50 protein-coding genes and 1 tRNA gene (1 of these 51 running past the window's edge) are annotated in these 56819 nt (G+C 71.2%); 24 read left to right on the top strand and 27 right to left on the bottom strand.

What is annotated here, in order from left to right; all coding sequences use genetic code 11:
* Window positions 1–149: 149 nt before the first annotated feature.
* From dapE to ASD93_RS15805, 3 genes are all read left to right on the top strand, one after another.
* Window positions 150–1226, top strand: coding sequence for a succinyl-diaminopimelate desuccinylase (gene dapE / locus ASD93_RS14740; RefSeq protein ID WP_056124648.1), 1077 nt, complete (start codon window positions 150–152; stop codon window positions 1224–1226).
* Window positions 1208–2428: a hypothetical protein gene (locus ASD93_RS14745; RefSeq protein WP_056124651.1), complete on the top strand. Its 1221-nt coding sequence runs from the start codon at window positions 1208–1210 to the stop codon at window positions 2426–2428. Before dapE ends, ASD93_RS14745 begins: the two co-directional genes overlap by 19 nt.
* Before the next feature lie 97 nt (window positions 2429–2525).
* The gene (locus ASD93_RS15805) at window positions 2526–2699 is read left to right on the top strand and encodes a DUF3117 domain-containing protein (RefSeq protein WP_082569411.1); all 174 of its coding nucleotides are present in this window, start codon (window positions 2526–2528) and stop codon (window positions 2697–2699) included.
* Window positions 2700–2768: 69 nt separating this feature from the next.
* Here the strand turns inward: ASD93_RS15805 and ASD93_RS14750 are convergent, their stop codons facing one another.
* Window positions 2769–3404: an O-methyltransferase gene (locus ASD93_RS14750; protein ID WP_056124653.1), complete on the bottom strand. Its 636-nt coding sequence runs from the start codon at window positions 3402–3404 to the stop codon at window positions 2769–2771.
* Window positions 3405–3476: 72 nt separating this feature from the next.
* Here ASD93_RS14750 and ASD93_RS14755 point away from each other — a divergent pair, with 72 nt between their 5' ends.
* Window positions 3477–3866, top strand: coding sequence for a hypothetical protein (locus ASD93_RS14755; protein WP_056124656.1), 390 nt, complete (start codon window positions 3477–3479; stop codon window positions 3864–3866).
* Between the two features lie 27 nt (window positions 3867–3893).
* Here ASD93_RS14755 and ASD93_RS14760 read toward each other — a convergent pair whose 3' ends face one another.
* Genes ASD93_RS14760 through ASD93_RS14770 form a run of 3 tightly spaced genes read right to left on the bottom strand, consistent with a single transcriptional unit; the run spans window position 3894 to window position 6873 of the window.
* Window positions 3894–5048 (bottom strand): Mrp/NBP35 family ATP-binding protein, encoded by a 1155-nt coding sequence (locus ASD93_RS14760; protein ID WP_056124659.1) that lies wholly within the window; start codon window positions 5046–5048, stop codon window positions 3894–3896.
* The gene (locus ASD93_RS14765) at window positions 5045–5569 is read right to left on the bottom strand and encodes a DUF1003 domain-containing protein (RefSeq protein WP_056124662.1); all 525 of its coding nucleotides are present in this window, start codon (window positions 5567–5569) and stop codon (window positions 5045–5047) included. Before ASD93_RS14765 ends, ASD93_RS14760 begins: the two co-directional genes overlap by 4 nt.
* Window positions 5569–6873 carry a magnesium transporter MgtE N-terminal domain-containing protein gene (locus tag ASD93_RS14770; RefSeq protein ID WP_056124665.1) on the bottom strand — a complete coding sequence of 435 codons (1305 nt, stop codon included), beginning with the start codon at window positions 6871–6873 and terminating at the stop codon, window positions 5569–5571. The genes ASD93_RS14765 and ASD93_RS14770 overlap by 1 nt, the downstream gene beginning before the upstream one ends.
* A 40-nt stretch (window positions 6874–6913) precedes the next feature.
* Between ASD93_RS14770 and ASD93_RS14775 the strand changes: the two genes are divergently transcribed.
* On the top strand, window positions 6914–7558 hold the full coding sequence (locus ASD93_RS14775) for a general stress protein (RefSeq protein ID WP_056124668.1): 645 nt from the start codon (window positions 6914–6916) through the stop codon (window positions 7556–7558).
* A gap of 3 nt (window positions 7559–7561) precedes the next feature.
* Window positions 7562–8251 (top strand): alpha/beta family hydrolase, encoded by a 690-nt coding sequence (locus tag ASD93_RS14780; RefSeq protein ID WP_235566978.1) that lies wholly within the window; start codon window positions 7562–7564, stop codon window positions 8249–8251.
* Here the strand turns inward: ASD93_RS14780 and ASD93_RS14785 are convergent.
* The 3 genes from ASD93_RS14785 to ASD93_RS14795 are packed head-to-tail and all read right to left on the bottom strand — an operon-like array spanning window position 8233 to window position 12513.
* Complete coding sequence (locus ASD93_RS14785) at window positions 8233–10032, bottom strand: gamma-glutamyltransferase family protein (protein WP_056124670.1); 1800 nt, start codon at window positions 10030–10032, stop codon at window positions 8233–8235. The two genes, ASD93_RS14780 and ASD93_RS14785, sit on opposite strands and share 19 nt — an antisense overlap.
* Window positions 10029–11453: an aminopeptidase P family protein gene (locus ASD93_RS14790; protein ID WP_056124675.1), complete on the bottom strand. Its 1425-nt coding sequence runs from the start codon at window positions 11451–11453 to the stop codon at window positions 10029–10031. Before ASD93_RS14790 ends, ASD93_RS14785 begins: the two co-directional genes overlap by 4 nt.
* Window positions 11454–11490: 37 nt before the next feature.
* Window positions 11491–12513, bottom strand: a complete 1023-nt coding sequence (locus tag ASD93_RS14795; protein ID WP_056124676.1) for an endonuclease/exonuclease/phosphatase family protein — start codon at window positions 12511–12513, stop codon at window positions 11491–11493.
* Window positions 12514–12587: 74 nt separating this feature from the next.
* Here ASD93_RS14795 and ASD93_RS14800 point away from each other — a divergent pair, with 74 nt between their 5' ends.
* Window positions 12588–13451, top strand: coding sequence for a PHP domain-containing protein (locus ASD93_RS14800; protein WP_056124679.1), 864 nt, complete (start codon window positions 12588–12590; stop codon window positions 13449–13451).
* A gap of 38 nt (window positions 13452–13489) precedes the next feature.
* Here ASD93_RS14800 and ASD93_RS14805 read toward each other — a convergent pair whose 3' ends face one another.
* Both ASD93_RS14805 and ASD93_RS14810 read right to left on the bottom strand, forming a co-directional pair.
* A complete protein-coding gene (locus ASD93_RS14805) occupies window positions 13490–13918 on the bottom strand; it encodes an SHOCT domain-containing protein (RefSeq protein WP_082569412.1) in 429 nt (142 codons plus the stop codon).
* A 123-nt stretch (window positions 13919–14041) separates the two neighbouring features.
* Entirely contained in the window at window positions 14042–15514 is a 1473-nt protein-coding gene (locus tag ASD93_RS14810) for a DEAD/DEAH box helicase (RefSeq protein ID WP_056124682.1), read from the bottom strand.
* 228 nt (window positions 15515–15742) lie between these two features.
* Between ASD93_RS14810 and ASD93_RS14815 the strand changes: the two genes are divergently transcribed.
* Window positions 15743–16456 (top strand): ferritin-like fold-containing protein, encoded by a 714-nt coding sequence (locus tag ASD93_RS14815; RefSeq protein ID WP_056124685.1) that lies wholly within the window; start codon window positions 15743–15745, stop codon window positions 16454–16456.
* A gap of 24 nt (window positions 16457–16480) precedes the next feature.
* Here the strand turns inward: ASD93_RS14815 and ASD93_RS14820 are convergent, their stop codons facing one another.
* On the bottom strand, window positions 16481–16771 hold the full coding sequence (locus ASD93_RS14820) for a hypothetical protein (RefSeq protein WP_056124688.1): 291 nt from the start codon (window positions 16769–16771) through the stop codon (window positions 16481–16483).
* Between the two features lie 5 nt (window positions 16772–16776).
* Window positions 16777–17001, bottom strand: a complete 225-nt coding sequence (locus ASD93_RS14825; RefSeq protein ID WP_056124690.1) for a DUF3107 domain-containing protein — start codon at window positions 16999–17001, stop codon at window positions 16777–16779.
* Window positions 17002–17138: 137 nt separating this feature from the next.
* Between ASD93_RS14825 and ASD93_RS14830 the strand changes: the two genes are divergently transcribed.
* Both ASD93_RS14830 and ASD93_RS14835 read left to right on the top strand, forming a co-directional pair.
* The gene (locus ASD93_RS14830) at window positions 17139–20255 is read left to right on the top strand and encodes an ATP-dependent helicase (RefSeq protein ID WP_056124692.1); all 3117 of its coding nucleotides are present in this window, start codon (window positions 17139–17141) and stop codon (window positions 20253–20255) included.
* A complete protein-coding gene (locus tag ASD93_RS14835) occupies window positions 20252–23575 on the top strand; it encodes an ATP-dependent DNA helicase (RefSeq protein ID WP_056124891.1) in 3324 nt (1107 codons plus the stop codon). Before ASD93_RS14830 ends, ASD93_RS14835 begins: the two co-directional genes overlap by 4 nt.
* Window positions 23576–23583: 8 nt before the next feature.
* Here the strand turns inward: ASD93_RS14835 and ASD93_RS14840 are convergent, their stop codons facing one another.
* The gene (locus tag ASD93_RS14840) at window positions 23584–24885 is read right to left on the bottom strand and encodes a phosphotransferase (RefSeq protein WP_056124695.1); all 1302 of its coding nucleotides are present in this window, start codon (window positions 24883–24885) and stop codon (window positions 23584–23586) included.
* A gap of 81 nt (window positions 24886–24966) precedes the next feature.
* Here ASD93_RS14840 and nudC point away from each other — a divergent pair, with 81 nt between their 5' ends.
* Both nudC and ASD93_RS14850 read left to right on the top strand, forming a co-directional pair.
* Window positions 24967–25881, top strand: coding sequence for an NAD(+) diphosphatase (gene nudC, locus ASD93_RS14845; protein ID WP_056124697.1), 915 nt, complete (start codon window positions 24967–24969; stop codon window positions 25879–25881).
* Window positions 25878–27641 (top strand): ATP-dependent helicase, encoded by a 1764-nt coding sequence (locus tag ASD93_RS14850; RefSeq protein WP_056124700.1) that lies wholly within the window; start codon window positions 25878–25880, stop codon window positions 27639–27641. Before nudC ends, ASD93_RS14850 begins: the two co-directional genes overlap by 4 nt.
* Before the next feature lie 757 nt (window positions 27642–28398).
* Here ASD93_RS14850 and ASD93_RS14860 read toward each other — a convergent pair.
* Complete coding sequence (locus ASD93_RS14860) at window positions 28399–29814, bottom strand: zinc-dependent metalloprotease (RefSeq protein WP_056124706.1); 1416 nt, start codon at window positions 29812–29814, stop codon at window positions 28399–28401.
* Window positions 29815–29941: 127 nt separating this feature from the next.
* Between ASD93_RS14860 and ASD93_RS14865 the strand changes: the two genes are divergently transcribed.
* Window positions 29942–31069 carry a PDZ domain-containing protein gene (locus tag ASD93_RS14865; protein WP_056124709.1) on the top strand — a complete coding sequence of 376 codons (1128 nt, stop codon included), beginning with the start codon at window positions 29942–29944 and terminating at the stop codon, window positions 31067–31069.
* Between the two features lie 78 nt (window positions 31070–31147).
* Window positions 31148–34045 (top strand): UPF0182 family protein, encoded by a 2898-nt coding sequence (locus ASD93_RS14870; protein WP_056124712.1) that lies wholly within the window; start codon window positions 31148–31150, stop codon window positions 34043–34045.
* A gap of 42 nt (window positions 34046–34087) precedes the next feature.
* Here the strand turns inward: ASD93_RS14870 and ASD93_RS14875 are convergent, their stop codons facing one another.
* From ASD93_RS14875 to idi, 7 genes are read right to left on the bottom strand one after another with little or no spacing between them, the layout of a single operon-like run.
* Window positions 34088–34978 carry a prenyltransferase gene (locus ASD93_RS14875; protein ID WP_056124715.1) on the bottom strand — a complete coding sequence of 297 codons (891 nt, stop codon included), beginning with the start codon at window positions 34976–34978 and terminating at the stop codon, window positions 34088–34090.
* The gene (locus ASD93_RS14880) at window positions 34975–35292 is read right to left on the bottom strand and encodes a lycopene cyclase domain-containing protein (protein WP_056124718.1); all 318 of its coding nucleotides are present in this window, start codon (window positions 35290–35292) and stop codon (window positions 34975–34977) included. Before ASD93_RS14880 ends, ASD93_RS14875 begins: the two co-directional genes overlap by 4 nt.
* The gene (locus ASD93_RS14885; RefSeq protein ID WP_056124720.1) at window positions 35289–35621 is read right to left on the bottom strand and encodes a lycopene cyclase domain-containing protein; all 333 of its coding nucleotides are present in this window, start codon (window positions 35619–35621) and stop codon (window positions 35289–35291) included. Before ASD93_RS14885 ends, ASD93_RS14880 begins: the two co-directional genes overlap by 4 nt.
* Window position 35622: 1 nt before the next feature.
* The gene (gene crtI / locus ASD93_RS14890) at window positions 35623–37194 is read right to left on the bottom strand and encodes a phytoene desaturase family protein (RefSeq protein ID WP_056124722.1); all 1572 of its coding nucleotides are present in this window, start codon (window positions 37192–37194) and stop codon (window positions 35623–35625) included.
* Complete coding sequence (locus ASD93_RS14895) at window positions 37191–38075, bottom strand: phytoene/squalene synthase family protein (protein ID WP_082569413.1); 885 nt, start codon at window positions 38073–38075, stop codon at window positions 37191–37193. The genes crtI and ASD93_RS14895 overlap by 4 nt, the downstream gene beginning before the upstream one ends.
* Window positions 38072–39127, bottom strand: a complete 1056-nt coding sequence (locus tag ASD93_RS14900; protein WP_056124726.1) for a polyprenyl synthetase family protein — start codon at window positions 39125–39127, stop codon at window positions 38072–38074. Before ASD93_RS14900 ends, ASD93_RS14895 begins: the two co-directional genes overlap by 4 nt.
* Entirely contained in the window at window positions 39124–39675 is a 552-nt protein-coding gene (gene idi / locus ASD93_RS14905; protein ID WP_056124729.1) for an isopentenyl-diphosphate Delta-isomerase, read from the bottom strand. The genes ASD93_RS14900 and idi overlap by 4 nt, the downstream gene beginning before the upstream one ends.
* Window positions 39676–39756: 81 nt before the next feature.
* Here idi and ASD93_RS14910 point away from each other — a divergent pair, with 81 nt between their 5' ends.
* Window positions 39757–40224: a MarR family winged helix-turn-helix transcriptional regulator gene (locus ASD93_RS14910; RefSeq protein ID WP_056124732.1), complete on the top strand. Its 468-nt coding sequence runs from the start codon at window positions 39757–39759 to the stop codon at window positions 40222–40224.
* Window positions 40225–40351: 127 nt separating this feature from the next.
* On the opposite strand, the gene ASD93_RS14915 is transcribed toward ASD93_RS14910, so the two are convergent.
* Window positions 40352–40425: transfer RNA gene (locus tag ASD93_RS14915), tRNA-Met, on the bottom strand.
* A gap of 94 nt (window positions 40426–40519) precedes the next feature.
* Between ASD93_RS14915 and ASD93_RS14920 the strand changes: the two genes are divergently transcribed.
* Entirely contained in the window at window positions 40520–41029 is a 510-nt protein-coding gene (locus tag ASD93_RS14920; RefSeq protein WP_056124736.1) for a DUF6328 family protein, read from the top strand.
* Entirely contained in the window at window positions 41029–41844 is an 816-nt protein-coding gene (locus tag ASD93_RS14925) for a carbon-nitrogen hydrolase family protein (RefSeq protein ID WP_056124740.1), read from the top strand. Before ASD93_RS14920 ends, ASD93_RS14925 begins: the two co-directional genes overlap by 1 nt.
* 1 nt (window position 41845) lies before the next feature.
* Here the strand turns inward: ASD93_RS14925 and ASD93_RS14930 are convergent, their stop codons facing one another.
* Window positions 41846–43051, bottom strand: coding sequence for an aminotransferase class I/II-fold pyridoxal phosphate-dependent enzyme (locus ASD93_RS14930; RefSeq protein WP_056124744.1), 1206 nt, complete (start codon window positions 43049–43051; stop codon window positions 41846–41848).
* Between the two features lie 115 nt (window positions 43052–43166).
* Between ASD93_RS14930 and ASD93_RS14935 the strand changes: the two genes are divergently transcribed.
* The 3 genes from ASD93_RS14935 to ASD93_RS14945 all read left to right on the top strand — a co-directional run bounded on the left by ASD93_RS14935 (window position 43167) and on the right by ASD93_RS14945 (window position 47557).
* On the top strand, window positions 43167–44747 hold the full coding sequence (locus tag ASD93_RS14935; protein WP_056124747.1) for a S1C family serine protease: 1581 nt from the start codon (window positions 43167–43169) through the stop codon (window positions 44745–44747).
* 84 nt (window positions 44748–44831) lie between these two features.
* Window positions 44832–46112 (top strand): CDP-glycerol glycerophosphotransferase family protein, encoded by a 1281-nt coding sequence (locus ASD93_RS14940; RefSeq protein WP_056124750.1) that lies wholly within the window; start codon window positions 44832–44834, stop codon window positions 46110–46112.
* The gene (locus ASD93_RS14945; protein WP_056124753.1) at window positions 46109–47557 is read left to right on the top strand and encodes a CDP-glycerol glycerophosphotransferase family protein; all 1449 of its coding nucleotides are present in this window, start codon (window positions 46109–46111) and stop codon (window positions 47555–47557) included. The genes ASD93_RS14940 and ASD93_RS14945 overlap by 4 nt, the downstream gene beginning before the upstream one ends.
* A 12-nt stretch (window positions 47558–47569) precedes the next feature.
* On the opposite strand, the gene ASD93_RS14950 is transcribed toward ASD93_RS14945, so the two are convergent.
* On the bottom strand, window positions 47570–48595 hold the full coding sequence (locus ASD93_RS14950) for a glycosyltransferase (protein ID WP_056124897.1): 1026 nt from the start codon (window positions 48593–48595) through the stop codon (window positions 47570–47572).
* Window positions 48596–48704: 109 nt separating this feature from the next.
* Here ASD93_RS14950 and ASD93_RS14955 point away from each other — a divergent pair, with 109 nt between their 5' ends.
* Window positions 48705–49982, top strand: coding sequence for a CDP-glycerol glycerophosphotransferase family protein (locus tag ASD93_RS14955; RefSeq protein WP_056124756.1), 1278 nt, complete (start codon window positions 48705–48707; stop codon window positions 49980–49982).
* A gap of 9 nt (window positions 49983–49991) precedes the next feature.
* Here ASD93_RS14955 and ASD93_RS14960 read toward each other — a convergent pair whose 3' ends face one another.
* From ASD93_RS14960 to ASD93_RS14975, 4 genes are all read right to left on the bottom strand, one after another.
* Entirely contained in the window at window positions 49992–51371 is a 1380-nt protein-coding gene (locus tag ASD93_RS14960) for a maltokinase N-terminal cap-like domain-containing protein (RefSeq protein WP_056124759.1), read from the bottom strand.
* A 37-nt stretch (window positions 51372–51408) separates the two neighbouring features.
* Window positions 51409–51648, bottom strand: coding sequence for a hypothetical protein (locus ASD93_RS14965; protein ID WP_056124762.1), 240 nt, complete (start codon window positions 51646–51648; stop codon window positions 51409–51411).
* A 61-nt stretch (window positions 51649–51709) separates the two neighbouring features.
* Window positions 51710–52651 carry a hypothetical protein gene (locus tag ASD93_RS14970; protein ID WP_056124766.1) on the bottom strand — a complete coding sequence of 314 codons (942 nt, stop codon included), beginning with the start codon at window positions 52649–52651 and terminating at the stop codon, window positions 51710–51712.
* A 64-nt stretch (window positions 52652–52715) separates the two neighbouring features.
* Window positions 52716–53408: an NTP transferase domain-containing protein gene (locus ASD93_RS14975; RefSeq protein ID WP_056124768.1), complete on the bottom strand. Its 693-nt coding sequence runs from the start codon at window positions 53406–53408 to the stop codon at window positions 52716–52718.
* Between the two features lie 238 nt (window positions 53409–53646).
* Here ASD93_RS14975 and ASD93_RS16300 point away from each other — a divergent pair, with 238 nt between their 5' ends.
* The 3 genes in view from ASD93_RS16300 to ASD93_RS14990 are tightly spaced (at most 42 nt apart) and all read left to right on the top strand, a layout consistent with a single transcriptional unit that may run on beyond the window.
* Window positions 53647–55029 carry an ABC transporter ATP-binding protein gene (locus tag ASD93_RS16300; RefSeq protein ID WP_321163632.1) on the top strand — a complete coding sequence of 461 codons (1383 nt, stop codon included), beginning with the start codon at window positions 53647–53649 and terminating at the stop codon, window positions 55027–55029.
* On the top strand, window positions 55005–56573 hold the full coding sequence (locus ASD93_RS14985; RefSeq protein ID WP_056124774.1) for a hypothetical protein: 1569 nt from the start codon (window positions 55005–55007) through the stop codon (window positions 56571–56573). Before ASD93_RS16300 ends, ASD93_RS14985 begins: the two co-directional genes overlap by 25 nt.
* A gap of 42 nt (window positions 56574–56615) precedes the next feature.
* On the top strand, window positions 56616–56819 hold the 5' portion of the coding sequence (locus ASD93_RS14990) for a DUF3039 domain-containing protein (protein ID WP_056124777.1). The gene runs 60 nt beyond the window's last position; the window shows 204 of its 264 coding nt (coding positions 1–204); its start codon is at window positions 56616–56618; the stop codon falls past the right edge of the window.

Consider the following 56819-nt stretch of genomic DNA (forward strand, 5'->3'; position numbering starts at 1 on the left):
GATGGTACTGCAGGGGGGACCCTGTGGGAGAGTAGGACACCGCCGGACTTCCATTACCGAAATGGCCACCCAACGCAGGGTGGCCATTTCGCGTTAACCTCCACACCGGGGCGACCAGCCGTTTGTGCATCCCTCGGTAGACTCGAGGGATGCCGACGCTCGACCTCACTGCGACATCCGCGGATCTGACTCGGACCATCTGCGACATCGCGAGCGTCTCCGATGACGAGACCCGCCTCGCGGACCTGATCCACGAAGCGGTGTCGGCATTGCCGCACCTCGAGGTGTTCCGCGACGGCGACACGATCGTCGCCCGCACGAACGCCGGCCGCGCGCAGCGCGTCGCGATCGCCGGGCACATCGACACCGTGCCGATCAACGGCAACGTGCCGACCCGCGACATCGAGGTCGACGGGGAGCCCTACATCTGGGGCCGTGGCACCGTCGACATGAAGGCGGGGGTGGCGGTGCAGCTCAAGCTCGCCGCCGAGCTCACCGCCCCACGCGTCGACATCACGTGGATGTGGTACGACCACGAGGAGGTCGATGCCGATCTCAACGGGCTCACGCGTCTCACCGCGATCCGCCCCGACCTCTTCGCCGCGGACTTCGCCATCCTGGGGGAGCCGTCCAACGGCGAGGTGGAGGGAGGGTGCAACGGCAACATGCGAGTGATCGTGCGCACCCACGGCGTGCGATCCCACTCCGCTCGCGCGTGGATCGGTGAGAACGCGATCCACAAGGCCGCGCCCATCCTCACACGTCTCGCCGAGTACCGTCCTCGCGACATCGCCGTCGAGGGCCTCGTCTATCGTGAAGGCCTCAACGCGGTGCGCATCGGCGGCGGCATCGCCGGCAATGTGATCCCTGATCTCTGCGAGGTCGAGGTCAACTACCGATTCGCCCCGAGCAGAGACGCGGCGGAGGCCGAGCGCCACGTACGCGACGTCTTCTCGGGTTTCGAGGTCGACATCGTCGATCTGGCCGTGGGCGCGCGCCCGGGTCTCGATGCTCCCCTCGCCCAGGAGTTCGTCGAGGCTGTGGGAGCCGAACCGCGTCCGAAGTACGGGTGGACGGATGTCGCGCGCTTCAGCGCTCTCGGTGTTCCGGCCGTGAACTACGGCCCCGGTGACCCGCACCTCGCGCACCACGACGAGGAGCGCGTCCCCATCGCGCAGATCGACGCGGTCGAGCGGGGCCTTCGCGCGTGGCTCAGCAGCCGCTGACCGAGCAGCCGACGCGGGAGCGCTTCGCCACCGTCGCACTCCGCGTCGCGCTGATCTACATCGCAGCCCGAGTCGTCACGACGATCTTCCTCCTGATCGCCGCCGAACTCTCCGGCGTCGGTTCCCGGTTCGGTCCCGATGCGGGTCTGGCCGACCTCGTGCTCGGCTGGGACTCGCGCTGGTACTGGATCGTGGCCGAGACGGGCTATCCGTCGGAGCTCCCTCGCACCGATTCGGGTGCCGTGGGGGAGAACCAATGGGCATTCATGCCGATCTACGCATACCTGGCGAAGATCGTCGCGCTGCCGTTCGGCCAGTGGGCGGTCGGCGCGTTCATCGTCTCGATCACGGCCGGGTACGCGGCATCCGTCGCTCTGTACTACCTGCTGCGTGAGAGGATCGACTCGACCGCGGCCGCGTGGGCGGTGGCCTTCTTCGCCGCCGGCCCGCTCGCTGCGCTCTTCCAGGTGGGATACGCCGAGTCGCTGTTCCTGCTCTGGCTGTTCCTCGCGTTGTGGTGCGTCGTGCGTCGGCGCTACGGCTGGCTCTACCTGCTGATTCCGCTCATGGCCTACACGCGTCCCGGGATCCTCGCCTTCGCGCTGTTCCTCGCCCTGTTCGGCGTGTGGCGATTCGTCTCCAGAACGCGTGAGCCGCTGTCCTCGCGCGAAGTCGTGCACATCGTCGCGCTGGGAATCCTGGCGGTCGCCGTGGGTTTCTCATGGCAGCTGCTCGCGGGCTGGGTGACGGGCGAAAGCGGTGCGTACCTCGCCACGGAGCTGGCGTGGCGCCGCAACTGGATTCCCGGCGATGCGGTGTTCCTCCCGCTCGACGGCTTCGTGAGCGCGACCGACTTCTGGTTCGGCTCGGTGTGGGGACTGAGTCCCGTGCTCGGCTATGTCGTGCTCGCGGCATCCGTCCTCTCTGTCGCGGCGATCCTGCTCTTCGTGCCGCAGGTGAAGCGGCTCGGCGTCGAGGTGCGGCTGTGGAGTGCCAGCTACCTGGTGTACCTGCTTCTGGTGTTCTTCCCGCAGTCGAGCATCTTCCGCCTGCTCGTGCCGCTGTCTCCGCTGTGGGGTGCCGTCGCCGCGCCGCGCTCCAACATCTGGCGCGCGGGCGTGCTGACGGCCTGCCTCGTGGGACAGTGGTGGTGGATCTACAACATGTACGCGCTCGGGAATGCGATCTGGCAGATCCCGTGAGCGAATCGCCGGAATGACGTAATCCCCAGGATGGGACGCGGCGTCCCAGCCTCACGATAAACTCGTAGATGCAGACCATCGATGAAAGGGAGCCGCAATGGCAGCCATGAAGCCGAGAACCGGAGACGGGCCGATGGAGGCCGTGAAGGAGGGTCGACTCATCATCGTGCGCGTGCCGCTCGAAGGTGGAGGTCGTCTCGTCGTCTCCGTCAACGACGCTGAGGCGAAGGAGCTGTACGACGTTCTGGGTGGAGTCGTCGCAGCCGCCTGAGGCACATTCGTTCCGCTGAACGGCCGGTCGGAAGACCGGCCGTTCGACGTTGCCTGGCGTCCGGCGGCGCTAGTCCTGGCTGACGGTCGTGAGCTGCAGCAGGCCTTCGCCGACGATGGACAGAGCCCCGATGACCGCAGGCGATGCCTGCGTCTCCTGGATCAGTGAGCGGTAGGCGGTCGTGACGCTGTCGCGTCGCACCGGATCGGCGACGGCGCCGCCCGCCATCACCCGGGGAACGAGCACCGTTCCGCCGGCGCGCACGAGCCGGAGTCCGTGCTCGACGTACTCGATGACACCCTCGGGGTCGGCGTCGACGAGGACGATGTCGTAGGAGGCCTCGTTCATGCGCGGGAGCACCTCTGCTGCGCGACCGGTGATGAAGCGCGCGCGCGCGGGCGGAATGCGTGCGTCGGCGAATGCCTGCCGCGCGGCTCCGAGATGCTCGGGTTCCTTGTCGATGGTGGTGAGGGTCGCCCGGGGCGACCCATGCAGCAGCCACAGGCCGGAGACTCCGGCGCCGGTGCCGATCTCGACGATGTTGAGAGCCTGCGATGCCGCAGCGATCACCGCGCACTGCGCACCGACGGGGGCGCTGATCGGCGTCGCGCCCAGCTCCATGGCGTGGGCCCGCGCGCGGGCGATGTGCTCCGGTTCGATCGTCACCTCAGCGGCGAACCGCTGATTCGCGTTCTGCTCACCCATGCCGTGCCTCCACGCGAAAGCCTACGCGGGCCGAGTGCGCGGACTGCTCAGGCGCGGCGGTAACCTGATCTCATGTTCTTCGGCCTCACGATCGAGAAGCTGCTGCTGATCGGGGTGATCGCCGCGTTGATCGTCGGCCCCGAGCGGCTGCCTCGATACGCGGAGGCACTCGCGACCTTCACGCGTCGTGCCCGCGACTGGGTGTCGTCGGCGCGCACCCGCGTGCGCGACGAGATGGGCGAGGACTTCGACGACGTCGATTGGCGCACCCTCGACCCGCGCCAGTACGACCCGCGGCGCATCATCCGCGAGGCGCTCCTCGACGACGCCCCGGTGCCCACCGTCCGCGCGGCGCAGGCGGGGGCGGCGGTGGCGTCCACCGGCACGAGCCCGCCGCCGGTGCGGTCGCCGTTCCGCGGGCCGGACGACCTGCCGACCCCGTTCGACTCCGAGGCGACCTGACCTCCGCCGCTGCGCGGCGAACGGGGCTCAGCGAGGACGCAGGGGCAGCGAACGTCCCGAGAGACCACGAGGCTCGGCGGCGATGGCAGCAGCGACGCCGGCGATGGCAACGGATGCCGGATCGTCCGGATGCGCGAGGACTGCCGGGATGCCGGCATCCGCGTCGGCGCGCAGCGTCGGGCTGAGGGGCACAGAGGCCAGGAGCGGCACCGGCGAATCGACACCGGTCAGAGCCGCCGCCACGGCCGCACCGCCGCCCGAGCCGAACAGCGCGAAGGAGGTGCCGTCGGGGAGCGTCATGGCGGACATGTTCTCGATGACGCCGATCACCCGCTGGCCGGTCTGACGCGCGACCAGTCCGCTGCGCACCGCGACGTCCGACGCCGCGGACTGAGGTGTCGTGACCACGAGCACATCCGCGTGGGGGAGCAGCTGACCCACCGAGATCGCGACATCGCCGGTGCCGGGAGGCATGTCCAGCAGCAGCACGTCCAGGTCGCCGAAGTAGACGTCCGTCAGGAACTGCTGCACTGTGCGGTGGAGCATGGGACCTCGCCACGCCACGGCGCCCAGCGGAGCCTCGTCCGCGCTCCGCCGCAGGAACATGCCGATCGAGATGACCTTCACGCCGTGCGCGACGGGCGGCAGCATCAGATCGTCGATGCGGGTCGGCTGGGGCACGCTGCCATCGGGCCCGACCAGTCCGAGCAGCGGCGGGATCGAGAACCCGTGGACGTCGGCGTCGACGAGCCCGACCGCGAGTCCGCGCGCCGCGAGCGCCACCGCGAGGTTGGCCGTGATGCTCGACTTCCCCACGCCTCCCTTGCCGCTGGTGACAGCGATCACGCGGGTGAGCGAGTCGGGACCGAAGGGCATCTCGCGGGCGGCGCGGCCGCCGCGCAGGCGTTCGGTGAGCGCCTGGCGCTCGAGCGGCGACATGACGCCGACGTCGAGCGCGACATCCGTGATGCCCGCCACGGATGCTGCAGCCGAACGGACATCAGCGGAGATGCGGTCGGCGGCCGGGCATCCGACGATCGTCAGGGCGATGCCGACGTGGGCGACGCCCCCGGAGACGGTGATGTCGCGCACCATGTCGAGTTCGCCGATCGGACGGCGAAGTTCGGGGTCGACGACCGCGGCGACGGCACGCCGAACCGCCTCGACGGCTGCGTCGCTCATCGGGACGCGCCCTCCTGCGGCCCGCGCGGCTCGAGTTTGTCGAGAAGGACGCGAAGCTCGGCGCGGAGCACCTCGCGCGTCACGACCTCCTCGGAGAAGTCGTTGACCGCCATCCGCAGCGCCACGACCTCCCGGGCGAGGTACTCGGTGTCCGCCAGGTTGCGCTCGGCGCGCTGGCGATCCTGCTCGATCTGCACCCGGTCGCGGTCGTCCTGCCGATTCTGCGCGAGCAGGATCAGGGGGGCGGCGTAGGAGGCCTGCAGCGACAGGATGAGCGTGAGCAGGGTGAAGTTCGTCGCGGCGGGATCGAACTGGAGCTGAGGCGGCGCCCAGATGTTCCAGCTGAGCCACACCAGCACGAAGATCGTCATGCCGAGGAGGAACCCTGAGGTGCCCATCGCGCGCGCGAAGGACTCCGAGAACCGGCCGAAGCGATCGCGCGAGGGCTGCGGGGTGCGCTGGAGCATCCCTCCGCGCCCGCGGGGCGCGTCGAGTGGCGTGGTGCGCGTCTGCCGTGCCATCAGCGCCTCCGCGGGATGCTCGCGGTGCCGGTGGGGACCGATGCTGCGTTCGCGGACGCCGATCCTTCATCGCTGTCGTGCGAACGCCAGTCGTCGGGGAGGAGGTAGTCGAGGACGTCGTCGATGCTGACCGCGCCGACCAGGCGGTGGGCCTGGTCCACGACGGGAACCGACACCAGGTTGTAGCTGGCGAGGAGCCGGGCGACCTCCGCTGCCGAGGCCGATGCGGGCATCGGGTCGAGGGTGTCGTCGATGATGGCGCCGAGCCGCTCGTGCGGCGGGTAGCGCAGCATCCTCTGGAAATGCACGGTGCCCAGGAGCCGGCCCGTTGGGGTCTCGTAGGGCGGGAGGGTGATGAACACCGCGGCGGCCAGCGCCGGGTGGAGCTCGTGGCGGCGGATGAGCGCGAGCGCTTCGGCGACGGTGGCGTCGGCCGACAGCACGATGGGCTCGCTCGTCATGAGTCCGCCGGCTGTGTCGGGACCGTACTTCAGAAGGGCACGGACGTCCTCCGCCTCCTCGGGCTCCATCAGCTCGAGAAGCTCCTCCGAGCGCTCCTCGGGCAACTGGCCCAGGAGGTCGGCCGCGTCGTCGGGCTCCATCGCGTCGAGGATGTCCGCCGCTCGCTCGTCGCCCAGCGCCTCGAGGATGTGCACCTGGTCGTCCTCGGGCATCTCTTCGAGTGCGTCGGCGAGCCGGTCGTCGGGGAGCTCCTCGGCGACCTCGATCAGTCGGTCCTCCGGCAGATCCAGGAGGGTGTTCGCCAGATCGGCGGGCTTCAGGTCGGAGTACGTGGCGACGAGCTGCTCGGCGGACTGGGCCTCACCGGGGTTCTGCTGCTCGCGGACATCCGACCAGCCCGCGAATGTCGTGGGCCCCTTCGCGAAGGGTGACGCGCTCGTGCGCGGCCGACGCAGGAAGAGCTGTCCGACATCCCACTCGCCCAGGCGGTTGCGCTCGATCGCGACGTCTTCGATCACCGCGGTGCCCGAGCCGTCGTTGAGATAGACCTTCCGGCCGAGCAGCTCGGCCATGACGCGCACCTCGCCGCCGCGCGGCTGGAACCGGCGGACGTTGATGAGGCCGGTCGTGATGACCTGGCCGGTGGCGATCGAGGTGACGCGACCGATCGATACGAACACGTGACGGCGCCCGGGGATCTCCACCACCAGGCCGATCACGCGCGGGGGATCGTCTTTGCGGTAGATGACGACGACGTCTCGCACCTTGCCGAGACGGTCGCCGGCGGGGTCGAAGACGAAGCACCCGGACAGGCGCGCGACGAATACCCTCTGCGTGCTCACGCGTCCCAGCGTAGCCCGGACACCGTGGGAGGATGGGGAGATGACCATGATGGGCGGACGCTTTCCGCAGGGTTCGGACGAGGTCGGTCAGACCGTCGCGAGCTTCCCCACCTACGAGGCCGCTCAGAAGGCGGTTTCGTCGCTGATCGCGGGCGATGTCCCGGCGCGCGACATCGCGATCGTGGGTCAGGGACTGCGCTCCGTCGAGCGGGTCACCGGTCGGCTGGGCTATGCGTCGGCGGCCCGGTCGGGTGCCATCAACGGAGTGCTGCTCGGGCTGCTGTTCTCGGCGATCCTCGTGATCGGATCGCCCACGGTCCCGATGCAGGCGTTCGTCGGAGTGCTGTTCGTCGGCATCGCGATCGGCATGCTTCTCAGCATCATCACGTACTCGTTCGTTCGTCGTCGCCGCGACTACGCCTCGGTCATGCAGGTCGTCGCCGATCACTACGAGGTGACCGTCAGCGCAGCCGGCATCCACCGTGCGCGTCAGATCCTCGGACCGCAGGCGGCGCCCGAGCCGCCCGGCGCGGCTCCCGCCCCCGAGGTGCGGGTCGACGCTGCCGAGCCCCCGCGATACGGCGAACGCGTGAGCCCGGGAAAGGCATCGCCCGCCGCTCCCGGCTCCGAGGCCGAGGTCGGATCCGACACCCAGCCGGCCGATCCGCCTCCCACGGAACGCTGAGCCGTGCACGAGAGCGACCTCCGCATCCCCGTGCAGCTTCCGGCCGGTGAGGTCGAGATCTCCGCGGCGTACGCGCTTCCCGAGGGTGCGTGGGCGCTCGTCGCGGTGGCGCACGGTGCCGGCGCGGGGATGCGGCATCCCTTCCTCTCCGGCTTCGTGGGCGCGCTCCACGCCGACGGGGTCGCCACGCTGCGGTTCAACTTCCCGTACCTCGAGGCAGGGCGACGGATGCCAGGCCCCGCCGCTCATGCGATCGCGACGTGGTCAGCGGTCGCTGCGACCGCTGACGCGCAGGCCCCCGGACTGCCCTTCTGGGCGGCGGGAAAATCGTACGGCGGTCGAATGGCCTCGATGGCGGCGGCGGAGTCGGCGATCTCGCCGGCGGGTCTCGTCTATCTCGGCTACCCGCTGCATCCGCCGGGAAGTCCCGACAAGGCGCGCACGGCGCACCTTCCCGACATCGCTCAGGCGCAGCTGTTCGTCGAGGGATCGAAGGACCCGTTCATCGACCCGCTCGATCAGTTCGAGCGGGCCGTGGCGTCGTGTCGGGATGCCGAGACCGTGTGGATCGACGGGGGCGGCCACTCGTTCGAGGTGAAGGGTCACAAGCGCTCCGCCGACGACATCGGCGCGGGCATCGCCCCGCTCGTCGTCGAATGGATGCGCCGCCGGAGTCAGCGCCCGGCCGCGTAGCCCTGCATTCCGCGCGGGTTCGCCGCGGCCCACAGCGTGCCGTCGGCCGTGCGCCGTCCGACGGCCGACACCCGGCCCAGCGACCAGTCGCCGGCGCGGGTGACACGGTGGCCCCGGCGCTCGAGGCCGCCGATGACATCGTCGCCCAGCCGATCCTCGACGACGGCGCCGGCCGGCGTCCAGGTACGCGGCCAGAAGGACTCGGGCATGGCGGTCGTATGGAGCGTCGGGGAGTCGATGGCCTCCTGCGCGGTGTAGCCGCCGACGATCATGCGCAGCAACACCGGAAGCTGCCACTGGTCCTGCTGGTCGCCGCCCGGCGTGCCGATCGCGAACTCCGGCTCGTGGCCGCGGAGCACGAGCGTCGGAGTGAGGGTGGTGCGCGGACGCCGCCCCGGCGTGAGAGACGACGGCGTGCCCGGTTCCAGCCAGGTCATCTGCAGTCGCGTCCCGAGGCAGAAGCCCAGTGCCGGGATCGTCGGCGAGGACTGCAGCCAGCCGCCCGAAGGCGTCGCCGAGACGATGTTGCCCCATCGGTCGACCACGTCCAGATGGCAGGTGTCGCCGCGGGTCTGGCCCGAGGGCGAGACGGTGGGCTCGCCCGTGGATGCCCCGTCCGCCGCGGAGTCGGTGCGCAGCGGCGGAACGAACGGCTCGCGGCCGTGAAGGCGTCCGGGCCGGAACGCGGTGGACGCGCGGTCGCCGATGAGCTCGCGGCGCTCGGCGAGATAGTCGTCGGCGAGGAGCGCCTCGAGGTCTACGTCGTCGTCGCCGAACCAGGCATCGCGATCGGCGAGGGCGAGCTTCTGCGCCTCGAGGAGTGTGTGCGCGCCCGCCTCGGTCGAAGGGTCGATGAGGTCGTCGTCGAACGGCTCGAGCAGCGCGAGCGCCTGCAGAAGCGCCGGGCCCTGCGTCCACGGTCCCGCCTTCGCGATCGTTCGCCCGCGGAACGTGCGCGTGACGGCCGGCTCGTAGCCGGCTTCGAAGCCGGCGAAGTCGTCGATCGTGATCACGCCCGCGTGTCGTCCTCCGGCGGAGTGCCGGTGAGGCTGGGCGGCGAAGGCCGCGGACTCCTGCGCCACCAGGCCGGTGCGCCACTCGCGCCGCGCCGCGTCGACGCGCGCTGCCCGCCCGACCGGGCCGTCGTCGCGGACCGTGCACGAGGCGTGGACCAGTCCGTCCAGCACATCGGCATACGCGGGATTGCGCACGACGTCGCCTGCGGCGGGCGGGCGGCCGCCCGGCATCCACAGATCACCCGACGTCGTCCACTCGTCGCGGAAGAGGCCGGCCACGCGGGAGATGGTGGCGGCTGCCTGCGGGATCAGCGGATGCCCGTCCCGCGCGTACCCGATCGCGTAGGCCAGAACGTCGGTCAGCTCCCAGGTGCCGTGATCGCGCAGCAGCAGCAGCCACGCGTCGACCGCACCGGGCACCGCGGCCGCGAGGGCTCCCGAGCCGGGTACCAGATCGAGGCCCTCGGCGCGGTAGTGCGCGATCGTGGCTCCGGCCGGCGCCGGTCCCTGGCCCATGAGCACCGTCGGGGAGTCGGCATCCGCCGTCTGGAAGATGCCGACGAGATCGCCGCCCGGGCCGTTCAGGTGGGGCTCGACGACGTGGAGCACGAAGGCCGCCGCCACCGAAGCATCGAAGGCGTTGCCACCGCGCTCCAGGACCGACTGAGCGGTCGCGGTGGCGAGCCAGTGGGTCGACGCCGACATGCCGAACGTGCCCGACAGTGTCGGCCGGGTGGTGAAACCGGGTGGGGGAGTGAAGGTCACGCGGAGAGCCGGGCGATCCAGGCCTCGACCTCGTCGGCCGTGCGCGGGATGCCGGCCGACAGGTTGACCGGACCGTCGGCCGTCATGAGGATGTCGTCCTCGATGCGCACGCCGATGCCGCGGTACTCCTCGGGGACGGTCACATCGTCGATCTGGAAGTACAGGCCGGGCTCGATCGTGAAGACCATGCCCGCCTCGAGCAGGCCGTCGTAGTACATGTCGCGGCGGGCCTGTGCGCAATCGTGCACGTCGATGCCGAGGTGGTGACTCGTGCCGTGCACCATGTACCGGCGGTGGTGTCCGCCCGCGTCGGCGTCGAGCGCCTCCTGAGCGGTGACGGGGAGAAGGCCCCACTCGGCGACGCGGGTGGCGATGACCTGCATCGCCGCCTCGTGGACCGACCGGAACCTCACGCCGGGCTTCGCGGCCGCGAACGCCGCGTCGGCGGCTTCGCGCACGGTCTCGTAGATGCGCCGCTGGATGTCGGTGAAGCGACCGCTCACGGGCAGGGTCCGGGTGATGTCGGCGGTGTAGAGGCTGTCCACCTCGGCGCCGGCGTCGATCAGCATGAGGTCGCCGGGCACGACGGCGCCGTCGTTGCGCGTCCAGTGGAGGTAGCACGCATGGGGACCGGATGCCGCGATCGTGTCGTAGCCGACGGCGTTGCCGTCGCTGCGCGCCCGCTGATGGAAGACGCCCTCCACGATGCGCTCGCCCCGGGGGTGTGCCACGACCTCGGGAAGGTGGGCGACGATGTCGTCGAACCCGGCCGCCGTGACGTCGATCGCGAGCTTCATCTGCGCGACCTCGTAGGCGTCCTTGACGAGGCGGAGCTCCGACACGAAGCGCGTGAGGTCGTCGTTCTCATCGAGCACCAGGTCGTCGTCGTGGAGCTCGAGGCCGTCGATGTGCGCGGTGGCCAGGCCCAGGTCGGCGGCGACGCCCGACAGCGCGGGGCGCGGGCCGATCCAGAACTCGCCGATCGAGGCATCCGAGTAGAACTCCGCCGTCGTGCGGTCGGCGCGCTCGCGGAAGTAGAGCGTGACGTCGTGGCCGCCGGCAGCACGAGGTTCGAACACGAGCACCGAGCCGGGCTCGGCATCCGAGGCCCACCCCGTCAGGTGCGAGAACGCCGAGTGGGCGCGGAACGGGTAGTCGGTGTCGTTGCTGCGCTGCTTCAGCTCGCCGGCGGGAAGGACCAGCCGCTTGCCGGGGAAGGCGGCCGACACGGCGTCGCGGCGCGCTGCCGTGTAGGCGGCCTGCGCGCGGGCCGGCGGTGCGGTGTCGGGGCGCTCGGCCCAGCCTTCGGAGATGGTGTCGAGGAAACCCTGGCCGTACGGCTGCCGGCGGTTGGTGCTGGTCGACACGGGGGTCTCTGCGTCGGGGGTCGCGATCGTGTCGCTCTCGCCTGTGGTGCTCATGCGTCCAGTCTGGCATGGGCCGCAGACGCGCGCCCGGTCAGTCGACGGGCTCGAGTTGAACGATGAAGGGACGGTGGTCCGACCCCGAGTCGTCCATCGATCGCAGCACGAGCGACCCCGTCGCCTCCCAGTGGGGCGACGTCATCACGTGGTCGATCGGCGTGCCCAGAAGGGCGGGCACGGCGGCCGACCACGTGCCGATGGCTCCGTTGCCCGTGGCGACCGCGGTGTCGCGGCACAGACCGAGGTCTCCGCCGTCGATGCCGAGCTCGGTCATGTGGTCGACGGTCGCGTTGAAGTCGCCGGCCATGATCACGTTCGCGGTGCCGCACTGGTCGGCCAGCCACTGGAGGTCGTCGCGCCACTCCTGCATATAGCTCGGGCGGGGCGCGACGGCGTGGGCGGCGACGACGATCGGCCCGTCGCCGCTCGTCGGCATCGCCACGGCGCTCGGCACCGTCGAGGTGTTGCTCGTCCCGTCACGGGAGGACTCGATGATCGCGTAGTCGCCGAGTTCGGGGGAGATGAGCAGCGTGGTCGATCCGGCATCCCATTCCGTCGACGGATCCTCGGCGTGGTGAGCCCACATGCGGTGCCCGAGCTCGCGCATCGCGATCGCGACCTGCTCGCCGGTCTCGATCGTCGTCTCGGGGAGCGCGACGATGTCGGCGTCCATCGCGACGGCGATCTTGGCGATCGTGGCGGGGGGCGTCGCGGGACCGGCGGTGTTCCACGTCATGACCCGGATCGCCGTCTCTGTCTTGGCGGGGAGCGCGTCCGTCCCGGTGCCGCCGCGGCCCATGAGGATCACGCCGCCCGCGATCGCCGCCACTCCCGTGACGCACGCGAGCGCGAGGGAGAATCCGCGGATCGGACGGACGAGGGACAGCAGGAGGAAGACGACCGCCGCCGCCGCGAAGGCGAGCGCGAGGAGCCCGCGGAACGACACGATCTGCGCCACCGGATAGATGCGCTCCACGTGGAAGAACGACGGCCAGGTCAGCACCGCCGCCGCGATCGCGCAGAGCACCGTGACGAGGATCCCCAGCAGGCGCAGCACGACGGCGACTCTATGCGAGCAGTCTGGGAGATCGGTCAGCGCGGCGCCGCATGTCGCCGCGGTAATCTCGTGGGATGCCGGCTTCGCAACGCTTCGAGGGGCCGAGCGATCTGCACCTGCATTCGGTCCATTCCGACGGCACGGAGTCGCCGGCGCAGGTGATGGCCGCCGCGCACCGTCACGGGCTGCGCACCGCCGCACTCACCGACCACGACACGACCTCGGGATGGGCCGAGGCGGCCGAGGCAGCGGCATCCCTCGGCATGACCTTCCTCCCGGGCATGGAGCTGTCGGCGCGTCACGAATGGCGCAGCGTGCACGTGCTGGCGTACCTCATCGACCCGGACGACCCCGACCTCCGGGCGATGACGGATCGCATCCGCTCATCGCGGCTGGATCGCGCCCGCCTGATGGCGGATCGCATCTCCCGCGACTACGACCTGGTGTGGGACGACATCCTCGCCCAGACCTCCGACGGAGCCACGATCGGCCGCCCCCACATCGCCGACGCCCTCGTCGCGCGGGGGCTCGTCCGCGACCGCTCCGAGGCCTTCTCGAGCATCCTCCGCCCCGGCGGCGACTACTACGTCGCGCTCTACGCGCCCGATCCGGTGACCGCGGTCGAGCTCGTGGCAGGAGCAGGCGGAGTTCCCGTCATCGCCCATCCCGCAGGGCGGGCCGGGCTGCTGCCGATGCCGTTGATGGAGCGGATGCTGCGCGCCGGCCTCGCAGGGTTCGAGCTGGGCCACCGCGAGAACGTGGGCTCCGGCATCCGCACGCTCCGCGCGCTGTGCGAACAGCACGACCTCATCGTGACCGGGTCGAGCGACTACCACGGTCTGGGAAAGCCGAATCAGCCCGGGGAGAACACGACCGACGACGCCATGGTCGCGCGGATCATCGAGCGTGCAACGGGAAGCGCCCCCGTCTACCCGTAGGCGGACGAGGGCGCTTCTTCACACGAGAAGCGAGTGCCTCAGCTGAGAGCCTTCGTCTTGATGGCGTCGTACTCGGCCTGGCTGATCGTTCCGGCGTCGAGCAGCGCCTTGGCCTTGGCGATCTCGTCGGACGGGCTGGCGGCGGTCGCGACCTGCTTGATATAGGCGTCCTGCGCGGCCTGGACCTGCCGCGCCTCTGCCGCGCCGCGCTTGGCCATGCCGTTGCCGCGGGCGATCAGGTAGACCAGCAGGGTCAGGAAGGGCACGAAGATCAGGAAGATGATCCACACGGCCTTCCACCAGCCGCTGAGCTCGTGGTCGCGGAAGAGGTCGCTGATCACCGCGAACAGCGCGAAGAGGTAGGCCACGAAGACGAAGGCCCACAGGAACCACCAGATGATGTCCCCGAGGGAGCCCCAGAAGCCCTGGTACTCGTAGCCGGTGGTGACGGCGTCGATGAATCGCACGATACGTGCCTTTCTGATGCGAGAGGGCGACGCGACGTGCACCGCCTGCGATCAAGATAGCGCCCGCGGGGGTCGCAGTCGCGCGAACCCGTCCGTATGTCGCCGGGCGTCCTCGTCTGCGGGTCAGGCCCCGATGGTCGGGGCGCCGCCTCCGGAGCCGGAGCCGCCGCGACGGCGACGCCGGCGCCGCGGCGCGGGCTTGCCGTCGTGGTGCTCTCTGCCGCCGCCGTCGTGCGTGCCGCCGCCGTCGGCGGTGCGCTCGGTCGATCCCGCCGGCTGGCGCTCCGGGGCGCCGCTCTCGCCCGGGGCGCCGCCTCCGGAGCGGCGCCGGCGCCGGCGCGTCGCGTCGTCGGAGGAGCCGCCCTCGCGCGGTGCGGCATCCGTCGTCTTCACCGTCTGGGTCCTCGGAGCGGTCGCGATGCGGCCCTTGGTGCCGGCGGGGATGTCGAGATCGGAGTAGAGGTGCGGGCTCGAGGAGTAGGTCTCGACGGGCTCGGGCTGGCCGAACTCGAGCGCCCGGTTGATCAGCGCCCACTTGTGCAGGTCATCCCAGTCGACGAAGGTCACGGCGATGCCGGTCTTGCCTGCGCGGCCGGTCCGGCCCGCCCGGTGAAGATAGGTCTTCTCGTCGTCGGGAATGGTGTGGTTGATGACATGCGTCACGTCGTCGACGTCGATGCCCCGGGCGGCGACGTCGGTCGCGATGAGCACGTCGCGCTTCCCGGCCTTGAACGCGGCCATCGAGCGCTCGCGGGCCTCCTGGCTCATGTCGCCGTGCACTGCGGCGGCGTTGAAGCCGCGGTCGCCGAGCTCGTCCACGAGCCTCTGCGCGGCGCGCTTGGTGCGTGTGAAGACGACGCTCTTTCCGCGACCGTCGGCCTGCAGGATGCGGGCGATGACCTCGTCCTTGTCGAGCGAGTGCGCGCGGTACACCAGGTGCTTGATGTTGGCCTGCGTGAGCCCCTCATCGGGATCGGTGGCGCGGATGTGGATCGGGTTGGTCATGAACCGGCGCGCGAGAGCCACGATCGGCCCGGGCATCGTGGCCGAGAACAGCTGGGTGTGGCGCACCGCCGGAACCTTCTGGAAGATCTTCTCGATGTCGGCGAGGAAGCCCAGGTCGAGCATCTTGTCGGCCTCGTCGAGCACGACCTCGGTCGCATTCGACAGGTCGAGCAGGCGCTGGTTGTTGAGGTCGATGAGGCGACCGGGGGTGCCCACCACGATCTGCGCGCCGGCCTTGAGCTGGTCGATCTGGCCCTCGTAGGCCTTGCCGCCGTAGATGGCCACGACGCTCGTGGAGCGGTTGGACGTCAGCATGTCCATGTCTTCGTAGACCTGCACGCACAGCTCGCGGGTCGGCACGACGATGAGCGCCTTGACGCCCGGTGCCGGGTCGAGCCCGAGGCGCTGGACCACGGGGATGCCGAAGCCGAACGTCTTGCCGGTGCCGGTCTTGGCCTGGCCGATGATGTCCTGCCCGGGGAGGCCGAGGGGGATGGTCTGCTCTTGGATCGGGAAGGCGTCGACGATCCCCTTGACGGAGAGTGCGTCGACGATGTCCTGGTCCACGCCGAGTTCGGCGAAGGTCGTCACGATGAGTGCCTGTCCGGCAGTGAGATGCTGCCTGGGTCCGTGCCCTGGCGCGGCGCCGTCGATGTCGTCGCGCGGGCGGAAGTGCGATCCACGCCCTCTCTCAGCCACAGGCGCGGGAGCCCCGATCCGACGCCGGGGACCTGTCCACGATACCGGAGGGAGCGTTGCGCGCGGCATTTCACGGGGCCGATGCCGCGCACGACGCCGCGCGACTCTAGGCTGTAGCGCGTGGTCAAGTGGTTCTGGCAGCGACGTGAGCCCCGGCGGAAGCTGCAGTTGCGCGCACGGGAGGACCTCGGCGATGCGACGCGCGTCGACTTCGAGGAGCTCGCGCCCGAGATCGACACCTTCCTCGGCCAGGCGGCGTACCTGCAGCTCGGCTACTTCGAGACGCTCAGCGAGCTCATCGCCCTCACGCCCGAGCTCTCCGACAAGGAGGCGCTCTCCCGCGCGGCGGGAGCCGCGCTCACCAAGCACGAGGAGCTGGTCGCGCTGATCCGCCTGCGCGGCGACGACCCCACCGACCTGATGCTGCCCTTCCGCGAGCCGCTCGACTCCTTCCGGGCGGCGACGCACGGCGTGCGCCCGCAGGAGACGCTCCTCTCGGTGCACATCACCGCGGGCATGCTCGACGACTTCTATCTCGCCCTGTCGGCGAGTTACGGAGAGACCGGCCGGCGCGTCGCGGTGATCCTGCAGGCGGACGACGATCGCGGGGCGATCGTCGACATCATCCTGCGCACGATCGACCGCGACCCGGAGTGGGCGGCGCTGCTCGCGCTGTGGGGTCGCCGTCTCGTCGGCGACACGCTGCTCATCGCACGGGCGGCGCTGCGCCCTGCCACGCTCGGAGCAGTGGACGAGGCGAAGGTCGAGCCGGTGTTCACCGAGCTCATGGCTGCTCACTCGAAGCGGATGGACGCGATGGACCTCGCGGCCTGACCGCTGCCGGACGTGAGGCGGTCGTCAGCCGATCTTGAGCCGTGCGCGCTCGGCGGCATCGTGGGCGACCCGCGCGCGGGTGAGCAGGATCACGACGGGGTAGGTGACGACCAGCGGCGCGACGAACATCGAGAGCCACAGCCAGATGCTGTCGATCCCGACCCCCGCCCACGTGAGGATCATCCACACCAGTCCCGCCGAGAACGCGCCGACGATCGGGGCGATCACGACGCCGCGCGTGCGGCGATCGCCGATCTGGAAATGCACCGCGACGCCGAGGGCGGCGCCGACGATGAGCGCGATGAGGATCTGCATCGCTGTCAGGCGACGAAGCCGACGCGGCGGGACTCCTCGGTCCCGAGCTCGATGTAGGCCAGCCCGGCAGCGGGAACGATGTAGTTGTTCCCCTTGACGTCGCTGAACGTGACGTGGGTCGCGCCCGCGTCGAGCGCGGTCGTGATCGACTTCTTGACGTCGGCCGCGGGCTCGTTGGTCTCGAAGCTGAGCTCGCGTCCGGTGTTCGCGATGCCGATGCGGATCTCCACGTGACTGCCTCTTTCCTGCTCTGCGCGCCGGTTCCCGGACGCATGGCAACTCTACGACACGGGCACCGGCGGCCAGGCCGCGCGGCGAACGCTCTCGGCGAACGGGATTGTCGGCCGCTCGCGCTACGGTCGAGGGCATGGTGTCGCGGGACGGATCCGGAGCGGCGACCGCGCTCGACGACAGCCAGCGCGCCGTCGTCGCGCTCGCGTCGACGGCATCGGGAGTCGTCGTCGGGGCGCCGGGAACGGGGAAGACGACTGCCCTCGTGGCTCGCGTCGCGGCTCTGGTCGACGGTGGCCTCGACCCCGACGCGGTGCTCGTGCTGACTCCCTCGCGGCAGACGGCGACCGCCCTGCGCGATCGGCTCGCCATCGCCGTCGATCGCGCGACCTCGGGCCCGCTGGCGCGCTCGGTCGCGTCGTTCGCGTTCCAGCTGGTGCGGGCGCGCGCGGTGGCGAGCGATGCCGAGCCGCCGCAGCTGCTCACCGGCGGCGATGAGGACCAGCTGATCCACGACCTGCTGGCCGGCGACGCCGAAGACGAGGCATCCGGCACCTCCCGATGGCCGGACTGGCTGGCTCCGGGGATCCGGGGCGCGACGGGATTCCGCACCGAAGTGCGCACGTTCTTCGCCGAGTGCACGACGCTCGGCATCGGCCCCGACCGGCTGCGCGCGCTCGGGGAGCGCGACGAGCATCCGGCCTGGGTCTCGCTCGCTTCCTTCTTCGACGAGTATCTGGACGTGCGGGCCCGCATGCGGGGCGCTCATCGCGATGCGGCCGGGCTCGTGCGCGAGGCCGTCGGTCTCGTCCGCACCCTGGGCGAGGGCATCGAGGCGCTCGATCGCGTGAGGGTGATCCTCGTCGACGACGCGCAGGAGCTCACCCTCGGGGGCGTGGAGCTGCTCGAAGCCGCGCGCGGGCGCCGCATCCCCGTGCTCGCGTTCGGCGATCCCGACGTCGGCTCCGGGGCGTTCCGCGGCGCGACGCCCGAGAACTTCGCACGCCTGGCCGCGGCCCTCGGCGAGGTGCATGTGCTCACGCAACGGCACCGGGGAACGCCCTGGCAGGCCGAACTGGTGCGGCGCGTCACTCAGCGGATCGGCGCGGTCGGGGTCGTGTCCCACCGCGGTGCGGGTTCGGGCGCGGAGCCCGACGACTCGGTGCGGGCTCTGCTGCTGCGCTCGGCCGCAGAGGAGTACGACGCGGTCGCGCGCATCCTGCGCGAGCGGCACGTGCACGACGCCGTGCCGTGGGGACGCTGCGCCGTCATCGCGCACGATACGCGACAGGTCGCGGTTCTCGAGACCGAGCTCGCGGCGAGAGAGGTGCCCGCGCGATCCAGCGGCCCGGGCCGGGCGCTCGGCGTGCTGCGCCCGGTGGGCGACCTGCTGCGCCTGGTCGACCTGGCGGCGCGGGAGGAGTGGGACTTCGACGATGTGTCATCGGCGCTCCTGGGCACCTATGGGCGGCTGGATCCCATCGAGCTGCGCCGGCTCCGCTCCACCCTGCGCCACACCGAGCTCGCGGCGGGCGGAGACCGGCCGGGCAAGGAGCTGCTGCTCTCCGCGATGCGCCAGCCGCTCGAGTTCGATCTCCTCGACACCCGCGAGGGGCGCCGGGCCGCGCAGCTGGCGCGCACTCTCGCGTTCCTGAGCGACGAACTCGCCCGCGGCGCGACCGCTCACGAGCTGCTGTGGGCGGCGTGGGACCGCAGCGGGCTCGAGCGCGCTTGGTCGGAGTCCGCGCGCGGCCACGGACCGCTCGCGGAGCAGGCGAACCGCGACCTCGACGCCCTCGTCGCGCTCTTCCAGGCGGCCAAGCGCTTCGTCGAGCGCTCGCTCGACGCGGATCCGCGGGTGTTCGTGCGCAGCATCCTGGATTCCGATGTCGCCGAGGACCGCCTGACCGCACCTGTGCGCGATGACACGGTGCAGATCCTCACACCTGCCGGTGCGCTCGGTCTCGAGTTCGACACGGTCGTGGTCGCCGGCGTGCAGGAGGGCGTGTGGCCGAACACCCGGCTGCGGGGGAGTCTCCTCGAGACGTGGCGGCTGGCGGATGCCGCCTCCCGCGTCGCCGGCGATGCGCCGGGGGTCTTCGACCGGCGCCGTTCCGCGATGCACGATGAGCTGCGGCTTCTCGCACGCGCCGTGTCGCGCGGCGCCGAGCTCGTGGTCGTGACCGCCGTCGACGACGACGACACCGGGCCGAGCGTCTTCTTCGAGTTCTTCCCCGACCCCGAGCGCTACACCGTCGACCACCCGCTCTCCCTGCGGGGGCTGGTCGCGCGTCACCGACGCACACTCACCGAGCGGGGCCGCGTCGGGACGCCGGTGACGGCGCACGCCGCCGCGCAGCTCGCCCTGCTGGCCGACGCCGGCATCGCGGGAGCGGCACCGTGGCAGTGGTACGGGGTGCCGGCCCCGACGTCCACGGGACCGCTGCGCGACCTCGCGAAGGAGGACGTGCGCGTGTCACCGTCGCGCCTCCACACGCTCGAGGAGTGCGAGCTCAACTGGGTCATCGGCGACCTGGGCGGCGATCCGGGCGGAACGACGGCCGGCCTCGGCACCATCATCCACGCCGCGCTCGAGCACGCGAGCGACGCCAGCGAGGAGTCGCTGTGGGCGCAGGTCGAGGGCCGCTGGGGCGAACTGACGTTCGAGGCGGACTGGCGGGAGCGTGCCGAGAAGACCCGCGCGCGCGACCTCGTCCGTCGCCTGCACCTCTATCTGCGACGGTTCGACGACGCGGGCGGGAAGCTCATCGGCGCCGAACCGCACTTCGAGGTCGCGATCCCGCTCGACGATGCCGAGGCCTTCGAGCACGGCGCGATCCTCTCGGGGTACATCGACCGCGTCGAGCTCACGCCCGAGGGCGCCGTCGTCATCATGGATCTGAAGACCGGCAAGCGCGAGCCGCAGACCGACGCGAAGGTCGTCGACAACCCCCAGCTCGGCGCCTACCAGCTCGCGTTCGAGGCCGGCGCGATCCCCGAGGCGAGCGACCATCCGGCCGGCGGCGCGAAGCTGCTCGTGCTGCGCCCGACGGCGACACGGGCCGACTACGTCACGCCCTGGCAGCCGCCGTTCGACGACGAGCGCCGAGAGGCCTTCCTCGCGCGACTCCGCTCCGCCGTCACCATCATGCGCGGCGTCTCGTTCACCGCGCCCTATGAGGAGCACTGCCGCGACGACCACTCCTACGGGCTGTGCCGGATCCACACGATCGGCGCGGTGAGCGCGTCGTGACGTCGTCCGCCGCTCCCGCGCCGCTGTCGGCCCGGGTCATCGCCGCCGCTCTCGGGCAGTTCCCGCCCACCGATGAGCAGGCCGCCGTGATCGAGTCTTCGCTCGGCCCCGCCCTCGTCGTGGCGGGTGCGGGCAGCGGCAAGACGGAGACCATGGCGTCGCGCGTGGTGTGGCTGGTCGCCAATGGACTGGTCCGTCGAGATCAGGTGCTCGGACTCACCTTCACCCGCAAGGCGGCGGGAGAGCTGGCCGAGCGGATCCAGCGGCGCCTCGCGCGTCTCGCCGAGTTCGAGCGTCGCGGGCTCGTCCCCGCGCTGCCGGACCTCTACGCGAGCGGCCGGCTCTCGGTGTTCGGCGAGCTCGAGCGCGCCGGCGGCGAAGGCGCGCACGCGACGCTGACGCGCGGCGAGGCCATGGACGCGCTGGCTCGATCGGTCGGCGCCGCTCCGCAGGACGCCGACGACGATGCGCTCCTCCACCGGCCGACCGTGTCGACCTACAACAGCTTCGCCGACCAGATCGTGCGCGAGCACGCGGTGCGCATCGGAAGGGATGCCGAGGCCGCCGTCCTCTCGGAATCCGCGGCGTGGCTGCTGATGCGCCGTGTCGTGTTCGCCTCCGACGATCCGCGCCTCGAGGGGCGCGTCGAGGCGGTGCGCACCATCATCGACGGGGCGCTGCGCATCGCGCGGGACGGGGTCGACAACCTCGTCGACCTCGACGAGCTCGCTGCCTTCCCCGACGCGTTCGCGCGCGTGCTCGAGCTCCCGTCGACCTCTGCGCGCACCGTCGTCTACGCGGACGTCGCGGAGGCGTCCGAGAAGGTGGGCGCCCTCTCGATGCTCGCCGACCTCGCGCGGGCCTACGCCGCCGAGAAGCGCCGCATCGGCGTGATCGACTTCTCCGATCAGGTCGCCGGCGCGCTCGAGGTGGTGCGCAGCCATGGCATCGTCGCCGAGGAACTGCGCGACAGGTATCGCGTGGTCCTCCTCGACGAGTACCAGGACACGTCCGTCGTGCAGACCGATCTGCTGGCGCTGCTGTTCGCCGGAACCGCAGTGATGGCCGTCGGCGACCCCCACCAGGCGATCTACGGCTGGCGCGGCGCGAGCGCCGGCAACCTCGGCGGATTTCCCCGTGCCTTCGCGCGAGAGGAAGAGTGCGCCGAGTACGCGCTCCTCACCAGCTGGCGCAACAGCGCCGATGTGCTGACGGCCGCGAACGCGGTGCTCGCGCCGCTCGCGACATCCGCCGCCGTTGCGGTGCAGGAGCTCCGCGCGCGTCCCGGGGCGCCGGTGGGAGCGGTCCAGTGCGCGTTCGACGCCGACCTGGACGGCGAGACGGAGCGCGTCGCGGCCTGGTTCGAGACGGTGCGCGCCGAGCGCCGGCGCGCCGGGCTGATGACCACCGGCGCGATCCTCTTCCGCAGCAAGAAGCACATGGTGCGCTTCGGTGACGCGCTCGGCCGACGCGGCATCCCCCACCGCATCCTGGGCCTGGGAGGACTGCTGTCCACGCCCGAGGTGGTGGATGTCGTGAGCGCACTCCGCGTCGTGAGCGACCCGAGCGCGGGCTCGGCCCTCATCCGGCTCCTCTCGGGGCCGCGCTGGGCCGTCGGGCTCCCCGACCTTCGTGAGCTGGCCGCACTCGCGCGCCGTATCGCACGGCACGACGCGGCGCTCCAGCCGCTGACGCCCGAGGTGGTCGAGCGGATCCGGTCGGGGGCGGGCGATGATGACGGGTCGCTCGTCGACGCGCTCGACTTCGTGCTGCGGCATCCGATCGATCACGGCTGGCTCGCCGGATTCACCGCGGGGGCGCGCGAGCGGCTGCGTGAGGCAGGGGCGGTGTTCGCGGGGCTCCGGCAGGCGGTCGGGATGCCGATCCCCGAGCTCGTCCGGTTGATCGAGGGGGAGCTCCGGCTCGACGTCGAACTCGCGGCCAATGAGGCGCGGGGCCCGTCGCGGATCGCCTCGGCGCAGCTGCGCGCGTTCGTCGACGAGCTCCACGCGTTCCTCGCCGCGGACGAGTCCGGCTCGCTGTCGAGCCTGCTGGCATGGCTCGACCACGCGGAGCAGCTCGACGAGTTCGCTCCCCGCACCGAGCCGCCCGAGGACGACGTGGTGCAGCTCCTCACGATCCACGGCTCCAAGGGCCTCGAGTGGGATGCCGTCGCCGTGGTGCGCCTCGTGAAGGACGAACTGCCCAGTGCACCCCGCGACACCAAGGCGTGGCTGGGATTCGGTGTGCTTCCCTACGCGTTCCGCGGCGACGCCGCGTGGCTCCCCGCCCTCGCGTGGCGATCGGCGCAGACCCAGCAGGAACTCAAGGCGGCTGTCGACGACTTCATCGCCGCGAATCGGTCACGCCAGCTCGAGGAGGACCGCCGGCTCGCCTACGTCGCGGTGACCCGCGCCCGCGACCACCTGCTGCTGACCGGATCGAGCTGGTCGGGGACCAAGCGGCCGCGCGAGCGCAGCGCGTTCTACGACGAGATCGCCGAGGCGCTCGGGGTGGTCCACCCCGAGGTCGACGCGGGAGAGAATCCCTATCTCGGTGAGCGTCGCGTGCTGCACTGGCCGATCGACCCGCTCGGTTCGCGGCGGGACGCCGTCGAGCGCGCGGCTGCGATCGCCGCCGAGGCACTCGAAGCCCCCCGTGCAGAGCCCGATCGAGACGTGGCGCTTCTGCTCGCCGAACGGCGGGCGCGGCGGGCGGCGTCGGAGCACCCGGCGCCGACGCGTATCGCGGCCTCGCGGTACAAGGACTTCGTGTCCGACTATGCCGCGACGGTGGCCGCGATCGCGCGGCCACTGCCGGAGCGGCCGTTCCGGCAGACACGACTGGGCACGCTCTTCCACGCCTGGGTCGAGCAGCGCGCCGGACGTCCGGGCCTCGGCGGCTCGATCGACGACGCCCTGTGGGAGAGCGACGAGGACGCGTCGGGCACCACGTCGTCCGCCGAGGATGCTGCGTCCCTCGACGCGCTGCGGACGCGCTTCCTCGCCTCGGAGTGGGCGCACCTGCAGCCGCTCGAGGTCGAGACCGAGATCGACTTCACCCTCACCGACCTCGACGGCCGCCCGCACGTCGTCATCTGCAAACTGGACGCCGTGTACCGACGCGAAGATCGAGGCGGACGCATCGAGATCGTGGACTGGAAGACGGGGGCGGCACCGCGCACGACGGCCGAGCGGGAGGAGCGGATGCTGCAGCTCGAGCTGTACCGTCGCGCGTATCACGCCAAGCACGGCGTGGCGCTGGACGACATCGACGTCGCCCTCTACTACGTCGCCGAGGACCTGATCCTCCGGGGCTGAGGCGCGGCCTACTCGGCGAGCCAGCGGCGCAGCGCAGCCTCGGACGCGCGCTCCGCGTCCGCGACCGCATCGCCGTCGTGCTCGTCCTGCGCCGAGGAATCGGCCTGCACCGGTGCTCCCTGCCTGCGCTCGGCCTCCGGGGCGGGGCGCGCCGAGGCGAGATCGATCGGCATCGACAGGTCCGCGAGATCTGCGAGGTCGAGCTCGGCCGTGTCCTGCGTCGAGGGGTCAGCGGCCACGTCTTCGTCCGCGGGGACCCAGAGCGACAGCTCCTCGGGGTCGTAGGCGTCGGTCTGCATCGACGTGTCGACGACGACGGCCGAGGCCTCGGGCATGCGCTCGAGCAGGGCGATCGCGTCCGAGACGTCGAGCGGGGCATCCATGAGGATGTCGTCGTCGGCGACACCGACGGCGAGCGTCTCGAGCAGGCCGACCGCGTCGTCGACGACATCGTCGCGACCGGTCTCGTGGCCGTGGACGAGCCACGACGCGAACTCCAGCTCGGCGTACAGGCGCGCACGCTCGCGAGCGCGCGCGTCGGGGGCGCGGCCGCTCCCGGCGACGTAGGCGGCGTACACGTCGTCGGCTGCCGTCGGCGCGGAGGCCAGCCACTGCAGGTCTGTCGCGGGGTCGCCCACCGACAGGCCGTGCCAATCGAGCAGGCCGGTCACCGCGGGCGCTCCGTCGATGTCTTCGAAGAGGAACGACGCCGCTCCGGCGCCACCGAGCACGACGGCCGACTCGAAGCGCCACAGCTCGTCGGTGTCGAGGGCGCGGCGCCACCGCGACAGGAGAGTCGCGGGAACGCGCTTCGTGGCGGTCGCGCGGTCGAGCAGACGGGCCGCGTCGGTGCGCACCTGCTGGGGTGTGCGGACGGGGAGTCCCTCGGTGCGCACGATCGAGAGGGGCAGGGCGTGCAGGGCGGCGAGCGCCGCACCCACCGAGGTCGCGGCGCCGCGACCCGGCGGCAGGTGGGCGGGGTCGACGCGGTAGCCGGGGAGGAAGTCGAGCACGACGGCGCGGGTGTCGCCGAGGCCCGCCTCCCCGAGCAGCTCCGGCGCACGGAAGGGAAGGAGTCCGCGAACCCCGGGCGTCAGGGCGCGCAGCGCCCGCACCTCAGCGGCGAGCTCCGGCAGCACGGCGGCGTCGGCGGGAACCCGGACGACGACACGACGGCCGTCGTCGAGTTCGGCGACGGCCGAGTCGTAGCGACCCGCGATGCCCTCGGTGAGTGCGCCGACTCCGACGACGCCGACCCGGGGGAGAGCCGACGTGACCGACGCGGCTAGAGTGAAGGGTGAGCGTGCCATGTGCCCAGGGTAGGTCGGCGTCGCTCGTCCACCCCCGCGCCACGCCCTGGCTCGCCCTCTCGGAGAAAGCGGAGATCCTCGATGACGGCGCCCGACAGCACGCGGCTTCCCCCGCTTGCCGGAACCGGTGTCGATCGTGCGGCGCAGGAGCGGGAACACCCGGGGACGGTGGATGCTGCGCGCTCCGACCCTTCGACGCGGGTGCTCGTCGTCGCCGGCGACCGCGCACCGCTCGCCGCCGCTTCCTCACTGCTGTGGGTGGCTCCGGGCGCCGTCCCTGCCAACGCCGAATGGGCCTTCCTCGGCCGCGACGGGTCCGGCCGGGCGCTCCTCACTGCCGCTTTCGAGGCCGCGGAGACGGATCCGTTCGAGTCGCCGGGAGGGTGGGGCGGTCTCCGTTCCGTCGGGGGCGGGCTCTCGGTGACGGATGCCTCCGCGTTCGTTGAGGCGCTGAGCCTCGCTCGGTGGCTGCTCGACGCGCCCTACTGTCCTGCCTGCGGTGCGCTCACGACGCTCGGGGACGCGGGCTGGTCGCGGCGCTGCCCGTCGTGCGGGCGTCAGCACTTCCCGCGCACCGACCCCGCGGTGATCGTCGCGATCACGAGCGCGGTGGACCCGGACAGGCTGCTGCTGGGCTCGAATGCCCTGTGGGATTCGCACCGCTTCTCGTGCTTCGCCGGCTTCGTGGAGGCGGGGGAGTCGCTTGAGGCGACCGTCATCCGAGAGGTCGCCGAGGAGGCCGGCATCGCCGTGGCCGACGTGCGCTACCGCGGCTCGCAGGCCTGGCCCTACCCACGATCGCTGATGCTGGGTTTCCTCGCGACGGCGGTCGACGACGATGCCGCGCGCCCCGACGGCGAGGAGATCGTGGACGTGCGATGGTTCACCCGCGCAGAGATCGGGGCGGGACTGGCCGGGGAGAGCGACCTGGGGCTTCCGGGCGCGGCGTCCATCGCCCACCGCCTCATCAGCGACTGGCATGAGGGGCGCGCGTGAGCGGGCGTGCACTCACGGGGCTCGACGAGCGCCAGCTCGAGGCGGTGCAGACCCTGCGCGGACCGGTCGCCGTGCTGGCCGGAGCCGGCACGGGAAAGACCCGCGTGATCACGCACCGCATCGCGCACGGCGTCGACACCGGCGCCTACTCTCCCGGGCGGGTCATGGCGGTCACCTTCACCGCGAAGGCGGCCGGCGAGATGCGCGGTCGTCTGCGTGCACTCGGGGTGGACGGGGTGTCCGCGCGTACATTCCACGCGGCAGCGCTGGCCCAGCTGAACTACTTCTGGCCGACGCTGGCCGGAGACACCGCGCCCGGCATCGTGGACAACAAGGTGCGGCTGCTCGCGCACGCCGCCGACGGGATCGGGCTCGATCCGGACGTCGCGACCCTGCGCGATGTCGCGAGCGGGATCGAGTGGCGCAAGGTCTCGATGCTCAGCGTGGACGCGTACGCCGCCGCGCGGCCAGGCGGCATCGGCCGGCTCTCGATCGAGCGGGTCGTGGACCTCCAGCGCGCGTACGAGAAGCTCAAGGACGAACGCCGTCAGCTCGACTTCGAGGACGTGCTGCTCGCGTGCGCGGGCATGCTGGAGGCGGAGGCGCACGTCGCCCGTGCCGTGCACGAGCAGTACCGGCATTTCACGGTGGACGAGTTCCAGGACGTGTCGCCGCTTCAGCACCGCCTTCTGGAGCTGTGGCTCGGAGACCGTCGCGACCTGTGCGTGGTGGGCGACGCGAGCCAGACCATCTACTCGTTCGCCGGTGCCGATGCCCGCTACCTGCTGGAGTTCGAGAGCCGCCACGACGACGCCCGCGTCGTGCGCCTCGAGACGAACTACCGGTCGGATGCCGCGATCCTCGACGTCGCGAACCAGCTGATGCGCAATCGGCCCGGCGCGCTCCACCTCGTCGCCGAGCCCCACCGCCGCACGGCGGACGAGACCCCCTCGGTCACGGCCTACGAAGACGACGCGGCGGAAGCCCGCGGGGTCGCGTCCCGCATCTCGGCGCAGATCGCCGCGGGCGTGGATCCGCGGCGCATCGCCGTCCTGTACCGGGCTCACGCCCAGTCGGCCGAGCTCGTGCGGGCGCTCGCCGATGCGGGCATCGCGTCGACCGTGCTCGGCGGTCGCCGCTTCTTCGATCTGCCCGAGGTGCGCCAGGGGATCATGGCGCTGCGCGCAGCGTCGGTCGCGCCCATCGAGAGCGGTTTCGTCGACACCGTCCGCGACGTGCTGCGCTCGCTCGGGCTGACCGACGAGCCGCCCCAGGCCGGCGGAGCACTGCGCGACGCGTGGGAGCTGCGGGCCGCGCTCCTGCGCCTTGCCGAGGAAGCGCCTCCGGGCACCACGCTGCGCGTGTTCACCGACGAGCTGACCGCCCGCGCGAAGTCGCACCACGAGCCCGCGCTGCGCACGGTCACGCTCGCGACGATCCACGCGGCGAAGGGCCTGGAGTGGGACCACGTGCATCTGGTGGGCGTCGCGGAGGGCCTGCTGCCGATCGCGTATGCGACGACGTTCGAGCAGGTCGACGAGGAGCGCCGGCTGGCCTACGTCGGCATCACGCGGGCAGCGCGTACTCTCTCGGCGTCGTGGGCGCGCGGCGTGCGGGAGCGTCAGCCGTCGAGATTCCTTCGAGAGATCGGCAGCGGCAGTCTTCGTGCGGTCGGTGGGTCCGCATCGCCCGGTGGAGGGAGCCGGCGCGCAGGGTCAGCGAGTGGCCGTGAGCCCCAGGGTGGCGCGCGCTCGCGGTGAGCATGCGGCCGGCGACGATGCCCGCCTCCCACAGCACCGAGGGGTCGACCTCGTCCACGGTGCGCCCGACCAGCTGAGCGGCGAGCGTGGGCCAGGCGGGGTCGGCGTCGCGACGCGTCGCCGCCAGACACGAAAGACAGGCCGTCTCGCCCGGGGTGATGAGCGGCCCGACCTCGGCCGTTCCCGGTCCGAGCACGAGGGGCAGGTGCGGCCGGTCGTGCGCCATCAGCGCGGCCGCGAATCCCGGCGGCACGACCCGATGCGCGACGACGACGACGGGAGCGGCATTCGTCGCTCCTCCCGCCGGATCGAACGGATGGGCGCGTGCGACCTCGCAGCCCGCGGCGGTCAGCGCGCGCGCGACGACGTCGAGCTGGTGGGGCGGGATCTCGCCGGCAGCCTGCAGCACCACGCCGGGCATGGGCCCGCCGGTGCGGACCAGGGCGGGGTCGATGAGCTGGAGGAAGGCCTCTGCGGCGCGAGAGGAGGCGCCCGCTGAGACGGCGAACGGGACGGCAGCCGTGTCGGGAAGCCCGCGCTCGAGCTCGCGCACGAGTCGCTGCTGCCATCTGGTCGGGTCGGGGATCACGGCGACGGCGTCGATGCCGAACTGCAGCGAGGTCGCCGTGCGCCACAGCGGAGGGTGAGCGGGATCGATGCGCAGCATGGCCCGAGTCTCGCCGGGATCCGGCCCCGCGCCCGCTTCTCCACAGCCTGCCGGTCAGCGGACGGACAGCTTCGCGAGCTGGGGAGGAGGCTAGACCGGCCGGTGATCGTCGGGGGTGCCGCCGTCGTCCGGCTCGCCCGGCTCGCCCGCGGAGTCGGGTGGCCCCGGCCGCTCACCGGGCTCGTCGCCGGCCAGCAGCTGCGCGAGGGCATCGTCGAACTCGTCGCGCGCCGGCTCCTCGCCGCGCGCACGCGCTTCGAGCCGGGCGACGAGCGTCGCCGGATCGTCGATGTCGTCGGCGCCCGGCATGAGGTCGGGATAGTCCCACAGCGCGTCGCGCGCGGCCGGGCCGACGGCATCCGTCACGGCTCGCCACATGGCGGCGGCCTCCCGCATGCGTCGCGGCCGCAGCTCGAGGCCGACGAGGGATCCGAGCGCGCGCTCGGCGGGACCGCCGACGGCGCGGCGACGGCGGACCGCCTCGGCGATGCGGTCGGCGGAGGGCAGCCGGGAGGTGGCTTCGGCCGTGACGACATCGACCCACCCCTCGATGGTCGCGAGCAGGTTCTCGAGGCGCGCGAGCGCGGCGTTCTGCGCCTCGGAGCGCGCGGGCAGGAGGGCACCGGATTCGAGGGCGCGGCGCAGCTCCTCCGGCTCGGACGGGTCGAAGCGCGACGCGAGCTCTTCGAGGGCGTCGGTGTCGACGTGGACGCCGCGTGCGAAGTCGGTGACCTGCGAGATCACGTGCAGGCGCAGCCAGCGAGCGTGACGGAAGAGTCGTGCGTGGGCGAGCTCGCGGGTGGCGACGTAGAGCGCGAGCTGGTCCTCGGGCACCTCGAGGTCCCGACCGAAGTCGGCGAAGTTCTGCGGCAGGATCGCCGCCTCGCCGTCGGGCATCAGCGGGATGCCGACATCGCCGCCGCTGACGACCTCCTTGGACAGGTTGCCGACGACCTGGCCCAGCTGCGACGCGAAGAGCGACCCGCCGACCGTGCGCATCAGTCGGCCGGCCCCTGCGACGAGTCCCTGCATATCGTCGGGCGCCTGCTCGCTGAGGGCCGAGGTGAGGGCGTCGGCGATGCTCGTGGCGACGGGCTCGGCCAGCTGCTGCCACACCGGCAGCGTCGCCTCCACCCAGCCGCCGCGAGTCAGCGTCTTCGGCGGGTTCGGCAGCTCGGAGATCGTGGTCGCCTCGCTGAGCCACAGCGTCGCCAGCGCGAATGCCTGGTCGAGGTCGGTGCGCTGGCCGGCAGTGACCCCCAGGCCGTCCTGATTGGCGATGTGCAGCGCCTGACGCTGCGCGAGCTCCCAGGAGATCCCGCCGTCCGCCCCGCCTGCGAAGGCACCCTGAAGATGCTGCATGACCGTCTGCATCATCGCCGGGTCGATGTTCATGCCGGACAGGCGTGAGAGCTGCTCCGGGTCGATGTCGCCCGCGCCGCCGCCGAAGAGCTGGCGGATCAGCTCCTGGAACTCGTCTTCGGGACTGCGGTCGTCGTCTGCCACTTCTGCCGCCTTTCAGCCGGTTCATGGGAGTGCGTTCTACGCTAGTCCCAGCATCCATCGCACTTCCCGGCAGAGCCCCCGAACTCCTTACGCCGGTCGCGAACGACCAGGCAGAGAGAGGTCCCGCGTGGCCCTGTTCGACGAGAACGTCACCATCACGCCCGAACCTCGGCGACGCATGTCGCGCACCACGCTGATCGGCGTGTGGGCGCTCGCCGTCGCGCTCGTCGTGCTGCTGGTGATCACCTTCCTCCCGACGTCGTATGTGATCCAGCGACCGGGGCCGGTGTACAACACGCTCGGCACCGCGACGTCGGCGGAGGGCGAGCAGGTGCCCCTCATCTCCGTCGAGGGCGCGGAGTCCTACCCGACCGATGGCGCGCTCGACCTGCTGACCGTCCAGGTGGTCGGCAACCGCGAGCGCACGCCCTCGTGGTTCGAACTCGCGATGGCCTGGTTCGACCCGACCAAGGCGGTTCTTCCCATCGACGTCATCTTCCCCGATGGCGAGACGACGGAGGAGCGCAACTCCGAGAGCGCGGCCATGATGGTCGACTCCCAACAGGAGGCCACGGCAGCGGCGCTCACCGAGCTCGGCTACGACGTCGGGGGGACGCTCACCGTGCACTCCCTCGTCGAGGATTCCGCGGCCGTCGGGGTGCTCGTCGAAGGGGATGCGATCCTCGCCGCGAACGGCACGCCGGTCACGGATGCGGCAGCCCTCCGCGAGATCGTCAACGCGGGCGGCGGTGAACCCATCGAGCTGCTCATCGAGCGCGACGGTGAGCAGACGACCGTCTCGATCACCCCCAAGGAGGTCGAGGTCGACGGTGAGCCGACGCTCCTCCTCGGCGTGACCCTCATGACCGCGTACGACTTCCCGATCGACGTGACGATCCAGCTCAACAACGTCGGCGGTCCGAGCGCGGGCATGATGTTCGCCCTCGGGATCATCGACACCCTCACCCCGGAACAGCTCAACGGCGGCGAGAACGTCGCCGGCACGGGCACGATCACCGCCGACGGCACGGTGGGGCCGATCGGCGGCATCCGTCAGAAGCTGTGGGGCGCGAAGGATGCCGGCGCCGAATGGTTCCTCGCGCCGGAGGCCAACTGCGACGAGGTCGTCGATCATGTGCCCGACGGGCTTCGGGTGTTCTCGGTGGAGACGCTCGACGATGCGCTCGCCGCGCTCGAGGTCGTCCGCGAGGGTGGCGATGTCGACGCGCTGCCCACCTGCACGGCCGCGAGCTGAGTCCGCGCGCGGATTCTCAAGGATTTCGCCCAGCGCGGACTCGGCGGCCGCTCAGACCCGCGCACCTAGGATGGAACGGTGACCACGACCTCGGCGCCGACCCCGGCCACACCCTCCCGCTCCCGACGCGTCATTGCGATCTCGCTCGCGATCATCGCGGCCCTCGTGGCCGCCTTCTTCGTGTTCGCGAACCTGTACGCGGACTTCCTTTGGTACGAGCAGCTGGGCTTCGACTCGGTGCTGCTCACGCAGTGGATCGCCCGTGTGGTGATGTTCGCGGTCGGCTTCCTCGGCATGGCCGTGCCGGTGTGGCTGGCGATCCAGCTCGCGTACCGGCTCCGTCCGGTCTACGCGCGCCTGAGCTCGCAGCTCGACCGCTACCAGGAGGTCGTCGAGCCCCTTCGTCGCCTCGCGATGTGGGGCATCCCCGTCTTCTTCGGCTTCTTCGCCGGATTCGCCGCCTCTGCCCAGTGGGAGACCACCTGGCTGTGGGCCAATGGCGTCGCCACCGCGACCAAGGACCCGCAGTTCGGCATGGACACCGGCTTCTACCTCTTCGCGATGCCGTTCTACAGCGCACTGGTCGGCTTCGTGTCCGCGGTCCTCCTGGTGTGCCTGCTGGTCACAGCACTGGTGGCGTACCTCTACGGCTCGGTCCGCATCGGGCAGCGCGAGCTGCGCATCTCGAAGGCCGCGCGCATCCAGCTCGCCGTCATCGCCGGGCTGTACCTGCTGGTCCAGGGCGCGAGCCTGTGGCTGGACCGCTACAAGACCCTCGTCGAGCCCGGTGACCGCATCACCGGTCCCGGCTACACGGGCGTCAACGCGATCATCCCCGGCCAGACGATCCTCGCCTTCGCCGCCGTCTTCGTCGCGCTGCTGTTCTTCGTCACCGCGGTCATCGGCCGCTGGCGCTTCCCGCTCATCGGCACCGCGCTCCTGGTCGTGTCGGCGATCGTGCTCGGAATCGGCTACCCGTGGGTCGTCAACACGTTCCAGGTGCAGCCGAACCGTTTCGCGCTCGAGCAGCCGTACTATCAGCGCAACGTCGACATGACGCACGAGGCCTACGGCGTCGACGGCCTGGAGAAGCAGGACTTCCAGGCGGTGACGGATGCCGAGGCCGGCCAGCTGCGCGAGGACGCGGCCACGACCGCTCAGGTGCGCATCATGGACCCGGCGATCATCTCGCCGAACGTCCGCCAGCTCGAGCAGTTCCGCGGGTACTACCAGTTCGCCGACCCGCTGGACGTGGACCGCTACGACATCGGCGGCGTCTCGCAGGACACGGTGGTGTCGGTGCGAGAGCTCGACCTCGACGAACTGGGCGCCGCTGCCGACTGGCAGAACACCGCCGTGGTCTACACGCACGGCTACGGGCTCGTCGTGGCCAAGGGCAACGACCGCACCGGTGACGGCGACCCCGTGTTCCTCGAGCGGGGAATACCGGCATCCGGCTTCCTTTCCGACGAAGAGGACTTCCAGCCGCGCGTGTACTTCGGCGAGTACTCGCCGACGTATTCGATCGTCGGAGCCCCTGAGGGCACCGACCCGGTCGAGCTGGACTACCCGGTCGGCGGCGACAGCGGCGGCGAGACCAAGACGACGTTCGAGGGCGACGGCGGGCCGAGCCTCGGAAGCGTCTTCAACCGCCTGATCTACGCGCTGAAGTTCCAGGCGGAGCAGATCCTGTTCTCGGACTACGTCAACGAGGACTCGCAGATCCTCTACGATCGCGACCCGAGCGCCCGCGTGCAGAAGGTCGCCCCGTACCTCACGCTCGACAGCGACCCGTACCCGAGTGTCGTGGACGGTCGCGTCGTGTGGATCATCGACGGCTACACGCTGAGTGCGAACTACCCGTACTCGTCGACCGTGAGCCTCGCCTCGGCGATCTCGGACTCGAGCAACCCCGCGCCGCGCTTCGCGCTCGACGACATCAACTACATTCGCAACTCGGTGAAGGCGACGGTCGACGCGTACGACGGATCCGTGAAGCTCTACGCCTGGGACGAGGAGGACCCGCTGCTGCGGGCCTGGCAGAACGTCTACCCCTCCACCGTCCTGCCGATCAGCGAGATGTCGGGCGAGCTCATGAGCCACGTGCGCTACCCGACCGACCTGTTCAAGGTGCAGCGCACCGTGCTCGGCGTTTACCACGTCGACGACGCCAACTCGTTCTATCAGAGCGACAACCGCTGGCAGACGCCGAACGACCCGCAGGCGGACACGCAGCTGCAGCCGCCGTACTACCTGACGATGCAGATGCCGGGACAGGATTCGCCGACGTACTCGATGTTCACGTCGTTCATCCCGTCCTCGACGACGGGCAACGCGCGCAACGTGCTGATGGGCTATCTCGCCGTGGACTCCAACGCGGGAAGCGAGGCCGGAGACAAACGCGAGGACTACGGCAAGCTCCGGATGCTGGTGATCGACGCCGATACGACGGTGCCCGGTCCCGGTCAGGTGCAGAACACGTTCAACTCGGATCAGCAGGTCTCCTCGCAGATCAACCTGCTCAAGCAGGGTCAGTCCGAAGTGCAGAACGGCAACCTGCTCACGCTCCCGGTCGGCGGCGGCCTGCTGTATGTGCAGCCGGTGTTCGTGCAGTCCTCGGGCGCGACCAAGCTGCCCAAGCTCCAGAAGGTCCTCGTCGCGTTCGGTGACGATATCGCCTTCGAGGACACCCTGAACGAGGCGCTCGACACCCTGTTCGGCGGCGACTCGGGCGCGAGCGCCGGCGATGACGATGTGGAGCCGACCCCGGGCGCGACGCCTGCACCCACGCCGACGGAACCCGGCGAGCCGACGGTGCCGTCCGACGAGTATCAGGCCGCTCTGCAGGAGGCTCAGGAGGCCATGATCGCGCGCGACGCCGCGCTCAAGGCCGGCGACCTGACCGCGTTCGCCGAGGCGGATGACGCCCTGACGGCCGCCGTCGAGAAGCTCATCGAGCTCGGCGCGCAGCCGTAACTCCCACCGAGTCTGATCCCGGTCCCTTGCGAGGGGCCGGGATCAGTTCGTGAGGAACCAGTACCAGATCAGCAGCAGGGTGACCACGAAGCCGGCGAGCTGGTTGAGCCACAGGAACCGGTCCCACCCGCGGGTCGCGTCGGTGGCCGTCTCGTCCGTGATGCGGCGGTACGGCCACACCGTGAGCAGGTACGGCACGGCGACGAGCGCGGCGAGAGGCCCGGGCCACGCGGTCGCCAGCATCACCAGGCCCGCCGCCGCGTAGCACGCGAGTGCGAAGCGCACGGTCCAGCGGGCTCCGCGCGCCGTGGCGATCGAGGCGATGCCCGCCTCGCGGTCGGCCGCGACATCCTGCACCGCACCGAACGCATGCGAGGCGATGCCCCACAGCGCGAACGCCGCGATGACGGCGGCGAGCTGCCAGGTCCAGATCGCGCCGGCGAGCACGAGCCCGTATACGGCGGGGGAGAAGAAGTGGATGCTGCTGGTCACCGAGTCTGCGAACGGCACCTCCTTCAGCCGCAGCGGCGGCGCGCTGTAGAAGACGACGAAGAAGAGGCTCGCCGCGAGGACGGCCCACGATGCCGGTGAGCCGACCAGGACGAGATAGGCGACGAACGGCGTGCACGAGATGGCGGCGGCCCAGAGAGTGACGGGGTGCAGTCGGCGGTCGAGGACGGCGCCGTGCGCCCCACCCTTGCGCGGGTTGCGCAAGTCGGATTCGTAGTCGAAGACATCGTTGATCCCGTACATCGCGAGGTTGTACGGGATGAGGAAGAACAGGGTCCCGACGATCAGCGTCGCGTCGATCTCGCGGACGGTCAGCAGGTAGGCCGCGGCGAAGGGGTAGGCGGTGTTGATCCAGCTCACCGGGCGCGACGACAGGACGAGCTGTCGCACCACCGCGCCCGCGCGGAGCGGAGCGGCTGTCATGCGGCGACCTCGTGCCGTGCGCGGGGCGTGAGCAGCACGAAGACGGCGGGCACGAGGAAGGCGGCGCACACGGCGTAGGAGAAGTCCTCGAGCGGGGCGAGACCGATCCGCAGTCCGCTGAGGTGCTCCTCGGGGTAGGTGAAGAGACCGGCGGCGATCATGAGGTTGTCGAAGACCGCCGTCAGGGCGACGAGCACGGCCGTCGCGATGCCCGATGCGGCCATGCGGCGGCCGAAGTCGGGCCGCCGCACCGTGGCGAGCACGATCAGCAGCGTCAGCAGGGCGAACGGCACCACGATGAGAGCGTAGGTCACGGACTGTCCGCCTCGGCGACGGGCGTCACGATCCGGCGTGCCGCGCCCCACGTCACGAGGGCGAGATAGCAGAGGAACGCGAGGAAGAACGGCTCCTCGAGGGGCAGATGCGGGGCGAGGTCGATGCCGATCAGCAGAACGCTCTCGCCCTTCACGAAGACGCCGGTCGCGATCCCGACCGCGTCCCACACGACGAAGAACGCCGTGCCGATCGCCACGGCGGCCGCGGTCCGGCCGGGTGCACTCCAGGCCGCGAGGCGCCACCGGCGGTCGAGCAGCGCGATCCCGGCGGCCGAGACGAGGATCGCAGCGAGGTAGAGACCGGGCACGTCACACCTTCGCCGGCTCGGCGGTCGGGCCGGGGGAGCGGTCGCCGCGGAGCCGCTTGACGACGAGTTCGGCCGAGATGAGGCACATCGGCAGGCCGATGCCGGGCAGAGCGGATCCGCCGGCATACGAGAGTCCCTCGACCTTCCGCGACGCGTTGCGCGGCCGGAACATCGCGCTCTGGCGCAGAGTGTGGGCGAGGCCCAGCGCGTTCCCGCGCCACGAGCCGAGGTCCGCGGCGAAGTCGCCGGGGGTGATCGTGCGGCGCACGACGATCCGCTCGGCGAGGTCGGGCACGTCGCACCAGGTGGAGATCTGTGCGATGACGCGGTCCGCCGCGGCCTCGATCGCGGCATCGCCGGCACGGTCGATGCCGCCGCGGCCGAGCTCGGGGTCGGCGGGCACCGGCACGAGCACGAACACGTTCTCGTGCCCGGCGGGGGCGACCGTGGGGTCGGTCGCGCTGGGGCGGCAGACGTACAGCGAGGCCGGGTCGGAGATGCGGGGCCGCGACCCGAAGATGTCGTCGAAGTTGGACCGCCAGTCGTCGGCGAACAGGAGCGTGTGATGGGCGAGCTGAGGGAGTTCTCCCTCCACGCCGAGCAGAAGGAGCAGAGCGCCCGGGCTGGGAGACCGCTTCGCCCACCACTCCTCCGGGTAGGTCTGCAGCTCGCGGGGGAGCATCGTCGTCTCGGTGTGGTGCAGGTCGGCGGTGGAGACGACGAGGTCCGCTTCCAGACGCCGGCCGTCCGCCAGCGCGACGCCGGTCGCCACACCGCCGGCGGTCGAGATCGACGCGACCCGGGCTCCTGTCTCGATGCGAGCGCCGGATGCCTCGGCCAGGCGGGCGATGGCCCGGATGATCTCGGTGAATCCTCCGCGGGGGTAGAGCACGCCGTCGTCGAGGTCGAGGTGGCTCATGAGGTGGTAGAGGCTCGGCACGCCGTAGGGCGACCCGCCGAGGAAGACCGCCGGGTACCCGAGGATCTGCCGCAGCCGCGGGTCTTCGAAGCGGCGCTCGACGTGCGAGGCGAGACTGCGGGTGAGCAGCGGCGCGAGCTGGGGCACGCGGCGCAGCAGTGCGGGATCGCGCAGTCCCGCTGTCGTCTCGTACGTGTCGTAGAGGAACCGTGTCACGGCCAGGTCGTAGGCGTCGCCGGCGGAGTCGAGGTACTCCGCCAGTCGGGCGCCGGCACCGGGCTCGACGGACTCGAACAGGGCGGTGGCAGCATCCCGCCCCGATCGCACATCGAGCGATCCGCGCCCCGTGGCCGGATCGGAGTAGACGCGATACGCCGGGTCCAGCCGCACGAGGTCGAGCTGCTCGGCGGTCGTGGTGCCGAGAAGGCGGAAGAAGTGGTCGAACACCTCGGGCATGAGGTACCAGCTCGGACCGGTGTCGAAGCGGAACCCGTCGCGCTCCCAGGACCCGGCGCGGCCGCCGATCTCGTCCCGCGCCTCGAGCACGGTGACCGACCAGCCCTCGTGGCCGAGGAGCGCCGCGGTGGCGAGGCCGGCGATTCCTCCGCCGACGACCACCGCGCGCCCCGCGGCGCGTGTCGGGAGTGCGGTCATGCCCGTGCGTCCTTCGGCGCCAGTCCGAGCAGTGCGCGGACGGCGAGCCGGGCCTTCACGACATCGGGCACCCGGACGCGCCGCGTGGGCTCCGCGGTCGCGCGCAACCTCGCGGCGAGTTCACCGAAGAGGTCGTGCGCCGCGGTCACCGCGCGGCGGCAGTCCGGAGGCAGCCGGGGAATGACGGCCGCTGCCGCCGCGAGATCGGCGTCGATGCGATCGAGCACGTCGTCCCGGGTGGTGGCCCCGGAGGTGAGCCCGAGGTAGTCGCGCCCGAGAGCGGCGGCGTCGTGGTCCAGATCGCGGAGGAAGTTCACGTCCTGGAAGGCGGCGCCCAGGCGGCGGGCGCCGTCGATGAGATCGGGGGACGGAGACTGCGGATGCCGCGTCCCTGCATTGACGAACACCTGCAGGCACATCAGGCCGACCACTTCGGCCGACCCGTACACGTAGGTGTCGTGCGAGGCGTCATCGTGCTGCTGGGTCGAGAGATCGGTGCGCATGGAGGCGAAGAACGGACGGATCAGATCCTCGCCGATCCCGCACTCGCGGGCCGTGCGTGCGAACGCATGGACGATGAGGTTCGCGCTGAAGCCGCGCTGCACCGCGATGAGCGTCTCCGTCTCCAGATCATCGAGCACGCGCCGTGCGTCCTCGGCGGAGAGACCCGCAGCGGCAGCGGGACCGTCGACGATCTCGTCGGCCACCCGCACGAGTGCGTAGATCACCCGCACGTGAGGGCGAGGTCGGGAGCCGAGCAGCCGGCAGGCCAGGCCGAACGACGTCGAATACCGTGCGATGACGGTGGCCGCGGCATCCTGTGCCGTCTGGTCGTAGAGGGCGAGGCCGGTCGCCACGCGGTCGCGCGCAGCGCCGCTCACGGGATCCGCCTCGCCATCCCGTCGGCGAGGTCGCGCAACAGCGTGCCCGCCGCGGGCGTCAACGAGGGGTCGAGCGATGCCGTGCGCACCTCGTCGAGGGCGTCCTCGATGACGGCGCGCAGACGCTCGCGGGCGCCGCTCTCCTCGAGGGCGACCTGCGCTTCGCGCACGGCGATGGGGCCTGTGGGGGCGGCCGCGAGGGCATCGCTGACTCGACTCCACGACGGGGTCTGACTGGCGAGTGCGACCAGCGGCGTGCGCTTGGCCTCGCGCAGGTCGCCGCCGCTCTCGCGTCCCGCCTGTGCGGCCGTGCCGAAAGTTCCGATGAGGTCGTCCACGAGCTGGAAGGCGAGTCCGAGGCGTCCGCCTGCCGTGGTGAGCACCTCGATCGCGGCGTCGGAGGCGCCCGCGAGCACCGCGCCCGCTTGGAGGGGCGCGCGGAACGAGTAGACGGCGGTCTTGTTGAACGCGGCGTCGAAGACGTCCTCGGGAGAGGTCTGCGTGGTTCCCACGCTGTTCTCGACGTCGGCGAGCTCTCCTGCGGCCGAGACGTAGACCGCCTCGTCGACGAGCGCGTACAGGCGTTCTCGGGCGACGGGGTCGACCTCGGCGAACGCGACGAGCCGCAGTGCCTCGTGGAGGAGCAGATCCCCGGCGAGGATCCCCGCCGCATCTCCGAGCAGCGCCGCGCCGGCGGCATCCGCTCCCCGCGTCCTCGCCCGCTCGCGGAACTCGCCGGCGACGTTGGGGACGCCGCGCCGTTCGGTGTCGTGGTCGATCACGTCGTCGTGCACCACGAACGCGGTGTGCAGCAGCTCGAACGCCGCGGCGACGGGGTACAGACCGGGAACGGCGCCCGGATCGCCCCCGAACGCGCGGAAGGATGCCGCCACCAGGGCCGGCCGGAATCGCTTGCCCCCGCGCGTGGCGCGCGCGAGCGCCTCGCCGAGCGCGCCGAACCCCGGCCCGAGGCGGGCCGCGCGGGTGACGACGCCGGAGACGGCCTCGTCGATGGCGGCGTCGACACCCGGCGGCGCCGGGAGGGCGATCATGACGCCCGTCGTCGCTGGGCGACGGTGTCGAAGAGGTGCAGCTGCTCGGCCTGGAGCACGAGCCACGGGCTGAACGCCCACGGTGTGGTCTGGAGGGAGGCGGCCAGTTCGCCGGGGTCGACCCACCGGGCGTCGACGACCTCCAGCGGATTGAGGACCGGCTCGTCGCGCGTGAGCGCGGTGTACACCGGGCACACCTCGTGCTCGACGATCCCGTTCGTGTCGGTGGCCCGGTAGCGGAAGAGGGGCAGCGCGAGCTCGATGTCCTCGAGCGCGATCCCGAGCTCGAACTCCGCCCGGCGGTGGACGGCGGTCAGCACCGGCTCGGCGGGCTTGGGGTGTCCGCAGAACGAGTTGCTCCACACTCCCGGCCAGGTCTTCTTGTCGAGGGCGCGCCGGGTGACGAGCACCTGGCCGTCCTCATTGACCACGTGGCAGGAGAAGGCGAGGTGCAGCGCGGTGTCAGTGCCGTGGACGCTGCTCTTCGGGGCTGTGCCGATCGCCCGTCCCTCGTCATCGAGAAGGACCACGTAGTCGGCATCAGTCATCGGCGTCCTCCCGGTTAATCGCTAGTTTAGCTAGCGATATGGTGCGTCCGATGATACAAGGGTACCGAGGGAGTGTCCACAATGGCCGAGCCTTGGTCGCCCACGACGCCTCACGACCACGAGGTCCTGCAGGTGCTCCTCGCCGTTCGCGCATTCAGCGATGCGATGGATCGCATGTACGGAGGCATGAAGGACGAGATGGAGATGAACGTCTCCGACCTCTCGGCGCTGCGCATGCTCATCATGCGAGAGCAGGCCGGAGCGGTGGTGAGCCCGCACGACCTCGCGAACCACCTGAGGATCTCGACGGCATCGACGACGAAGCTCCTCGACCGCCTGACCGCAGCCGGGCACGTCGAGCGCCGTCCTCACCCGACCGACGGCCGGGCGCGCATCATCACGCTCACCCCGCACTCCCGGCGGACCTTCTTCGAGCACTTCAGTGAGCGACTGCAAGCGATGCGGAATGTCGCGGACCGCTACACCGACGACGAGCTCGCTACGATCGCCCGCTTCCTGAGCGAGCTCGGGGACGTCCTGACGGAATGAGCCTGAGCGCCTGCGATGTGGGCGACCCGCCGCTTCTGGTGCGGCGGGATACCCCTCACGGGGCTGCGGAGAAAGCGCAGAGGCACGCAAAAGGCCCGGAATCACGAGGATTCCGGGCCTTTCTCTGTTGCGGGGACAGGATTTGAACCTGCGACCTCTGGGTTATGAGCCCAGCGAGCTACCGAACTGCTCCACCCCGCGGCACAAGAAGTTAGCCTAGCACGGTTTCGGAGTGGGGCGCGCCGTCGGGCGCCTTCGCTTGCTGTGCGGTCCCGCGGCGGGCGAGGATGAGCGTATGCCGGCAGAGCGCGATCGCGACCCTCTCGACGACCGCGTGGACGGGCGCGACGAGACGGCGGCCGAACGCGCCGACCGCAACTGGAGCGAAGTCCTCCAGGAGCTGCGCGTCCTGCAGACCGGCACCCAGATCCTGACCGGCTTCCTTCTCGCGCTCGCGTTCCAGCCGGCGTTCTCCGACCTGACCGATGGTCAGCGCTCGATCTACCTGCTCCTGGTGGTGGTCTCCGCGTTGAGCGCGATCATCGCCCTCGCCCCGGTCGCCCTCCACCGCGTCCTCTTCCAGCAGCGCGCGAAGGCGGAGGTCGTCTCCTACGGGCACGCGGCGCTCATCACCGCGCTCTTCACCGTGTCGGTGCTGATCGTGGGGGTGGTCGCCTTCGTCTTCGACGTCGTCGTGGGGGATGCTGCGGCATGGTGGGCGCTCGGCATCCTGGCGATGGTCATCATCATGCTGTGGCTGGTGGTCCCGGCGATTCTCCGCGCCCGACGGAACGGAACCCCATGATGACCGCGGCGGGGGCGATCGGGATCGGTGTCGCGCAGTTCGCGCCGACGGCCGACACGCAGGCGAACCTCCACACCATCCGGCAGCTCACGGCCGCGGCATCCTCCCGCGGAGCGCGCGTCGTGGTGTTCCCCGAGTACTCCAGCTACTTCGTCGACCCGTTCGACGGATCGCTCGTCGAGAACGCCCAGGAGATCGACGGACCCTTCACCCGCGCACTGATCGAGATCGCCGCCGAGTTCGACGTGCACCTCGTCGCCGGGCTGCTCGAGAAGGCCGCCGATGAGCGCCGTGTACGCAACACGGTCGTCGCCGTGGACGCGTCCGGCCCGGTGGCGACCTATCGCAAGCTCCACCTCTACGACGCGTTCGGCCAGCGCGAATCGGACTGGGTCGAGCCCGGCGCGATCTCGGCGCCCGAGACCTTCGTGATCGACGGCCTGACGTTCGGGCTCATGACCTGCTACGACCTGAGGTTTCCCGAGGTGGGCAGGACTCTGGTGGATGCCGGCGCCGACGTGTTCGTCATCCCGGCGGAGTGGGTGCGCGGACCCCTCAAGGAGCACCACTGGCGCACCCTGCTGCATGCCCGGGCGATCGAGAACACGGTGTTCGCGGCGGCGGCCGACCATCCGCCGCCCCTCGGCGTGGGCTGCTCGATGGTCGTCGATCCGCAGGGGGTCGAGCTCGCCGCGGTCGGCACCGCGACAGACGTCGCGGTCGCCTTCCTCGACCCGTCCGCCGTCGGGCGCGTGCGCCGCGTGAACCCCGCCCTGCGCCTGCGCCGATTCGACGTCACGCCCCGCGAGAGCTGACTCACCGCTCGCGCGCTGCGCCCAGACGCGCCGCGGCGTCCGCCAGGACATCGACGCGCTTGCAGGCGGCGAACCGCACGAGCGTGGCGTAGTCGTCCCGCCGTTCGGGCCTCGCGAACGCGGTGAGCGGAATGGCCACCACCCCGGCGCGCCGGGGCAGCTCGCGGCAGAAGGACGCGGCATCCGTGGCTCCCAGCGCGCGCGCGTCGGCGACCGTGAAGTAGGAGCCCGCGGGCGTCGACACGTCGAAGCCGGCGGCGCGCAGTCCGTCCCCGAGCAGGTCGCGCTTGGCGCGGAGCGTGTCGGCGATGCCCTGGAAGAAGGAGTCGTCCAGGCGCAGACCGGCGGCGATCGCAGGCTGGAAGACGCTGCCGTTGACATACGTCAGGAACTGCTTGACCGCCAGCACCGCGCTCACGAGGTCCGCGGGACCGGTCACCCATCCGATCTTCCAGCCCGTGGCGGAGAAGGTCTTCCCACCCGAAGAGATCGTCAGCGTGCGCTCCTCGGCCCCGGGCAGCGTCGCGATCGGCACATGCGGCGCGTCGAAAACGAGGTGCTCGTAGACCTCGTCGGTCACGATCACGGCGTCATGCCGCTGGGCGAGGCGCACCACCTCGCCGCGCACCTCGGCCGAGAAGACCGCGCCGGTCGGGTTGTGGGGGTCGTTGACGAGGATCGCTCGCGTGCGGTCGCTCACCGCGCGGCGCAGATCGTCGAGATCGGGCTGGAACTCGGGCCACCGCAGCGGCACGGTCACCAGGCGGGCGCCCGCGAGCGCGACGACCGCGGCATAGGAGTCGTAGTACGGCTCGAAGACGACGACCTCGTCATCGGGTCCCTCGATGAGCGCGAGCAGCGTCGCCGCGAGGGCCTCGGTGGCTCCGGCGGTCACGAGCACCTCCCGTGAGGGGTCGAGGCGCAGCCCGTAGAACCGATCCTGGTGCTCGGCGATCGCCGAGAGGAGGTCCGGGATGCCGCGCCCCGGCGGGTACTGGTTCAGCCCGTGCGAGAGTGCCCAGCCTGCCGCCGCGAGCACCTCGGCCGGTGGATCCTCGTCGGGGAAGCCCTGGCCGAGGTTGATCGCACCCGTTTCGGCCGCAAGGGCCGACATCTCGGCGAAGATGGTGGGGTGGATGGATCCGTCGGCGCCGACGAGTCCGGCACCCGCCGCGGTGCGATGCCATGCTCCGGGGATGTCTCGCATCGGATCACGGTACTCGACCTCCTCAGGCGGATTGCATAGTCGAGTCCCATTCACGGCATAAGAAACGCACAGCATCGGTGGGCAATGTGGTGAGTGCTTGGCAAAAGGAGCAATCATGAGCGACAACCAGGGCAACGGCCCCGCAGACCACATTCCCGCGGACGCGACCGCGAGCACGCCCGATGTCGCGCCCCAGACCGAGAACACCGCGCCGACCGTCCCCGTCGCACCGGCCCCTCCGGCCGTTCCCACGACGGCGGCCTGGCAGGCCGCGCAGCAGGCGCCCCAGAGCGCCCAGCCGGTGCCGCCGGCGGGCTACCCGACCCACGCACAGGCCTACGCACGCCCCCAGGGCTACGCCGGCCAGACCGCGCCGTACCCCCAGGCCTACGCGGGCCAGCCCCAGAACCAGGGCGCCGCGTTCGGCCCGGCTGCCACCGGCACCACCCCGACCGTCGCCGCACCGCGCAAGCCGAAGAAGGCATCCGGCGCCGGCAAGGTGGTCGGGCTCATCGTCGCCGCCGCCATCGTGGGCGGCGCAGCGGGCCTCGGCGGCGCCTACGCGGGCGTCAACCTCTTCTCGCCCACGGGCACGGTGCCCGCCGCCGGCCCGTCGACGGTCACCGTCAACGACACCGACTCGGTCAACCAGACCACCGCCATCGCGGCCAAGGTCGTGCCGAGCGTCGTGACGATCGCGGCCACGAGCGACGCCGGCAGCGGCACCGGATCGGGAGTCGTGCTCTCGGAGGACGGCTACGTGGTCACCAACACGCACGTCGTCACCCTCGACGGCGCCACGGGCGACGCGACCATTCGCGTGACCACCTCGGACGGCCGCGTCTTCGACGCCGAGGTCGTCGGGACCGATCCCACCTACGATCTCGCCGTCATCAAGCTGCAGGATGCCGAGGATCTCACGCCCATCGAGTTCGCCTCGTCGGCCGACCTCAACGTCGGCGACGCGACCATCGCTGTCGGCGCGCCCCTCGGCCTCGCGAACACCGTCACGACGGGCATCGTGAGCGCACTCAACCGCTCCATCGAGATCGCCTCGTCGGCCGCGCCCGAGTCCGGCGATGCCGACGAGCAGCAGCCGCAGGACGAGCAGGACCCGCAGGAGCAGCAGGAGCAGGGCAGCCCGTTCCAGTTCGACTTCGGTCAGGGCCAGTCCCAGCAGACGCCGAGCGAGTCGATCAAGATCGCCGTGATCCAGACGGATGCCGCGATCAACCCGGGCAACTCGGGCGGCGCGCTGGTGGACTCCGAAGGAAAGCTCATCGGCATCAACGTCGCCATCGCGACGGCCGGCGGCTCGTCGGGCGGCGCAGGCTCGATCGGCGTCGGGTTCGCGATCCCGTCCGACATCGCCCAGCGCGTCACCGACGAGATCATCGAGAACGGCGAGGCGACCCACGGGCTGCTCGGCGCCAACGTGATCTCGGCCGCGCAGGTCGAGGGCTCGACCATCACCGGCGCATACATCGACGAGGCCGTCGAGGGCGGCGCCGCCGCCGACGCCGGCCTGCGCAAGGGCGACGTCGTCACGGCGTTCAACGGCGTGCCGGTCACCGACTCGGTCGACCTCACCGCGCAGGTGCGGGCCGCGGCCGGCGGGAGCGACGCCACGGTCACGTTCGTCCGCGACGGTGAGACGAAGACGGTCGATGTGACCCTGGGCACGCTCGAGCCGTAACCCGCCGATCGGCGACCGCTCTTCCGAGCACGAGGACGCCATCCCACCAGCCTGATCCGCAGACGCGGGCGATAGGCTCGCGGGATGGCGTCCTTCTCGTTCGGTGCGGGGAACGCGCGAAAACTCGCCGCCCTCCCGCTCTATGCCGTCGGACGCATGATCACGCTCCTGGTGCCGCGTTCGCGCGACGAATGGGTCTTCGGCTGCGGTGCCGGGATCGGCGATGGCGCCCTCGCGCTGTGGGAGGTCGCGGCCGCGGACGGCCGGAGAGCGGTCTGGCTGGTCGGCTCGAGGCGTGAGGCGACGGATGCCGCAGCCCGCGGCATCCGCACCGTTCGGAAGTCTTCTCCGCAGGGCGTGTGGCGCACCGCTCGCGCCGGGGTGATCGTCATCACCCACGGATTCGGCGACGTCAACCGCTACGCCGTCTCGGGTGCTTTCGTCGTCCAGCTGTGGCACGGGATCCCCCTCAAGCGCATCGGCCTGGACTCTCCCGAGACGCTGCGGCTCCCCGGCTCGCTCGCCCGCATGCGGGTGGCACGGCCGTTGCGCGCGATCCTCGGCGGGATGTTCCGCGGGGCCGCTCGTCGCATCAGGATCCTGCCGGCCGCCTCCCACGCGGTGCGCGGTCGCCTCGAGTCGGCCTTCGCGCTGCCCGACGACCGCGTCCCTGTCACGGGGGAGCCGCGCGTTGACGGGCTCTCGCGCGGTTCCGCCGCGGACCGCCGCACGCTCGCACGCGCCGCGATCGAGCGGGCCGCCGGGAGCGTCGGACAGGCGGCGAGGCTCGTGCTCTACGCACCGACGTGGAGGGACGGCGCGCCCGACCCCGCGGTGCCGTCGCCGGCCGAGTGGACCGCGCTCGTCGAGACGCTCGAGCGTCTGGACGCCGTGCTGCTGGTGCGTTCGCATCCGCTCGGCGCGGGCGAGTACCGGCCGCCGGTGCCCAGCGATCGTGTGAGGGCGCTGGGGAGCGATCTCGCGTCGGACGTCACGCCGCTCCTTCCGGGCCTCGACGTCCTGGTCACCGACTACTCCTCGCTGGTCTACGACTCCGCCCTCGTGCCGCTGCCGGTCGTGTTCCTCGCACCCGATGTGGCCGACTACGCACGGCGCCGCGGCTTCTACGGTCGGTACGCCGATGTCGCGGGGGAGGACTGGGCGACGGATTGGACGCAGGCGCTCGCGCAGCTCGCGTCGATCCTCGAGGATCCGGCCGAGCACGAGCGACGCGTGTCGCGGGCACGCGACCTCAGCGCACGTGTGCACGAGTTCCGGGACGGCGCGAGCTCCCAGCGGGTGTACCGTGCGATCCTGGCCGGATCGACGCGCGCGGCCCAGGCCGCCAGGAAAGGACGACGATGACCGACGCCCGCTTCACCGCCGACGGCGGTGCGGCCCTCATCCTCACCGGCGACGGCCCGCGTCCGGCATCCGTGGAGCTCGTCGGCCGTCGAGCGCGGGTCTCCGGCTCGCTGACCGGGCGCGGCAAGACGTGGAGGGCGGTCCTGTCGCTGCGGGCGAGCCGCTGGGACGGGCCGGTGCTGCCGCTTCCCAGCGGCGAGTACGAGGTGCGCGTGGTGGGAGCTGAGGGCGTCCGGGTCGACGAGCCGGCGGCGATCGGACTCTCACAGCTCGGCACACTGCGCGCCGAGCTGTCGGGGTGGACGCTGCGGATCGGTCCTCCGATCGACCCCGCGTACGATTCGGGCGAAGGGCAGGATGCGCTCGAGCGCCGGTACGCGCACCGCACGGCCCATCTCGAGAACGCGGTCTTCTTCGAGAGCTTCTACGGCCGAAACGCCAGCTGCAATCCCCTCGCGATCGATCGGGAGCTCGCCCGCCGGGCTCCGGGAGCGACCCGCTACTGGAGTGTCGTCGACCTCTCGGTGGCGGTCCCCGAGGGCGCGGTCGCGATCGTCGAGGGCAGTCCGGAATGGTGGCGCGCCAGAGGATCCGCGCGACTGCTCGTCGTCAACGACTGGCTTCGCCGGCGCTTCTCACGCCGCGGCGGGCAGGTGGTGCTCCAGACGTGGCACGGCACGCCGCTCAAGCGTCTTGCCCTCCACCGTCCGGGCTTCGATCCGCGGCGCATGGCCGCCGTGGTGCGCGAGTCCCGCCGGTGGAACGTTCTTCTCGCGCAGAACCCCTACGCGGCGCGCATCCTCGGCAAGGCGTATGCGTTCCTCTCGCGTCCCGTGTGGGTGGAGGGCTACCCGCGCAACGACGTTCTCGTGACCGGGGACGGCGCCGCGACCAGGACAGCGCTGGGAATCCGGCCCGAAGAGCGGGTGCTGCTGTACGCACCGACCTGGCGCGACGATCGCTCCGAGATCGTCGACTTCGTGGATCCGGTGGCGCTCGCCGCCGCGACCGACGCCGTGGTCCTGGTGCGCGGGCACTCCCGCACGCTGCAGCCGGGCAAGGATGCCGAGGGCCCGCGGGTCGTGGACGTCACGGGGTTCCCCGACACGTCGCTGCTGCTTCTCGCCGCGGACGCGCTCATCACCGACTACTCGTCGGTCATGTTCGACTTCTCGGTGACCGGCAAGCCGATGTACTTCCTCGTGCCCGACATGGAGCACTACCGCGGCGAGCTGCGAGGCTTCTACTTCGACCTGGTCGCGCATGCGCCCGGGCCGGTCGTCCGCAGCCAGGAGGAGCTCATCACCGCACTCGCGGCGGGCCCGGGGGAGTACGCCGGCCGCTACGCCGAATGGCGGCAGAGATTCAACGCGCGCGACGACGGCCGGGCCGCCGAGCGCATCGTGACCCGCATCCTCGACCAGGGCTTCGTCGAGGTGGAGTGACGTCCGTCGGGCTCAGGGCAGCGGGGTGTTGCGCGAGCCGAGTCGCGACGTGTCGACCGTGTCGTGGGCGCCGCGCACGAGGCCCACGACGAATCCCCAGCCCCACGACAGGTGCATCGTGGGGAGCACTGCGGCGGTCCACAGCTTGTCGCGCCATCCGTGGCCCCCGCCGGAACCGATCGATACCGCCACGATGAGCAGCACGTACGCGACGATCGGCAGGTAGACCACGGATGCCGCGGCCGACCACCAGCCGGTGAGGACGCCGGTCACCTGCAGCAGCCCGACGACGATCGCGAGGAGGACATCGACGACGAGCAGCGGCGGGGCGAAGAACCGGAGGGAGTTGCCGCGGCCGAATCGCCGGACGAGCTCGCCGCGCCAGCGGCCGGTCGCGGAGAACTGCCGCACCAGGCGCGACCAGCTCTCGCGGGGCCAGTACGTCACCGACAGCGCGGGGTCGAACCAGACCCGGTACCCGGCACGGCGGATGCGCAGGTTCAGCTCCCAGTCCTCGCCGCGACGGATCGACTCGTCGAAGAGTCCGACCTCGTCGAGCACGGACCGGCGCATGACGCCGAGGTAGGCGGACTCGGCCTCGCCCTCCTGCGTGCCGCCGTGGTACGCGCCGCCCCCCAGACCGATGGGGGAGTTGTACGCGCGGGCGACGGCGCGCTGGAACGGCGATCGGCCATCGGCGCGCATCACGCCGCCGACGTTCGCCGCGCGCATGCGGTCGAGTGTCCCGATGGCGCGGCGCGTGTAGTCCGGCTCCAGCTCGGAATGGGCGTCGACGCGGACGATCGTCGGGTACCGGCCCGCGCGGATGGCGAGGTTGAGGCCGACCGGGATGTCGGCCTCGGGGTTGTCGACCAGCACGACGCTGTCGTGGGTGGCCGCCAGTCGCCGCGCGAGCTCGTCGGTGCCGTCGGTCGAGGGTGCGAGGGCGAGGATGAGCTCGGCGGGCCCGTCCACTTCCTGGGCGAGCACCGTCTCGACGGCGCGCTGCAGATAGTCGACTTCGTTCAGAACGGGCATGACGAAGGTGACCCCGGCGCCGGGAGGGACCTCCGGTGCGTCCCTGCGCCCGCGCTGATCGACCTGCACGCGTCGATCATGTCACGTGTCGCCTGGGTAGTCTGGACGGGTGGGTCTGGTCTCCGATGGGAAGAAAGCGGTCGCACTGGTCCGAAAGGCCGTGAAGAACCGCCGTGCGGCGATCGACGTCCGGCGTACGCTCGCCGCACGGCCGCAGCATCCGCTCTTCCACTACCGCGTGGCGGTGTACTTCGCCGACGGCGCGGTGAACATGTACCAGATGCGGCAGTGGTACAAGCCGCTGGCCGAGCTGTCGAAGATCTGGCCGGTCGTCGTGCTGAGCCGTGCCGCCACGGGAGCGCGCGCGCTGCTCGCCGAGGACGCTCCACCCGTCGCCTTCGTGCCCACCGTGCGAGATCTCGAGCGCTTCATCGCGTCGCAGGACATTCGCATCGTCCTGTACGTGAACCAGAACACGCGCAACTTCCAGATGTTCCGCTACGGGCGCCGCTGGCACGTGTTCATCAACCACGGCGAGTCCGACAAGATGTACATGACCACCAACCAGTACAAGGCGTACGACTACGCCCTGATCGCCGGGGATGCTGCGCGCGAGCGCCTGTCACGGGTGCTCTGGGACTACGACATCGACCGGCGCACGATCCCGATCGGCCGTCCGCAGGCCGACCACTACTCGGGCACGCTGCCGTACACGCCGGACGACCGCACCGTGGTGCTGTACGCCCCGACGTGGGAGGGCGACCGTCCGTCGGCGCACTACGGATCGGTCGTCTCGCACGGCGAGACGCTGGCGACCGCGCTGCTCGCGTCCGGGCGCCACCGGCTGATCTACCGGCCGCACCCGCGCTCGGGAGTCGTGAATCCCGAGTACGGCGCCGCCAACCGGCGCATCATCGCCGCGATCGCCGCAGCCAACTCCGCCGACCGCTCCGCCGGTCACGTCTACGACGACGGCCCCGACCTGGGATGGCAGCTCTCCGCCGCCGACATGGCCGTCGTCGACATCTCCGCGATGGTCTACGACCGGCTGGCGGCCGACAAGCCGCTGATGATCACGCGGCCGACCGACCCTGCGGCGGCGATCGACACCCACGGCTATCTGTCCGCGTGCGAGTGGCTGGATGCCTCGGCCGCAGGCTCGATCGTCGCCGAGACCGAGCGTCTGCTCGGCGACCCCGATGCGGTGGCGCGGCTCGAGCAGTGGGTGCATCGCTACTTCGGCGATGCGGCGCCGGGCGCCGCGACCGGCCGGTTCCACGATGCGATCCGTCACCTCATGGACGAGTGGGACAGCTGGTATGCCCGTTCCGTCGAGGACGAGGAAGAGCCGGACGAGGCCGAACTCGACGACGCCGAGGATGCCTGACCGGCGGATTCAGCCGACCGGCGCGGGCTTCTCGACCAGCCTCGCGATCGCCCGCAGCGGGATCGTGACCCACGTCGGACGGTTGCGGGCCTCGTAGATCGCCTCGTACACGGCCTTGTCGAGCTCCAGTGCGGCCAGGACCGCTCCTTCCACATCGAGGTCGGCGCCTGAGGCCATGGCGTAGCCGTCCAGGAACGATTCGCGCGCCGTGCGCGCCCACTCCCGCGCGGCTTCGGGCGATCGGTCGGGATCGTCGAGACGGATGGACCCGGCCACGTAGTCGAACGATCTCAGCATTCCGGCCACGTCGCGCAGCGCGAGGTCCGCCCGGGTCCGTTCGACCATCGGCCGCAGCGGTTCGCCTTCGAAGTCCAGCAGCACCCACCCGCGGCCGGGAACGTGGAGCACCTGACCGAGGTGGTAGTCGCCGTGGATGCGCTGCTGGTCGGGCCACGGCGCTGTCGCGGCCCGCTCGTAGACGCTCTCGATCGCCTGTCGGCGCTCGGCGATCTCGGGCACCTCCGCGATCGCGATGGTCAGGCGGCGCCGCCAGGAGGCGACGGTGGCGGCGCGGTCGTCTGCCGAGGTCTCGCGGGTCGGAAACAGATCGGCGAGCGACACGTGCACTTCGGCGGTCGCCGCCCCGAGCGCCCGCGCGGAGCTGCGGAAGTCGTCGCCGCGCGCCGCGGCCCGCAGAGCCACGCGCCAGGCGTCCTCCACCTCCGGCAGGAACTCCTGCGCCGAGGCGAGGGAGCCGGTCACGGTGCCCCGAGCCGTCGCGAGATCGGGCCACGTCCCCTCGATCCATCCGATCGCGCGCGGGACGTGCACCGATCCCGAAGCGGCCAGGGCGGTGGGGAGTTCTATGTCGGGATTGAGTCCGGGATGCAGCTGTCGATAGACCTTGCAGATCACGGGCATGCCGCTCGAGCGGTAGACGAGCGAGGTGTTGGACTGTTCGCCGCTCATGACGGTGGCGCTCGGGGCGTCGGGCGTGCGCACACGAGGTCCCGGGTGACCTGTCGCGACGGTCTGCGGCCCTTCGCCCCGGCCGCCCGCCGTCACCAGCTCGAAGAGAGCTCGCGTGTAGGCCGGGTCGTGCGGGCCGTCGATGAACGTCGTTCCCGGCTCGGGGCTGCCGATGATGTGGTCGGGTGAGGCATCCACGGCCTCCGTCGCCCTCGACACCACCGGCAGCTGGTAGAGCACGGTGGGAAGGGAGCCTTCGTCGGCGACCAGGTACGTGCGGATGCGTGCGCCCGCGTCGGCCTCCGTGACCGGCGGCAGATCCCACCAGGAGACCAGGCGCAGGCTCGGCGGGCGCCCCTTCGCGGCGTACCACCGCTGCCGGGGCATCCACGCCGCCAGGCACGCCAGGGTGCTGTCCATGGGACTGAGCGTATGCCCGCGCGCGCCGACGTGTCGATCAGGCGTCGGCGTCGCGGTCGAGGTCGAGGTCGGGGTCGGCGTCGGACGCCGCGGCGCGAGCGACGTCCACCACGGGAGCGACCGGGATCACGATCGACTCGATCGAGCCGAACCCGAGCGCGTCGACGGCGGGAGCCGCGTCCGCCAGGCGCTCGGCATCGGTGTCCGGCCGTGCCGGCTCGGAGGGCAGACCTGCCCATTCCTCATGGTGCTCGGGTCGTTGCGTGAACAGTCCCATGCCACCATTGTGCGCCGACCCACCGCGATCACGCGTTCCCTCGGGGGCTCGCGCGAAGGTCTCAGTCGTCGCCGAGGCCATCCGGCTCGTTCGAGGGCGCGGCGTCGAGCGCCTTACGTCGACCCCCGACACGACGTGCGGCGCCGCCGACGGTGGAGGCGCCGCGAGCGACGCCGCCCGCGATCGCGCTGCCGGCCCGACGGATCGTGCGCGTCGCCGCCCGCTCGAGGGGCGTCGCGCCCGGTCGGGGCTCGAGTTCTGGCGGAAGGAGAGTCGGGGGAGGGCCGAATGCGCGGCGGGAGTTCACCAGCACGCGGCGCCCGAGGATGTTGTTGCCGGCGCCGCCCACGGCCGCACCGATGCCGAACGGAAGGGCCTTGCCGATCCACGACGCGCCACCGCGCGCGGCGAACTGGTGGATGAACGTCGTCTTGAGCTGGTCGACGATCGGTCCCATCGCGGCGCGGGGGATCGTCTTCGTCACGAGCTCACCCCAGTAGCGGTCCCGCGTCGGGCCGCGGCCCACCGCCTGCCCCGCGAGCTGCGAGACGAGGTCGACGCCCTCTTTGCCGAGCATGAGCGTGAGCACGAGTGCGCGCGCACGATCGGGGTCGGGCACGGGGATGCCGTGGACCTCGGTCACGGACTGGGCGAAGAGCGCGGTCGCCTCGAGGAAGGCCACCGTCTCGACCCCGCTGAGCGCCAGGGTGACGCCGGTGCCGATGCCGGGCACCACCGCCGTCGCGCCGACGGCGGCGCCACCCGTGGTGACCGCGGCGAGGTAGCGCCGCTCGAGGATCCGCACGATGTCGGCGGACGAGGCATCCGGGTGCCGCAGGCGGATGCTGCGCAGATGCGCGAGCACGACGGGACGCTGGACCGCGAGAACCCGGTCGAGTGCTCGGATCGAACGGGGATGCTCGTCGGAGCCGGTGGGCGGCAAGCCGCCCTGCCACGGGGAGTCCCCGGGCAGCGAGTGGATGCGCTGAACCTTCTCGACCATCGGGCCGATCCTATTCGGGAGATCCTGAACGAGGGCCCCGGGTTGACAGAGCGCTCGGTGGGAGTCAGACGAAGAGGTTGGCCCGCTCGAGGTCTTCGGCGAAATCGACCTCGACCGCGTAGAGGTCGGAGATGTCGAGGGGTTCGAGCAGCACGCCGTCTTCAGCGATGGCGAGCTCGAGACCGCGCTCGAAGTAGTCCTGGTCGTCGACCCGCGTGAGGTGGCGCATGAACGCCTTCTTGTCGCGGCTCGAGATGAAGTTGATGCCGACGGCTTCGCCGATGCCGCCCTTGACCGTCTTCGAGAGCTCCTTGATGAAGCCTTCGGGGGTGACGGTGTACTTGACTTCTTCGTCACTCACCTTCGACGTGTTGACGGCGACGAACGACTGATCGCGCTCGATGGCGTCGATGGCACGGCCGAGGACGCGCGGGTCGAAGACGACGTCGCCGTTCATCCAGAGGACGCCGGCCCTGCCGGTCTTGGCAAGGGCGCGCAGAAGGCTCTTGGACGTGTTGGTCTGGTCGTACCGGTCGTTGTAGACGTAGTCGACCGACGGGAATGCCTCGACGATGGTCTCGGCGCGGTAGCCGACCACGGTCGTGATCTTCGCCTCGGCGCCGAAGGCCGCGCGGATGTTGTCGTGCTGCTGCTGCATGATGCTGCGGCCGTCGCTGAGTTCTGTCAACGGCTTGGGAAGGCTGCGGCCGAGCCGCGAGCCCATTCCGGCTGCGAGAATGACGGTTTGAAGGGTCAAAGGTCTGCTCCTGAAGTGCGTGATTTCACTGTCGGTTCACCGACTCGACACCCCTTCGTGCCGGGACCATGCTAGCGATGGCACCTGGGAACGTGCAGAACGCTGCACCGACGTTGTCGTTTCGTGACAATCCGTTCGCGTCGACACGCCCCGGGCGAACGGCGGGAATGCGCCTCGATGTCGAGACTCGGCGTCTCGTGGGTGCCACGGTCCCGCAGGCGCTTGATACCTTGGGTTGGTGACAGCCTCCCTCCCGGTGCCGAACGACATCGATCCGGAAGAGCCGGACCGTCACGAGGGTGCATCCGTCGTGGCGCTGCCATCGAGCCCTGATGCTCCGGCTCCCGCCAAGGCCCCCGCCCGCAAGCCCGCGGCCCGAGCGGCCTCTGCTCGCGGGGCCACGGCTCGCACCGCCGCGCGCAAGAAGCCCGCTCCGGACGCCGTCCCGAAAGCGGCGCCCGCGCCGCCGGCGCCGGTCGAGCCGGAGCCTCCCCTGACCGAGGCGGAGTCCGCGCCGCTGTCCGATCTCGAGACCGCGGAGCGTGCCGCCGTCGACCTGGTCATCCCGCCGAAGCCTCCGCTTCCCGAAGACGCGCCGCCGGCGCCTGCGGAGGGTGCCGAGCCGCCGCCTCCCGTCTCGGAGGACGTCGAGGTCGCGCGTGAGGAGGCGGCTGCGCCCACGCCAACCGAGACCGAGATCGTCCCCGCGACTCCCGACGCCGAGCCCGAGCCCGAGCGCGAGCCCGCTTCGGAGACCGAGGCCGCCTCCGAGATCGAACTCGAACCCGCACCCACCCCGCCCGCGGCCGAGCCCGAAGACGTCATCGCGGTTCCGGCGGTCCTCACCGCTCCGGCCGCCTCCGGGGACGTGCTGGTGCTGCGCGGGGTCTCCAAGCGCTTCGGAGACACGCATGCCGTGGACGGCATCGACCTCACCGTCCCCGCCGGCACCTTCTACGGACTCGTCGGGCCCAACGGCGCCGGCAAGACGACGACGCTCTCGATGATCGCCGGGCTCCTCGAGCCCGACCGCGGGTCGATCAGCGTGGGAGGGGTGGATGCGGCATCCGACCCCGTCGGCGCGAAGCGCCTCATGGGGGTGCTGCCCGACCGGCTCCGCACGTTCGATCGGCTGACCGGCCGCCAGCTGCTCTACTACTACGGGGTGCTGCGCGGACTCGCCCCCGCCGTGGTGGAGAGTCGCACAGCCGATCTCGCCCGCGCGTTCGACCTCACCGACGCCCTCGGGCGCGTCGTGTCGGACTACTCCGCGGGCATGGCGAAGAAGGTGATGCTCGCCGGTGCGCTCATCCACTCTCCGCGCGTGCTGGTGCTCGACGAGCCCTTCGAGGCGGTCGATCCCGTCTCGAGCGCGATCATCCTCGACATCCTCTCCACGTACGTCGCGCATGGCGGCACCGTGATCCTGTCCAGTCACGGCATGGAGCTCGTCGAGCGGGTGTGCACGCGCGTCGCGGTCATCGTCGCGGGGCAGGTGCTCGCAGAGGGGACCGTCGACGAGGTGCGCGGTGAGCTGAGCCTCGAGCAGCGATTCATCGAGCTAGCCGGCGGACTCAGCGACGTGGAGGGTCTCGAGTGGCTGCATACGTTCTCCGACTGAGGGTCGCGCTGCTGTTCGGCGCCCTCCGCGGCGACCGTGGGCATGTCGTGCGCACGGTGCTCACCCTGGTCGTGGTGGCCGCGGCGACCGTCGCGGCGTGCTGGGCGCTGCTGACGCTGTCGGATGCCGACACCGACGTCGTGCTCGCCGTCACCGTGCTGGGAGGCTCGGCGGTCACGCTGGGGTTCGCCCTCGCACCGCTGATCGGCGCGACGAACGACCCCCTCGATCCTCGCCGGTTCGCGCTGCTCGCGCTGCCACGCCTGCCGCTGACCGCCGTCCTGGCGGTGGCCGGGCTGATCAGCGTGCCTCTGTTCGCGCTGCTGGCCATCGCGATCACCGACGCGATCGTCTGGGGCGAGCACGGGGTGGCCTGGCCGGCGGCCGCGGCCGGGGTCGTCGTCGGCGTCCTCACGTGCGCGCTGCTGGCGCGCGTGTGCATGGCCGTCGCATCGCTGTTCCTGCGCGAGCGGCGGTCGCGGGAGCTGTCGGGGCTCTTCCTGCTCGCCATCCTCGTCGTCGTCGTCCCGGTCGGGGTGTTCTTCGCCTCGCTCGAGTGGGAGGGGGCCGTGCCGACGCAGCTCGCGGAAGCGGTGTCCGCGCTCTCGCTCACCCCCGTGGGTGCGGCCTGGGCGTTCCCGGGGCTCTTCGCGAGCGGGAACAGCCGGGCGGTGATGTCGCTGCTCGTCGCGATCGGCACGCTTGTGGTCCTCGGACTGCTGTGGGTGTGGGTCGTCAAGCGCCTTCTCACCACGACCGAGCGGCCGGCCTCGGTGCGCGAGCGCACCGGGCTGGGCTGGTTCGCGGTCGCTCCCGGCACCCCCGGCGGTGCGGTGGCGGCGCGCAGCCTCGTCTACTGGTTCCGCGATCGCCGCTATGTCGTCAACGTGCTCGTGATCCCGATCGCCGCCGCTCTCACGGTCGTCCCCCTCCTCATCGCGGGGGTGCCGCTGGAACTCGCCGCTCTCGTCCCCGTGCCCTTCGCCGCCCTGCTGCTCGGCTGGCTGCCGCACAACGACCTGGCGTACGACTCCACCGCAGTCTGGATGCACATCGCCAGCGGGATGCGCGGCATGTCCGACCGTGTCGGCCGCCTCGTTCCGGTGCTGCTCATCGGCATCCCCCTGCTCGCCGTCGCCGTGCCCGTCGCGATCTCCCTGCACGGCCGATGGGCGCTCCTGCCGGCCATGGTCGGAGTGTGCGCGTCGCTGTTCTTCGCCGGCCTCGGGCTGTCCAGCGTGTCGTCGGTCGCCGCGCCCTACGCGGTCTCCCGCCCGGGGGAGAGTCCGTTCCAGCAGCCGCAGCGCACCGGTGCGGGAGGCGTGGCCTCCCAGGGCCTCGTGCTGCTCGGAGCGATCGCCGTGAGCGTCCCCGCGCTGTGGTGCGGGTGGATCGCGCTGACCACCGACATCGACGCGGCGATGCCGGCGCTGTGGGCGGGCCTTGCGACGGGCATCGGCGTTCTGCTGGTCGGCGTCACCGCCGGGTCGATGATCTTCACCCGTCGCGGAGGACGGCTGATGGAGTTCGCGGAGTCGACCTGACGCCGGCGCCGTCCTCCGATCCGCGGGCTAAACTGACTCACCATGAGCACCCCCCTCGAAGGCCCGGACCAGGGCGGTCTGGCCACTCTCGACCGAGAGCTCGAAGAGCTCATCCGCGAAGAGAACATCGAACCGGGCGACCACGAGCGCTTCTCGCACTACGTCAAGAAGGACAAGATCCTCGAGTCGGCGCTCACCGGCAAGCCGGTGCGAGCGCTGTGCGGAAAGAAGTGGACTCCTGGGCGC

This window comes from Microbacterium sp. Root180 (genome assembly GCF_001428485.1).
GTDB lineage: Bacteria > Actinomycetota > Actinomycetes > Actinomycetales > Microbacteriaceae > Microbacterium.

What these genes read in the sequence shown, in the direction of transcription:
- ASD93_RS14790 (WP_056124675.1), bottom strand. Translation starts at nt 11,453, where the DNA reads ATGAGCACCACAGGCGAGAGCGACACGATCGCGACCCCCGACGCAGAG.
- ASD93_RS14900 (WP_056124726.1), bottom strand. Translation starts at nt 39,127, where the DNA reads ATGATCGCCCTCCCGGCGCCGCCGGGTGTCGACGCCGCCATCGACGAG.
- ASD93_RS15805 (WP_082569411.1), top strand. Translation starts at nt 2,526, where the DNA reads ATGGCAGCCATGAAGCCGAGAACCGGAGACGGGCCGATGGAGGCCGTG.
- ASD93_RS14945 (WP_056124753.1), top strand. Translation starts at nt 46,109, where the DNA reads ATGACCGACGCCCGCTTCACCGCCGACGGCGGTGCGGCCCTCATCCTC.
- crtI (WP_056124722.1), bottom strand. Translation starts at nt 37,194, where the DNA reads ATGACCGCACTCCCGACACGCGCCGCGGGGCGCGCGGTGGTCGTCGGC.
- idi (WP_056124729.1), bottom strand. Translation starts at nt 39,675, where the DNA reads ATGACTGATGCCGACTACGTGGTCCTTCTCGATGACGAGGGACGGGCG.
- dapE (WP_056124648.1), top strand. Translation starts at nt 150, where the DNA reads ATGCCGACGCTCGACCTCACTGCGACATCCGCGGATCTGACTCGGACC.
- ASD93_RS14775 (WP_056124668.1), top strand. Translation starts at nt 6,914, where the DNA reads ATGACCATGATGGGCGGACGCTTTCCGCAGGGTTCGGACGAGGTCGGT.
- ASD93_RS14970 (WP_056124766.1), bottom strand. Translation starts at nt 52,651, where the DNA reads ATGGTCGAGAAGGTTCAGCGCATCCACTCGCTGCCCGGGGACTCCCCG.
- ASD93_RS14950 (WP_056124897.1), bottom strand. Translation starts at nt 48,595, where the DNA reads ATGCCCGTTCTGAACGAAGTCGACTATCTGCAGCGCGCCGTCGAGACG.
- ASD93_RS14765 (WP_056124662.1), bottom strand. Translation starts at nt 5,569, where the DNA reads ATGGCACGGCAGACGCGCACCACGCCACTCGACGCGCCCCGCGGGCGC.
- ASD93_RS14875 (WP_056124715.1), bottom strand. Translation starts at nt 34,978, where the DNA reads ATGACAGCCGCTCCGCTCCGCGCGGGCGCGGTGGTGCGACAGCTCGTC.
- ASD93_RS14750 (WP_056124653.1), bottom strand. Translation starts at nt 3,404, where the DNA reads ATGGGTGAGCAGAACGCGAATCAGCGGTTCGCCGCTGAGGTGACGATC.
- ASD93_RS14840 (WP_056124695.1), bottom strand. Translation starts at nt 24,885, where the DNA reads ATGGCACGCTCACCCTTCACTCTAGCCGCGTCGGTCACGTCGGCTCTC.
- nudC (WP_056124697.1), top strand. Translation starts at nt 24,967, where the DNA reads ATGACGGCGCCCGACAGCACGCGGCTTCCCCCGCTTGCCGGAACCGGT.
- ASD93_RS14925 (WP_056124740.1), top strand. Translation starts at nt 41,029, where the DNA reads ATGACCGCGGCGGGGGCGATCGGGATCGGTGTCGCGCAGTTCGCGCCG.
- ASD93_RS14820 (WP_056124688.1), bottom strand. Translation starts at nt 16,771, where the DNA reads ATGCAGATCCTCATCGCGCTCATCGTCGGCGCCGCCCTCGGCGTCGCG.
- ASD93_RS14935 (WP_056124747.1), top strand. Translation starts at nt 43,167, where the DNA reads ATGAGCGACAACCAGGGCAACGGCCCCGCAGACCACATTCCCGCGGAC.
- ASD93_RS14960 (WP_056124759.1), bottom strand. Translation starts at nt 51,371, where the DNA reads ATGGACAGCACCCTGGCGTGCCTGGCGGCGTGGATGCCCCGGCAGCGG.
- ASD93_RS14940 (WP_056124750.1), top strand. Translation starts at nt 44,832, where the DNA reads ATGGCGTCCTTCTCGTTCGGTGCGGGGAACGCGCGAAAACTCGCCGCC.
- ASD93_RS14965 (WP_056124762.1), bottom strand. Translation starts at nt 51,648, where the DNA reads ATGGGACTGTTCACGCAACGACCCGAGCACCATGAGGAATGGGCAGGT.
- ASD93_RS14930 (WP_056124744.1), bottom strand. Translation starts at nt 43,051, where the DNA reads ATGCGAGACATCCCCGGAGCATGGCATCGCACCGCGGCGGGTGCCGGA.
- ASD93_RS14800 (WP_056124679.1), top strand. Translation starts at nt 12,588, where the DNA reads ATGCCGGCTTCGCAACGCTTCGAGGGGCCGAGCGATCTGCACCTGCAT.
- ASD93_RS14760 (WP_056124659.1), bottom strand. Translation starts at nt 5,048, where the DNA reads ATGAGCGACGCAGCCGTCGAGGCGGTTCGGCGTGCCGTCGCCGCGGTC.
- ASD93_RS14830 (WP_056124692.1), top strand. Translation starts at nt 17,139, where the DNA reads ATGGTGTCGCGGGACGGATCCGGAGCGGCGACCGCGCTCGACGACAGC.
- ASD93_RS14910 (WP_056124732.1), top strand. Translation starts at nt 39,757, where the DNA reads ATGGCCGAGCCTTGGTCGCCCACGACGCCTCACGACCACGAGGTCCTG.
- ASD93_RS14920 (WP_056124736.1), top strand. Translation starts at nt 40,520, where the DNA reads ATGCCGGCAGAGCGCGATCGCGACCCTCTCGACGACCGCGTGGACGGG.
- ASD93_RS14755 (WP_056124656.1), top strand. Translation starts at nt 3,477, where the DNA reads ATGTTCTTCGGCCTCACGATCGAGAAGCTGCTGCTGATCGGGGTGATC.